General features: G+C 64.1%; 58 protein-coding genes, 1 tRNA gene and 1 pseudogene (2 of these 60 running past the window's edge). 31 read left to right on the forward strand and 29 right to left on the reverse strand.

Annotation, left to right across the window (positions count from 1 at the left end; genetic code table 11):
- Positions 1-261, reverse strand: partial view of a hypothetical protein gene (locus QUH67_RS17345; protein WP_300947874.1) — the 5' portion only. The gene continues 57 nt to the left of window position 1, outside the view; only the first 261 of its 318 coding nucleotides appear in the window; the start codon lies at positions 259-261; the stop codon falls past the left edge of the window.
- A 302-nt stretch (positions 262-563) separates the two neighbouring features.
- Between QUH67_RS17345 and QUH67_RS17350 the strand changes: the two genes are divergently transcribed.
- A complete protein-coding gene (locus QUH67_RS17350; protein ID WP_300947875.1) occupies positions 564-1070 on the forward strand; it encodes a YciE/YciF ferroxidase family protein in 507 nt (168 codons plus the stop codon).
- A gap of 194 nt (positions 1071-1264) precedes the next feature.
- On the opposite strand, the gene QUH67_RS17355 is transcribed toward QUH67_RS17350, so the two are convergent.
- Complete coding sequence (locus QUH67_RS17355) at positions 1265-1522, reverse strand: hypothetical protein (RefSeq protein WP_300947876.1); 258 nt, start codon at positions 1520-1522, stop codon at positions 1265-1267.
- A 278-nt stretch (positions 1523-1800) separates the two neighbouring features.
- On the opposite strand from QUH67_RS17355, the gene coaD reads away from it, so the two are divergent.
- The 6 genes from coaD to QUH67_RS17385 all read left to right on the forward strand — a co-directional run bounded on the left by coaD (position 1801) and on the right by QUH67_RS17385 (position 6546).
- The gene (gene coaD / locus QUH67_RS17360; RefSeq protein WP_300947877.1) at positions 1801-2298 is read left to right on the forward strand and encodes a pantetheine-phosphate adenylyltransferase; all 498 of its coding nucleotides are present in this window, start codon (positions 1801-1803) and stop codon (positions 2296-2298) included.
- Between the two features lie 52 nt (positions 2299-2350).
- The gene (locus QUH67_RS17365) at positions 2351-2893 is read left to right on the forward strand and encodes a peptidylprolyl isomerase (protein ID WP_300947878.1); all 543 of its coding nucleotides are present in this window, start codon (positions 2351-2353) and stop codon (positions 2891-2893) included.
- A 4-nt stretch (positions 2894-2897) separates the two neighbouring features.
- Complete coding sequence (locus tag QUH67_RS17370) at positions 2898-3335, forward strand: energy transducer TonB (RefSeq protein ID WP_300947879.1); 438 nt, start codon at positions 2898-2900, stop codon at positions 3333-3335.
- Entirely contained in the window at positions 3311-3775 is a 465-nt protein-coding gene (locus tag QUH67_RS17375; RefSeq protein WP_300947880.1) for a peptidylprolyl isomerase, read from the forward strand. Before QUH67_RS17370 ends, QUH67_RS17375 begins: the two co-directional genes overlap by 25 nt.
- 139 nt (positions 3776-3914) lie before the next feature.
- A complete protein-coding gene (gene queA, locus QUH67_RS17380) occupies positions 3915-4991 on the forward strand; it encodes a tRNA preQ1(34) S-adenosylmethionine ribosyltransferase-isomerase QueA (protein WP_300947881.1) in 1077 nt (358 codons plus the stop codon).
- A 253-nt stretch (positions 4992-5244) separates the two neighbouring features.
- Positions 5245-6546 (forward strand): PQQ-dependent sugar dehydrogenase, encoded by a 1302-nt coding sequence (locus QUH67_RS17385; protein ID WP_300947882.1) that lies wholly within the window; start codon positions 5245-5247, stop codon positions 6544-6546.
- Positions 6547-6666: 120 nt separating this feature from the next.
- Here QUH67_RS17385 and QUH67_RS17390 read toward each other — a convergent pair whose 3' ends face one another.
- The 4 genes from QUH67_RS17390 to QUH67_RS17405 form a co-directional block, all read right to left on the reverse strand.
- The gene (locus QUH67_RS17390; RefSeq protein ID WP_407080441.1) at positions 6667-7713 is read right to left on the reverse strand and encodes an aspartate-semialdehyde dehydrogenase; all 1047 of its coding nucleotides are present in this window, start codon (positions 7711-7713) and stop codon (positions 6667-6669) included.
- Positions 7714-7940: 227 nt separating this feature from the next.
- The gene (locus tag QUH67_RS17395) at positions 7941-8519 is read right to left on the reverse strand and encodes a PepSY domain-containing protein (protein WP_300947884.1); all 579 of its coding nucleotides are present in this window, start codon (positions 8517-8519) and stop codon (positions 7941-7943) included.
- Positions 8520-8825: 306 nt separating this feature from the next.
- Positions 8826-9566 (reverse strand): TetR/AcrR family transcriptional regulator, encoded by a 741-nt coding sequence (locus QUH67_RS17400; RefSeq protein WP_300948079.1) that lies wholly within the window; start codon positions 9564-9566, stop codon positions 8826-8828.
- Between the two features lie 125 nt (positions 9567-9691).
- Complete coding sequence (locus QUH67_RS17405) at positions 9692-10780, reverse strand: patatin-like phospholipase family protein (RefSeq protein WP_300947885.1); 1089 nt, start codon at positions 10778-10780, stop codon at positions 9692-9694.
- Between the two features lie 314 nt (positions 10781-11094).
- Here QUH67_RS17405 and tgt point away from each other — a divergent pair, with 314 nt between their 5' ends.
- A complete protein-coding gene (gene tgt, locus QUH67_RS17410; protein WP_300947886.1) occupies positions 11095-12228 on the forward strand; it encodes a tRNA guanosine(34) transglycosylase Tgt in 1134 nt (377 codons plus the stop codon).
- A gap of 3 nt (positions 12229-12231) precedes the next feature.
- Here tgt and QUH67_RS17415 read toward each other — a convergent pair whose 3' ends face one another.
- Positions 12232-12447 (reverse strand): hypothetical protein, encoded by a 216-nt coding sequence (locus QUH67_RS17415; protein ID WP_300947887.1) that lies wholly within the window; start codon positions 12445-12447, stop codon positions 12232-12234.
- Between the two features lie 231 nt (positions 12448-12678).
- Between QUH67_RS17415 and cysK the strand changes: the two genes are divergently transcribed.
- A complete protein-coding gene (gene cysK / locus QUH67_RS17420; RefSeq protein ID WP_300947888.1) occupies positions 12679-13656 on the forward strand; it encodes a cysteine synthase A in 978 nt (325 codons plus the stop codon).
- 2 nt (positions 13657-13658) lie between these two features.
- The gene (locus QUH67_RS17425; RefSeq protein ID WP_300947889.1) at positions 13659-13898 is read left to right on the forward strand and encodes a BrnA antitoxin family protein; all 240 of its coding nucleotides are present in this window, start codon (positions 13659-13661) and stop codon (positions 13896-13898) included.
- Positions 13899-14005: 107 nt separating this feature from the next.
- On the opposite strand, the gene QUH67_RS17430 is transcribed toward QUH67_RS17425, so the two are convergent.
- Together QUH67_RS17430 and QUH67_RS17435 are read right to left on the reverse strand one after the other, a co-directional pair.
- A complete protein-coding gene (locus QUH67_RS17430) occupies positions 14006-15427 on the reverse strand; it encodes a caspase family protein (protein ID WP_300947890.1) in 1422 nt (473 codons plus the stop codon).
- A 176-nt stretch (positions 15428-15603) separates the two neighbouring features.
- Positions 15604-16482: a DMT family transporter gene (locus QUH67_RS17435; protein WP_300947891.1), complete on the reverse strand. Its 879-nt coding sequence runs from the start codon at positions 16480-16482 to the stop codon at positions 15604-15606.
- Between the two features lie 183 nt (positions 16483-16665).
- Between QUH67_RS17435 and QUH67_RS17440 the strand changes: the two genes are divergently transcribed.
- Together QUH67_RS17440 and QUH67_RS17445 are read left to right on the forward strand one after the other, a co-directional pair.
- Positions 16666-17064 (forward strand): RidA family protein, encoded by a 399-nt coding sequence (locus QUH67_RS17440; protein WP_300947892.1) that lies wholly within the window; start codon positions 16666-16668, stop codon positions 17062-17064.
- 65 nt (positions 17065-17129) lie between these two features.
- Positions 17130-17336: a hypothetical protein gene (locus QUH67_RS17445; RefSeq protein WP_300947893.1), complete on the forward strand. Its 207-nt coding sequence runs from the start codon at positions 17130-17132 to the stop codon at positions 17334-17336.
- An 81-nt stretch (positions 17337-17417) separates the two neighbouring features.
- Here QUH67_RS17445 and QUH67_RS17450 read toward each other — a convergent pair whose 3' ends face one another.
- The 3 genes from QUH67_RS17450 to QUH67_RS17460 all read right to left on the reverse strand — a co-directional run bounded on the left by QUH67_RS17450 (position 17418) and on the right by QUH67_RS17460 (position 19060).
- Positions 17418-17849 (reverse strand): hypothetical protein, encoded by a 432-nt coding sequence (locus tag QUH67_RS17450; protein ID WP_300947894.1) that lies wholly within the window; start codon positions 17847-17849, stop codon positions 17418-17420.
- A gap of 67 nt (positions 17850-17916) precedes the next feature.
- Positions 17917-18258, reverse strand: coding sequence for a hypothetical protein (locus QUH67_RS17455; RefSeq protein WP_300947895.1), 342 nt, complete (start codon positions 18256-18258; stop codon positions 17917-17919).
- Positions 18259-18460: 202 nt separating this feature from the next.
- Positions 18461-19060 (reverse strand): formyltransferase family protein, encoded by a 600-nt coding sequence (locus tag QUH67_RS17460; RefSeq protein ID WP_300947896.1) that lies wholly within the window; start codon positions 19058-19060, stop codon positions 18461-18463.
- Positions 19061-19259: 199 nt separating this feature from the next.
- Here QUH67_RS17460 and QUH67_RS17465 point away from each other — a divergent pair, with 199 nt between their 5' ends.
- Positions 19260-19691, forward strand: a complete 432-nt coding sequence (locus QUH67_RS17465) for a DUF5413 family protein (protein ID WP_300947897.1) — start codon at positions 19260-19262, stop codon at positions 19689-19691.
- Here QUH67_RS17465 and QUH67_RS17470 read toward each other — a convergent pair.
- Positions 19655-19915 carry a hypothetical protein gene (locus tag QUH67_RS17470; RefSeq protein WP_300947898.1) on the reverse strand — a complete coding sequence of 87 codons (261 nt, stop codon included), beginning with the start codon at positions 19913-19915 and terminating at the stop codon, positions 19655-19657. The genes QUH67_RS17465 and QUH67_RS17470 overlap by 37 nt on opposite strands.
- 90 nt (positions 19916-20005) lie before the next feature.
- Here QUH67_RS17470 and QUH67_RS17475 point away from each other — a divergent pair, with 90 nt between their 5' ends.
- Positions 20006-20506: a hypothetical protein gene (locus QUH67_RS17475; RefSeq protein WP_300947899.1), complete on the forward strand. Its 501-nt coding sequence runs from the start codon at positions 20006-20008 to the stop codon at positions 20504-20506.
- A gap of 150 nt (positions 20507-20656) precedes the next feature.
- On the opposite strand, the gene QUH67_RS17480 is transcribed toward QUH67_RS17475, so the two are convergent.
- Positions 20657-21052 (reverse strand): hypothetical protein, encoded by a 396-nt coding sequence (locus tag QUH67_RS17480; RefSeq protein ID WP_300947900.1) that lies wholly within the window; start codon positions 21050-21052, stop codon positions 20657-20659.
- A 561-nt stretch (positions 21053-21613) separates the two neighbouring features.
- Between QUH67_RS17480 and QUH67_RS17485 the strand changes: the two genes are divergently transcribed.
- On the forward strand, positions 21614-21775 hold the full coding sequence (locus QUH67_RS17485) for a hypothetical protein (RefSeq protein ID WP_300947901.1): 162 nt from the start codon (positions 21614-21616) through the stop codon (positions 21773-21775).
- A gap of 278 nt (positions 21776-22053) precedes the next feature.
- Positions 22054-22560, forward strand: a complete 507-nt coding sequence (locus tag QUH67_RS17490; RefSeq protein WP_300947902.1) for a hypothetical protein — start codon at positions 22054-22056, stop codon at positions 22558-22560.
- Here QUH67_RS17490 and QUH67_RS17495 read toward each other — a convergent pair whose 3' ends face one another.
- The 3 genes and pseudogenes from QUH67_RS17495 to QUH67_RS34975 form a co-directional block, all read right to left on the reverse strand.
- Positions 22561-22785: a hypothetical protein gene (locus QUH67_RS17495; RefSeq protein ID WP_300947903.1), complete on the reverse strand. Its 225-nt coding sequence runs from the start codon at positions 22783-22785 to the stop codon at positions 22561-22563. It lies immediately after the preceding gene.
- 274 nt (positions 22786-23059) lie between these two features.
- A complete protein-coding gene (locus QUH67_RS17500; RefSeq protein ID WP_300947904.1) occupies positions 23060-23371 on the reverse strand; it encodes an H-NS histone family protein in 312 nt (103 codons plus the stop codon).
- 635 nt (positions 23372-24006) lie between these two features.
- Positions 24007-24099 (reverse strand): annotated as a pseudogene (locus tag QUH67_RS34975) (choice-of-anchor K domain-containing PEP-CTERM protein); the annotation flags it as partial.
- Positions 24100-24254: 155 nt separating this feature from the next.
- Between QUH67_RS34975 and QUH67_RS17505 the strand changes: the two are divergent.
- Positions 24255-24470 (forward strand): hypothetical protein, encoded by a 216-nt coding sequence (locus QUH67_RS17505; RefSeq protein WP_300947905.1) that lies wholly within the window; start codon positions 24255-24257, stop codon positions 24468-24470.
- A gap of 147 nt (positions 24471-24617) precedes the next feature.
- On the opposite strand, the gene QUH67_RS17510 is transcribed toward QUH67_RS17505, so the two are convergent.
- The 4 genes from QUH67_RS17510 to QUH67_RS17525 all read right to left on the reverse strand — a co-directional run bounded on the left by QUH67_RS17510 (position 24618) and on the right by QUH67_RS17525 (position 28934).
- Positions 24618-24821 carry a hypothetical protein gene (locus QUH67_RS17510; protein WP_300947906.1) on the reverse strand — a complete coding sequence of 68 codons (204 nt, stop codon included), beginning with the start codon at positions 24819-24821 and terminating at the stop codon, positions 24618-24620.
- Positions 24822-25077: 256 nt separating this feature from the next.
- Positions 25078-25153 (reverse strand) — tRNA-Lys (locus QUH67_RS17515).
- A gap of 144 nt (positions 25154-25297) precedes the next feature.
- Positions 25298-28123: a glycosyltransferase gene (locus tag QUH67_RS17520; RefSeq protein ID WP_300947908.1), complete on the reverse strand. Its 2826-nt coding sequence runs from the start codon at positions 28121-28123 to the stop codon at positions 25298-25300.
- A gap of 238 nt (positions 28124-28361) precedes the next feature.
- Entirely contained in the window at positions 28362-28934 is a 573-nt protein-coding gene (locus QUH67_RS17525) for a beta-1-3, beta-1-6-glucan biosynthesis protein (protein ID WP_300948080.1), read from the reverse strand.
- Between the two features lie 248 nt (positions 28935-29182).
- On the opposite strand from QUH67_RS17525, the gene QUH67_RS17530 reads away from it, so the two are divergent.
- Positions 29183-30808 carry a glycoside hydrolase family 17 protein gene (locus QUH67_RS17530; RefSeq protein WP_300947909.1) on the forward strand — a complete coding sequence of 542 codons (1626 nt, stop codon included), beginning with the start codon at positions 29183-29185 and terminating at the stop codon, positions 30806-30808.
- On the opposite strand, the gene QUH67_RS17535 is transcribed toward QUH67_RS17530, so the two are convergent.
- Together QUH67_RS17535 and QUH67_RS17540 are read right to left on the reverse strand one after the other, a co-directional pair.
- Complete coding sequence (locus QUH67_RS17535; RefSeq protein ID WP_300947910.1) at positions 30768-31148, reverse strand: hypothetical protein; 381 nt, start codon at positions 31146-31148, stop codon at positions 30768-30770. The genes QUH67_RS17530 and QUH67_RS17535 overlap by 41 nt on opposite strands.
- Before the next feature lie 96 nt (positions 31149-31244).
- Complete coding sequence (locus tag QUH67_RS17540; protein WP_300947911.1) at positions 31245-32540, reverse strand: hypothetical protein; 1296 nt, start codon at positions 32538-32540, stop codon at positions 31245-31247.
- 231 nt (positions 32541-32771) lie between these two features.
- On the opposite strand from QUH67_RS17540, the gene glmU reads away from it, so the two are divergent.
- The 9 genes from glmU to QUH67_RS17585 all read left to right on the forward strand — a co-directional run bounded on the left by glmU (position 32772) and on the right by QUH67_RS17585 (position 40187).
- Positions 32772-34127, forward strand: a complete 1356-nt coding sequence (glmU, locus tag QUH67_RS17545) for a bifunctional UDP-N-acetylglucosamine diphosphorylase/glucosamine-1-phosphate N-acetyltransferase GlmU (protein ID WP_300947912.1) — start codon at positions 32772-32774, stop codon at positions 34125-34127.
- Between the two features lie 170 nt (positions 34128-34297).
- Positions 34298-34552 carry a hypothetical protein gene (locus QUH67_RS17550; protein ID WP_300947913.1) on the forward strand — a complete coding sequence of 85 codons (255 nt, stop codon included), beginning with the start codon at positions 34298-34300 and terminating at the stop codon, positions 34550-34552.
- A gap of 189 nt (positions 34553-34741) precedes the next feature.
- Positions 34742-35272, forward strand: a complete 531-nt coding sequence (locus tag QUH67_RS17555; protein WP_300947914.1) for a dihydrofolate reductase family protein — start codon at positions 34742-34744, stop codon at positions 35270-35272.
- A gap of 143 nt (positions 35273-35415) precedes the next feature.
- On the forward strand, positions 35416-36066 hold the full coding sequence (locus QUH67_RS17560) for a PEPxxWA-CTERM sorting domain-containing protein (protein WP_300947915.1): 651 nt from the start codon (positions 35416-35418) through the stop codon (positions 36064-36066).
- 154 nt (positions 36067-36220) lie between these two features.
- The gene (locus tag QUH67_RS17565) at positions 36221-36463 is read left to right on the forward strand and encodes a hypothetical protein (protein WP_300947916.1); all 243 of its coding nucleotides are present in this window, start codon (positions 36221-36223) and stop codon (positions 36461-36463) included.
- 306 nt (positions 36464-36769) lie between these two features.
- Positions 36770-38596 carry a glutamine--fructose-6-phosphate transaminase (isomerizing) gene (gene glmS / locus QUH67_RS17570; protein WP_300940046.1) on the forward strand — a complete coding sequence of 609 codons (1827 nt, stop codon included), beginning with the start codon at positions 36770-36772 and terminating at the stop codon, positions 38594-38596.
- A 250-nt stretch (positions 38597-38846) separates the two neighbouring features.
- Positions 38847-39626, forward strand: a complete 780-nt coding sequence (locus QUH67_RS17575; protein WP_300940047.1) for a DUF502 domain-containing protein — start codon at positions 38847-38849, stop codon at positions 39624-39626.
- Between the two features lie 43 nt (positions 39627-39669).
- Positions 39670-39900: a hypothetical protein gene (locus QUH67_RS17580; protein ID WP_300940048.1), complete on the forward strand. Its 231-nt coding sequence runs from the start codon at positions 39670-39672 to the stop codon at positions 39898-39900.
- Positions 39897-40187, forward strand: coding sequence for a type II toxin-antitoxin system RelE/ParE family toxin (locus QUH67_RS17585; protein ID WP_300940049.1), 291 nt, complete (start codon positions 39897-39899; stop codon positions 40185-40187). The genes QUH67_RS17580 and QUH67_RS17585 overlap by 4 nt, the downstream gene beginning before the upstream one ends.
- A gap of 10 nt (positions 40188-40197) precedes the next feature.
- Here the strand turns inward: QUH67_RS17585 and recG are convergent, their stop codons facing one another.
- The gene (recG, locus tag QUH67_RS17590; protein ID WP_300940050.1) at positions 40198-42306 is read right to left on the reverse strand and encodes an ATP-dependent DNA helicase RecG; all 2109 of its coding nucleotides are present in this window, start codon (positions 42304-42306) and stop codon (positions 40198-40200) included.
- Positions 42307-42508: 202 nt separating this feature from the next.
- Between recG and QUH67_RS17595 the strand changes: the two genes are divergently transcribed.
- Entirely contained in the window at positions 42509-42799 is a 291-nt protein-coding gene (locus QUH67_RS17595) for an FAD assembly factor SdhE (RefSeq protein WP_300948081.1), read from the forward strand.
- Entirely contained in the window at positions 42796-46314 is a 3519-nt protein-coding gene (gene mfd / locus QUH67_RS17600) for a transcription-repair coupling factor (protein ID WP_300940051.1), read from the forward strand. Before QUH67_RS17595 ends, mfd begins: the two co-directional genes overlap by 4 nt.
- A gap of 102 nt (positions 46315-46416) precedes the next feature.
- Here mfd and QUH67_RS17605 read toward each other — a convergent pair whose 3' ends face one another.
- From QUH67_RS17605 to QUH67_RS17615, 3 genes are all read right to left on the reverse strand, one after another.
- Entirely contained in the window at positions 46417-47646 is a 1230-nt protein-coding gene (locus QUH67_RS17605; RefSeq protein ID WP_300940052.1) for a GGDEF domain-containing protein, read from the reverse strand.
- 90 nt (positions 47647-47736) lie between these two features.
- Positions 47737-49242 carry an AMP-binding protein gene (locus tag QUH67_RS17610; protein ID WP_300940053.1) on the reverse strand — a complete coding sequence of 502 codons (1506 nt, stop codon included), beginning with the start codon at positions 49240-49242 and terminating at the stop codon, positions 47737-47739.
- A 44-nt stretch (positions 49243-49286) separates the two neighbouring features.
- Complete coding sequence (locus QUH67_RS17615) at positions 49287-51146, reverse strand: extracellular solute-binding protein (RefSeq protein WP_407080330.1); 1860 nt, start codon at positions 51144-51146, stop codon at positions 49287-49289.
- 228 nt (positions 51147-51374) lie between these two features.
- Here QUH67_RS17615 and QUH67_RS17620 point away from each other — a divergent pair, with 228 nt between their 5' ends.
- Complete coding sequence (locus QUH67_RS17620) at positions 51375-52142, forward strand: invasion associated locus B family protein (protein ID WP_300940054.1); 768 nt, start codon at positions 51375-51377, stop codon at positions 52140-52142.
- A 66-nt stretch (positions 52143-52208) separates the two neighbouring features.
- Here the strand turns inward: QUH67_RS17620 and hspQ are convergent, their stop codons facing one another.
- On the reverse strand, positions 52209-52541 hold the full coding sequence (gene hspQ, locus QUH67_RS17625; RefSeq protein ID WP_300940055.1) for a heat shock protein HspQ: 333 nt from the start codon (positions 52539-52541) through the stop codon (positions 52209-52211).
- 122 nt (positions 52542-52663) lie between these two features.
- On the opposite strand from hspQ, the gene QUH67_RS17630 reads away from it, so the two are divergent.
- Positions 52664-53617, forward strand: a complete 954-nt coding sequence (locus QUH67_RS17630) for an AEC family transporter (RefSeq protein ID WP_300940056.1) — start codon at positions 52664-52666, stop codon at positions 53615-53617.
- Between the two features lie 159 nt (positions 53618-53776).
- Here QUH67_RS17630 and QUH67_RS17635 read toward each other — a convergent pair whose 3' ends face one another.
- Positions 53777-54571 carry the 3' portion of a UbiH/UbiF family hydroxylase gene (locus QUH67_RS17635; RefSeq protein WP_300940057.1) on the reverse strand. Its footprint extends 396 nt past the window's final position, so the window shows 795 of its 1191 coding nt (coding positions 397-1191); its start codon lies off the right edge, out of view — the gene reads right to left on this strand; it ends in the stop codon at positions 53777-53779.

Raw genomic sequence — 54571 nt, forward strand, 5'->3', positions numbered from 1 at the left:
GCTCTTGCTCGCCTTGCCGCGCCACACACCGTTGTCGTCCTTCTTCAATTCGGTGACGTTGGTGTAGCCGGCATCTTCGATCTTCGACTTGGCTTGTCCTTCCGTGAAACTGTTGCGACCGGCGACAGGCGCATTGGAGTTGTTCTGTCCGGAGCTGTTGACCGCGTTGTTGTTCGGTCCCGATTGCGCAGGCGGATTTTGCGCCGATGCGGTGCTAGCGGCCAATAATCCAATACAGACGAATAGAAGTGATCGTTTCATAGTTGGTCTCCAAAGCTTCAGGAGCGAGCCCAATCTCCCGTCGGGGCTTTAGTTCCTAAACGGTGGAGTCATTCGGATTGCTTGTCGTTGAACAGTCGCTCGCTTGCGAAATTATTTGGCTGCGTCAGGCAGTCGCGAACGATGCGAGACACCCGAGCCCTTCCAGCCAGGCGTAGCGCTTGTGCGCGAACGGTGAGCCGTGACGGCTTTGGCCTTCCGTTGCCTCGACTGGTTCAACTTGAAATGGAACCAAGAAGGACACGAGGAATTGCCCCACGCAATCACCTTACCCGGAGAAAATCATGGCCAAGATGAAGAAGCTCGAAGACCTGTTTCACGATACGCTCAAGGACGTCTATTTCGCCGAGAAGAAGATCCTCGTGAGCCTGCCGAAAATGGCGAAGGCTGCGCAGCACTCCGCACTGAAGGCCGCCTTCGAGAAACACCATGGCGAGACCGAAGGCCAGATCGAGCGTCTGGAGCAGGTGTTCGCGGAAATCGACAAGAAGCCTCAGGGCAAGACCTGCGACGCCATCGTCGGCATTGCCAAGGAAGGCCAGGAGATCATGGATGAGTACAAGGGCATGCCGGCCCACGACGCAGGTCTGCTCGCCGCGGCGCAGGCGGTCGAACACTACGAAATGACCCGTTACGGCACGCTTCGTACCTGGGCGGAAGAGCTCGGTTACACCAAGGCCGCCAAGTTGCTCCAGCAGACCCTCGACGAAGAACGCGCGACCGACGCGGCCCTCACCAAACTTGCGAAGGCCGTCATCAATCTGGACGCGGAAAAGGAACAAGCGGCTTAAGTGTCCTCATCGGCCGCCCCGACCCCTGGGGCGGCCGCCATGAGAACGCTCGTCGAAGCGTGATGCGCCTGTCGGTGTGTTCTTGCGCGACCAGGTTTCCGATCGGCCGCTCCCAGAATCGATGAGGTCCCCGGGGGGCATCCCGAGGACCTCAAGCCAGAGCAAACTGGCAATCATTCTATGAAGGCTGTGCCCTACGGGGTCCGGTTGCCGGTAACCAGGCGCGCTTCCTTCACGGTCGACTTGGAGCCGGCGGCGCGGAGGCATGAGGCCTCGAAATTCGGCCAAGCCTGCTGGGAACAATCCTTGCCGACCGTTCGGATATCCAGCCGGTCGCCCTTGGCGAGCGCCTGCGGAACGCTGGCTTCGACCTGGGGGGCAAAGCCGGGCAGCACTGTCAGTGCGGCGGCGATGAAGGCGGCAGCGGCGATAGCGGAAAAAGCCTTGATCATGAGAGCCCCCTGTCGTGGGCCTTGGCGGCCCGTCGTCGTCTCGTTGGTTGAACTTGTAGCCATCACAAGTTTCCGGCTGTCTTCGCGGGCTACAAAAATGGTTTCGTCGGGCCGGGGTTTTGTTTCGTCGTCCATTGGCTGACGAAACATTGCCGACCGCCTGGAACAGACGCCTGGACCCCGGTAGTGGTTCAGTGGCCGAATGGAAATAAATAGCCGTGCTCCGGGGGAACCGGGCCCGGCTTGCCGGGTGGCCCGAGGCGGGGTAGGAGGGTCCTATGCCCCGTATCGCGCTCTATCCCGGTTCATTCGATCCCGTCACCAACGGCCATCTGGACGTCGTCCGGAACGCCGTCCGCCTGTGCGACCGCCTGATCGTGGCCATCGGCGTCCATCCCGGCAAAAAGCCGCTGTTTTCGACCGAGGAGCGGCTGGAGATGGTCCGGGCGGTATTCGCGCCCGTCGCCGCCAAGGCCGGCTGCGACTTCGACTGCACGACCTATGACAATCTGACGGTGACCGCCGCCCAGAAGGCCGGCGCGACCATCATGATCCGGGGCCTGCGCGACGGCACCGATCTTGACTACGAGATGCAGATCGCCGGCATGAACGAGACCATGGCGCCGGAGGTGCACACGGTATTCCTGCCGGCCTCGGTTACCGTCCGCCCGATCACCGCCACACTGGTGCGCCAAATCGCGGCGATGGGCGGCGACGTCTCGGCCTTCGTGCCGCCATCGGTCGCAGCCAGCCTGAAGACCAAGTTCGCGAGCTAAACACGCCTGTCGGCGACATCACGCTTTCCTGTTTCACATGACCGGAGCTTTCATGATCCGCATTCTCGCCGTCCTCGCCGCGCTGTTTTTCGTCAGCCCCGCGATCGCCCAGCCGCTGCCCGCCAATATCGACAAGGCCAATGCGATCGTGATCGAGACCACCAAGGGCCGCATCGTGGTCAAGCTGCGCAACGACATCGCGCCGCAGCATGCCGAGCGCATCAAGCTGCTTGCGCGCGAGGGTTATTACAACAACGTGCCGTTCCATCGCGTGATCGAGGGCTTCATGGCCCAGACCGGCGACGGCAAGAATTTCAACGGCACCGGCGGTTCGAAATATCCGAATCTCGCGGCCGAATTCTCCAACGTGCCGTTCAAGCGCGGCATCGTCGGCATGGCGCGCGCCGCCAGCAACGATTCCGCCAACTCGCAATTCTTCATCATGTTCGCCGAAGGCGCCTCGCTGAACGGCAAGTACACCGTGATCGGCGAAGTGGTGGCGGGCATGGATGTGGTCGACAAGATCAAGCGCGGCGAACCCGTCGTCGATCCCGACAAGATGGTGAAGGTGCAGGTCGCATCCGACGTCAAGTGAGGCGATGATCTCGCCGCGCCGCGCGCCAGCCGTCTGTTGCGCCGCCGCGTTGCTGTGGCTTGCGGCGGCGGCGCACGCGCAGGCCGGCCCCGGTCAGATCGACACCATCAAGGACGTCTACGCCAAACTGTATTCCTGCTGGCGGCCGCCGGCTTCGCGCGCCAACCTGATGGACATTACGGTCATCGTCAGTTTCAACCGCGAAGGCGCTATTCTCGGTCAACCCAGGATTACCTATGAATCCCCAAGTGCCGGAGATGACGATCGGCTTGTGTACCGAATTGCCGTCATGGAAACATTGCAACGCTGTTCGCCGTTGCCATTTACCGAAGGACTGGGCGGTGCGGTCGCCGGCCGGCCTTTCGCGGTCACTTTCAGATCCCGCAAACGTCCACCCAAACCTGAAGAGAAAAGAGCATGGCTGATACAGAAAATACTTTGATTCTTGAAACCACGCAGGGCCCCGTCACCATCGAAATGCGCCCCGACCTGGCGCCCGGCCATGTCGCCCGCATCAAGGAACTGGTGCGCGAAGGCTTCTACGACGGCATCGTGTTCCACCGCGTGATCGAAGGCTTCATGGCGCAGACCGGCTGCCCGCAGGGCACCGGAACCGGCGGCTCGGGCCAGAAGCTGAAGGCCGAATTCAACAAGGAACCGCATGTCCGCGGCACCACCTCGATGGCCCGCGCCGCGAGCCCGGATTCCGGCGACAGCCAGTTCTTCATCTGCTTCGACGACGCCTCGTTCCTCAACGGCCAGTACACGGTCTGGGGCAAGGTGACGTCGGGCATGGAGAACGTCGACAAGATCAAGCGTGGCGAGCCGGTGCAGAACCCCGACAAGATCGTCAAGGCGCACATGGCCGTCGACGCGGCTTAACGCTCGCCCCTCATGGTGAGGAGCCTGCGAAGCAGGCGCCTCGAACCATGAGTCCCCGGATGCCGCAGCACACCGGCCTCATCCTTCGAGACGCGGCTTGCTCCGCTGCTCAGGATGAGGATCGGCGGTCTGAGCCAATATGCGCACCGATCTCTTCGACTTCGAACTCCCCGCCACGAGCATCGCGCTGCGCCCCGCCAGCCCGCGCGATTCTGCGCGGATGTTGGTGGTGCAGCCCGACGGCGTGTTGCGTGACCGCCGCGTCGCCGATCTGCCGCAATGGTTGCAGCCGGGCGATCAGCTTGTCGTCAACGACACAAAGGTGATAGCAGCCCAGCTCAAGGGACGCCGCATCGGGCGTGAGACCGAGCCGAAGATCGAGGCGACGCTGATCAAGCGGCTCGACGGTTCGCGCTGGCAGGCGCTGGTGAAGCCTGCGAAAAAGCTTGCGCCCGGCGACATCGTTCGTTTCGGCAATGAGGGCAAGGTCTGCCTGCTCGGCCATCTCGATGCAGAAGTCGAGGCCAAGGGCGAGGAGGGGGAGATCACGCTGTCGTTCTCGTTGCACGGGCCGGCGCTCGACCAAGCCATCGCCGATCTCGGCACGCCGCCGCTGCCGCCCTACATCGCGTCGAAGCGCACGCCTGACGATCGCGACGCGGCCGACTACCAGACGATGTTCGCGGCGAACGAGGGCGCCGTCGCGGCGCCGACGGCGGGACTGCACTTCACGCCTGCGCTCGAAGCGACGCTACGCGGTCGTGGCGTCGAGCTGCATCGCCTGACCTTGCATGTCGGGGCAGGAACCTTCCTGCCGGTCAAAGTGGAAGAAACCTCCGAGCACCGGATGCATGCCGAATGGGGTTCCATCTCGGCCAAAACGGCGGCGTCCCTGAACGCCGCGCGCGCCAAGGGCGGACGCATCGTTGCGGTCGGCACCACGTCGCTGCGACTTCTGGAAAGCGCTGCCGCCGAAGACGGGACCATTCAGCCGTTCGCCGGCGAGACTTCGATCTTCATCACGCCGGGCTATCGCTTCCGCGCGGTCGATATTCTGTTGACCAATTTCCATCTGCCGCGCTCGACGCTGTTCATGCTGGTGTCGGCGTTCTCCGGGCTCGCCGCGATGAAGCAGGCCTATGCGCACGCGATCGCTGCAGGCTACCGGTTCTATTCCTACGGCGACGCCTGCCTGCTGTTTCGCGAGTCGCGCTGAGACGGTACCTCAAAAAAAAGCCCGCCATTGAGGCGGGCAAAGGTTGAGGGAGGAAGCGCTCTGACAATAAAGCGCCAAGGTTTTCTGGGCGATTCGGCCATTTTCGCCTAGATCGTAGTACTACCGGCTCGCCTTGCATCAGCGCTGCCGTTCTCGCACGTAAACGCATGACAGTCCGTGAAATTACGTGCGGCGTGCCGTTCCAACGCTTCCCGGTGTCGGATAGGGTGGCCGCGATTATCTGGAGAAGTTTATGAAAATGTCGGCTGTTTTTGCGCGGATCGTCGCGCTGATCGGCGCCGCTGCGCTGCTGTGGCGCCGCGTTCAGGGCTCCGCGCCTGCGCCGGCCTGGGGCCATGCGCCGGCGATACCGGAGGCGAAGCCGCAAGGCGCCATCCCGACGCTGAAAATGCCGACGGCGCAGGGCTGGAGCGACGGGCAAAAGCCGACCGTTGCAACCGGGCTCAAGGTCAACGCCTTTGCAAGAGACCTCGACCATCCGCGCTGGATCTACGTCTTGCCAAATGGCGACGTGCTGATCGCGGAATCGACGCAGATCGCCGGGCCGCCACGCAGCGTGTTCCACTATGCGATGCAGGCGACGATGCGGCGGGCTGCCGCGCTCGGCGTCAGCGCCAATCGCATCACGGTGTTGCGGGACCGCGACGGTGACGGCGTGGCGGAGGGCCGCGGCGCTTTCATGGAAGGGCTGAGCCAGCCGTTCGGCATGGCGTTGGTCGGCGACACCTTCTATGTCGGCAACACGGACGGCGTGGTCGCCTTTCCGTACGTCGCTGGCGCGGACCGCATCACCGCCGAGGGACGAAAGCTCGTCGCGTTCAAGCCCAATGGCCACTGGACGCGCAGCCTGCTGCCGAGCGCGGACGGCAAAAAACTCTATGCCGGCGTTGGCTCGCTCAGCAACATCGCCGAGATGGGCATGGAGGTGGAGGAAGGCCGCGCTGCGATCTATGAGCTCGATCTGGCTGCGGGCACGAGCCGCATCTTCGCAGGCGGGCTCCGTAACGCCGTGGGAATGGCATGGGAGCCCAGGACCGGCGTGCTCTGGACCGTCGTCAACGAGCGCGACGGCCTCGGCGACGAGACGCCGCCGGACTATCTGACCTCGGTGCGCGACGGCGGCTTCTACGGCTGGCCCTATTGCTACTGGGGACAGACGGTAGACGACCGCGTGCCGCAGGATGCGGCCATGGTCGCGAAAGCGATCCAGCCGGACTACGCGCTCGGCGGGCATACCGCTTCGCTCGGCCTGTGCTGGATGCCGGCAGGTACGCTTCCCGGTTTTCCCGACGGCATGGTGATCGGCCAGCACGGCTCCTGGAATCGCAGCAAATTGAGCGGCTACGCCGTCGTGTTCGTGCCGTTCGAGAACGGCCGTCCCTCGGGTCCGCCGCGGGATATTTTGACGGGCTTCCTGGCAACCGACGAGAAGGTTTCCTACGGACGGCCGGTCGGCGTTACGCTCGGCCCCGACCGCTCGTTGCTGGTGGCGGATGATGTCGGCAACGTCATTTGGCGCGTGACGGGGGCGTAACAGCGCGGGTGCTGCAGGGTGGGAAGGCGCAATTCGCCGTGCCCACCCACGTGCAGCGAGATCGGTGAGAGTTGGTAGGCACGTCGCTTGCGCTCCTTTGCCTACCCTACGATTCCTGTACTACGCCATCGCCGGCTGCGGCAACAGCTCCGCGATCTGGATCGCGTTCAGCGCCGCGCCTTTCAGGAGCTGATCGGCCGACACGAACATCGAAATCGAGTGGCCTGAGGCGTCGCTGAGATCGTTGCGGATGCGGCCGACCAAAACGTCATCCTGTCCTGATGCGTCAATCGGCATCGGGAAGTAGTTTTTGGCGCGGTCGTCGACGATCCTGACGCCCGGCGCGTTGGCCAGGATGGCGCGCACCTCGTGCTCTGTGATCGGCTTCTCGCATTCGAAGGTGATCGCCTCGCAATGGGCGCGCAGCACCGGCACGCGGACGCAGGTGACGCCGATCGCGATCTGCTCATCCTCAAAAATCTTTCGCGTTTCCTTGATGACCTTCGTCTCTTCGTCGTTGTAGCCGGTCTCGGGATCGATCGCGGTATTGTGGCTGAAGACGTTGAAGGCGTAGGGCAGCGGGATCACCTTGGGCGCGAACGGCCGGCCGTCGAGATAGGCGCGGGTCGATTCCACCAGCTCTTCCATAGCCGCCGCGCCGGCGCCACTCGCCGCCTGATAGGTCGACAGGATCACCCGCTTGATGCGGTTGGCCTTGTGGATCGGCCACAGCGGCACCAGCGCCGTGATCGCCGAGCAGTTCGGATTGGCGATGATGCCCTTGTGGTCGCGGATGCGGCCGGCGTTGATCTCCGGGATCACCAGCGGCACGTTCGGGTCCATCCGGAACGCCGAGGAATTATCGACCACCACCGCGCCCGCCTTTACCGCTGCAGGCGCGAACTTGCGCGAAATGCCGCCGCCGGCCGAGAACAGCGCGATGTCGACGCCCTCGAACGACCGTTCGGTGAGCTCTTCGATGACGACCTTCTTGCCGCGGAAATCGATGGTCTTGCCGGCCGAGCGGGCGCTGGCGAGCGCCTTGAGCCTGCGGACCGGGAAGGCGCGCCGGTCCATGGTGGCGATGAATTCGGCGCCGACTGCGCCGGTCACGCCGACGATGGCAACAACGGGTTCGTAGCTCACGGGTCTGTCCTCTGTTTGCATAATGCGGGCAATAAAAAAGCCCCGGTCCTTTTCAGGCGGGGCTTCGGTTCAGATGATGCGTTCGTTCGACTACGCGCGCACGGCTCCCGAGCCCCCGGAGGGTGCTTTGGTTTTCGTGATCGTTTTGGTCGAGATCGGCATGGCGCGGACTTATGCGGCAGCTTGGGGACGTCGTCAACCGGTTTCGGCCTTATCCGCGGGCTGCAACGGTGGCCGGACGAGGCTCGTCATCGCCGCCTTGCGACGCCCGGAGGCTCGAGGATCACTTCCTTGAGGTCACTGCCGCTCATGACGACGATCGCGAAGCTCAGCCGGCTGCGTTCGCGGATCAGGCCGCCGCTGATGGCCTTGCCGGCCGCCGCCTGCTCGGCCAGGCGGACGGCATCCGCCAAGCGGTGCCGGATCGTCTTGAGAGCAACGAGGTTGCTGCGGTCCCCGGCATCGAGTTCCTTCAGGGGCAGGGCGGCTTCGCCACCGACGATCTTGCCAGTCGTAGCGTCGATGGTGTGTTGCCAGATGCGGTCGTGGTGAAGGGTCTTTACCCGGTAGACCGGTGAATCCGGCGTGCCGTCGAAGCTGACATCGGCGGCGATTGCGCCGGCATGCCTGGCCTCGGCGATCGCCATCGCCTGGCTGAGCGAGATCGCCGAGCCACGGAAGAGCTCAAGCTCGCGGTTGACCGCCTGCCGGTCGGATGCCGCGCTCTCCTCGGCCTCATTGCGGAGCGAGGCTGGCTCGCCGGTCTGCGACGCGTTGGCAGAGACGGGGGCAGGCAGGATGATCGCCACCAGGACGATTGCGAGCAACTGTCTCCAACATCCCGGCGCGCGCATGTTTGCCGTCTCCATCCTTGAGCCTGTCTCTGCCGGCGGACGGGCCGGATCGTCTTGAAGGAAGCGCGGCCGACCCTTTGGAGGCCTACGGGTCGGCCGCGGATCGCCGCAAACGGGCTATACCGCCGTTTGCGGCGATCGAAGCGGCCTGCAGGCCCGCCGGGACTACGGAAAGCGGGCACGCACTTCGCTCATAACAAAACCATACCGTATCGTTTTGTTATGGTCAACGATGCTGCCGTGCCGTATCGCGCGTGAAACTCCGTTCTCACGGAATTGTCAGCGGGACAGGCGCCGCCGAATGGTTCCTTTGGGGAGGGATTGAACGCGGCTCGATGGTCCAAGCGCACCGGCCAGGAACAGCCGGATCGCCAGGCGCATGCGTTTCTCGGCGGACTTCATCTCCAGCGGTGTTCCGAACGTCGCCATCCGGTGCGTGTGACCGACGACCACGTCGAGAAAGACCTCGGCCGCGATGCCGGTATCCTCGACGTCCATCGCGCCTTGTGCGACCAATTTATCAAAGAAGCGCGCGGTGGTAGCAACGGCCTTCATCCAGCCTTCCTCCTTGCCAAGCTTGGCAATGTCGGGAAAGTTGATGGCTTGTGACGTCATCATGCGGCTGAACGCGACGGCATCGGGTCCGCAGGTGAATGTCAGCATTTCGCGCCCGACCTCGATCAGGCGCTGCTCGACCGAAATGTCCGAGGAACGCGTGATCTGCGCCTCCGCCGCTTCAGCAAGCGGCGCAAGCCAGCGCGCAATCTCGCGCCTCAGCACCTCCGCAAACAGCCCGCGCTTGTCGCCATAGCGCGCATAGACGGTGGGCTTGCTGACCCGGGCGGCTTCCGCAACCGCATCAAGCGATGTCGCATCGTAGCCCCGGTCCAGGAAAAGACGGGTGGCAACTTCGATCAGCCGCTGATCGCGCTCGATGGCTGCGCTTTTCGTCGGCCGGCCGCCGCGCGATTTTGGAATGTCTCGTTTTGCCGGTCTGGCCTTGGTCGCAGTTAATCCCATGCCCAATGATTCCTGCGCGGTCGCGATATCGGTCATTGCTCTATACCGCGCAGTAGAAGGGGCGTCGAATCTGGCCGAATTGGCCATATCGGCGGCGGCCCAGGCAGGTCGTCATCCGGCGAGGCTCACGGCACCGTCGAGGTCCAGGCCCGGCCCGACGCAGCCTTCTCATAGCCATGCTGATAAAGGGCACGCATGTAGGCGGTGTCGAATCCCTCTGAAGACGACGCCGGATAGTCGCGCTCAATATAGGACAGGTGGAAGCCCCATCGATTGCGCTTGGCGAAATCGTAGGTGGAGAAGATCACCGAGCGCGTCTGCGACTGGGTGATCGACGACAGGCTGCGTGAAGCGACATCGAGCGTGCTGTTGGATACGAGCTCAAACGTTCGTTCCAGCTTCTTGTTGACGAGAATGTAGATGTTCATCCGGCTGTTTCCGGGCAGACGGCCCTGGAAGAGCAGGGCATCGGGCAGCGTCAGGACCGGCGCGGTTACGCCGCCGTCGACATGCATCTCCTCAAAGCGCCGGCCCTTGCCCTCGGCTTCGATCAGGATGGGCGGGAACACCAGCGGAATGCTGGCGGAGGCCGCCATCACGTCGCGAAACAGGCGCAGCGCCTCAGGCGAACCGACCGCGGCGATTTTCCCCATGTCCCAAACGACCGTGCGCTGGGTGTCGAGATCGGTCGTCACCACGAGCAGTTTTCGGCCTTTGGCATTTTCGCGTGCGACGGCGGCCAGGATCTCCGGCCCGACATAGCGGGCCACCAGCTCGCGCAGCCGCTTGTTGCCGAACAGGCCGGATCCGAACAGCACGCGGATGATGCTGGGATCATCGAGCAGGCTCGAAGCGATGCCGCTGGTGTAGACCTCCCTCAGCGTGTCGTCATATTGCGACCCGAGAAACGCAAAAGGCGCGATCAGGCCGCCGGTGCTGACGCCTGAAACGACCGAGAAGGCCGGGCGGTTGCCGGCCGCGGTCCAGCCATTCAAGACGCCCACGCCATAGGCGCCATCGGCGCCGCCGCCGGAGAGCGCGAGATAGGTCTTGTTTGGGGAAAGGTCGTCCTTTTCGAAACGGAATTTCGTGATGGGTTCGTCGGCGTAGCGCCGCAGGCCGTCGAGTTCGAGCACGCGGGAGCTACCGGCATCCGCGGCGGTGTAAGGCGTCCGCGGCAGGGACGTGCAGGCGGCCAGGGCGAGGCTGCACATCACGACGGCCGACCTGAGCAGGTGTGAGCCTGCGCCTCTGATCCGGTTGTCAGAGAGGATTGATCCAGTCAGGAAAGAGAGGGAGAGCATTCGCCGTCAGTCACCGTACACGTGCACTTGCCGCCGCCGGGCGCTTCGCCAGCGGCGTTCTACGTTGCACGTTCATAAAACTATACGGTATCGTTTTATTTAACAAGCTGGAGGCTGGAGGGCTCTGGGGCGGCTCAATTGTGTCCGGCGTAGGGCGCGTCGCTGCCCGGAACGCGCCCACTAGGCGGTTGATTGACCGTTCCCGGCACGCAATAAGCAGCGCCATGAGCCTCCCCAACCATTTCGAATTGCTCGCCACCGACGGCACCGCCCGCGCCGGTCGCCTGACCACCCCGCATGGGGTGGTGCGGACGCCGGCTTTCATGCCGGTCGGCACTGCCGGCGCGATGAAAGGCATGCACTGGCGCGAGGTGCGCGATGCGGGCGCCGACATCGTGCTCGGCAATACCTATCACCTGATGCTGCGTCCGGGCGCCGAACGGATCGCCGCGCTCGGCGGCCTGCAGAGGTTCACCGGCTGGAATGGGCCGATGCTGACGGATTCCGGCGGCTTCCAGGTGATGTCGCTGTCGGAACTGCGCAAGGTCACCGAGAAGGCCGTGACCTTTCGTTCGCATATCGATGGCGCCAAGGTCGAGCTTTCACCGGAGCGTTCGATCGAGGTGCAGCGGCTCCTGGGTTCCGACATCGCGATGCAGATGGATGAGTGCGTACGGCTGCCGGCTTCGCGCGACGACATCGAGCGCGCGATGCGGCTGTCGCTGCGCTGGGCAGAGCGCAGCAAGCGCGCGTTCGAGAGCGCGCCCGAAGGCTTCATGCTGTTCGGCATCGTGCAGGGCGGCGATATTCCCGAGATGCGCTACATCAGCGCGCGCGGATCGGTCGACATCGGCTTCCACGGCTATGCGATCGGTGGGCTTGCGGTCGGCGAGCCGCAGGCGGTGATGCTTGCGATGGTCGAGGAAACCGCGCCGGCGCTTCCGACGGATCGTCCGCGCTATCTGATGGGCGTCGGCACGCCGGAGGATCTGCTGGAAAGCGTGGCGCGCGGCATCGACATGTTCGATTGCGTGATGCCGACCCGCAACGGGCGCCACGGCATGGCGTTCACCCGCCACGGCCAGATCAACCTGCGCAACGCCCGCCACGCCGACGATCCGCGGCCACTCGACGAGGAGAGCGACTGGCCGTCGGCGCGCGATATCTCACGCGCCTATCTGCATCATCTGGTGCGGTCGGGAGAAACGCTCGGCGCGATGCTGCTGTCGGAAATCAACGTCGCGTATTACCAGCACCTGATGCAGGGCATGCGCGAAGCGATTTCAAATGGAACGTTCGAGACGTTCAAAACGAAAACGCGCGCCCAATGGGCGCGCGGAGATATCCCACCGAGATAGACCTCAGTTGCAGGCGAACCTTTTGACCGAATGCTTGGTCACGAAGCCGTAACCGCAGGTATCGCAGGTCCAGAGATAACTGATCGCGTTGTCGGTGAGGTAGGCCGACGCTTCCGCCGCGACCATGGTATCCGCACATACAGGGCAGGTCGGCAGATCACATCCGCGTGGATCGGGCCGAGACGTTAGGGTCGACTGGGCTTCAGCAATTGCTGACATCGTGACCTCCTTTGCGATCCAAGCCGCACTCTCAGTTCGCAACTAAAGTATAGTCACAATATTTGACGTAGTGGCAACACAAATGCGTTGCTTTGACGAAATTTAGCGACGCCTCATTTTGCGCTGCAGCGAATTCTTCGCTGATGAGATTCCGGCTTGCGCATCGCGCTGGCCGGCTCCTAAGTAAGGAGAACCGCAAAATCCCCGCATGATTGTCACAGGAGCGTTCAGATGGATGCGTCGTCAACCGCGAGTGCAGTGCAGCGTCCGGGGCGAGGGCGGGTTTTCGACTCCATCGTCGACGCGATCGGCGATACGCCCATTGTCCGCTTGCGCAAGCTGCCGGCGGCGCAAGGTGTAACTGCAACCATCCTGGCCAAGCTCGAATATTTCAATCCCGCTGCAAGCGTGAAGGATCGCATCGGCGCCGCGATGATCATCGCGATGGAAAAGGCCGGTGTGATCAACGCCGACACCGTGCTGATCGAGCCGACCTCGGGCAACACCGGCATCGCGCTGGCCTTTGTCGCGGCCTCGCGCGGCTACCGGCTGAAACTGGTGATGCCGGAGTCGATGTCGATCGAGCGGCGCAAGATGCTGGCCTTTCTCGGTGCCGAGATCGTGCTGACGCCTGCAGCGCAGGGCATGAAGGGCGCGATCGCAACCGCCGAGGAGTTGCTACGCACGACGCCCAACGCGGTGATGCCGCAGCAGTTCAAGAACCTCGCCAATCCCGAAATTCACCGCCACACCACGGCCGAGGAAATCTGGAACGATACCGGCGGCAACATCGATTACTTCGTAGCGGGCGTCGGCACCGGCGGCACCATCACCGGCGTCGGACAGGTGCTCAAGCCCCGCAAGCCATCGCTGCGGGTGGTGGCCGTCGAGCCGGAGGAAAGTCCGGTGCTGTCGGGCGGCCAGCACACCCCGCACAAGATTCAAGGCATCGGTGCCGGCTTCGTTCCGGACATCCTGGATCGCTCCGTGATCGACGAGATCGTCAAGGTCAACGGGCCGACGGCGATCGAGACCTCGCGCGCGCTGGCTCGGATGGAAGGCATTCCCGGCGGCATCTCCTCCGGAGCCGCGATCGCAGCGGCTCTGCAGATCGGCAAGCGGCCCGAGAGCGCGGGCAAGACCATCCTCGCGATCGTGCCGTCATTCTCCGAGCGGTATTTGTCAACCGCTCTGTTTGAAGGAATCTAACGATGGCGGATCAGCCGCGACGGCCGAGAACCCTGAACGATGCGCGCTCCGAGGCCGAGGCCGCGTTCAAGCGCACCACCACCAAGGTGGCCGAAGCGCCGCCAAAGCCCGCCCGGCTGCCCGGCGTGAGGGAACTGGTGTCGCTGCGCATCGATCAGGATGTGCTGGAATACTTCCAGGAGGGCGGCCCCGGCTGGCAGGATCGCATCAACGAGGCGCTGCGAAAGGTGGCAGGCAAATAGGCCGGACCGTCCGCGCCGGCACCCCGGCAGAATGACTGTATCAGTGACGGCATCAGTGAAAAGGCCCGGGACGAGCCCGGGCCTTTTTGCTGGTGAGCGTTTGTTTGTCAGCGCAGCATGCCGCCAACCACGCCGCCGATGAAGCGGCCAGCGCCGGCCGGATCGGGGCCGGGGGCGGGGGCATACTGCCGCTGGGGCGGCGGAGCCTGATGCTGGACCTGCGGCTGCGCCTGCTGCTGGCTCGTGGTCCGGCGCTTGGGGCGGTCTTCCTCGGTGCTCGCGGTCGGTGCCGCCGCCACGATCTCGGTCAGCAGCGCCTTGTGCTGCAGCGTGTTGAGATAGCCGCTTGCGGGATAGCCGCGGGCGGTCTGCCAGCGCGTAATCACGCTGCGGGTGCCCTGATCGAACTGTCCTGTGATCTTGGTGTCGAAGCCGAGCCCGGTAAGGCGGCGCTGCACGTCGCGACGCTTGTTCTTGTCGAGGCCGATCTGGTCTTCGGTGGTCTGGTTGGCCTCGTCTTTGAAGGTCGCAGGATCGATGCCCTTGGTCAGGTTGCGCGTGGCATCCGGCTTCGGCCCCGCTTCCAGGGAAGCGATGCGCGACAACGCCAGCGAACGGAACTGGCCATTGGGATAGGTGCTCAGATAGGCGTTAAGTTCCTCCGGCTTGTTGGAGTCCTTGATCGAGCGCCAAAACTCCAGTTCGACGTCGCTGCCGGCGGCGGGCGTCTGCAAGGTGGCCGCCACCGCTCCCGGGGCGGGCGCGCCGTTCAGATAGACCGTGCCGATCAGGTTGGTGTGACCCCAGGGCAATTGTCCCTTGTTGGTCTCCTCATTGACCTGGGCGCGGACCTTGGTCATCGCCTGCTGGATCTCCATGCCGGGCTGGGTGAGGTTGGCGAGCAGCGCGCGGGTGAACGGGCTGTTGTTGCCTTCCTGGCCGTCGAGTGCGGTCTGGCCCGGGCCGGTGGCGAACGCGATCAGCGTGCCTTCGCCGGATTTCATTTCGGCGAGACCGGTCTGCACGTTGACGCTGCGGGTCGCCGAGTTCGACTTGATCTTGGCTGCGAACGGATTGTCGCGGCAGGCATCGAGGAACACCAGTTTGACCTTGGCGTCGCCCATGGTCTGCTCGAGCGTAAGGTCGATGTTGATCGCGGCGCCGAGCTTGACGTCCATTTCGGATTTGATGTCCGCGTCGACCGGCAGCAGATAGTTGGTGCCCGAGATGGCGATGCCATGGCCGGCGTAGAAGAACAGTGCGACGTCGGCGCCCTGCGCCTTCTTGCCGAAGTCGAGCAGCCGCTCGGTCATCTTGTCGCGCGTGAGATTGGAGCCCTCGACCACTTCGAAGCCGACATTGCGCAGCGTTGCGGCCATCGCCTTCGCATCGACCGACGGGTTCGGCAGCGGGGCGACGTTCTTGTAGGCGCCGTTACCGACGACAAAGGCAACCCGCTTGTCGGCGCTGGCGGCGCCGACGGTGAGGACCGTGCAGATGACAGACAGAATGAGGGTTGGGAAGCGCATAGGAAATCCCCCTGCAGAATCGATAAAAGGCTTTGGCTTCAACGCTGGCCGAACATTACAGAAAACAGCCTGCTTCGCGCCACAAAAAAGCGGCCCGACCACCAAATCCGGTGCCATCCGTTACCGTTGCGACACGCGTCGCGGCGTGATCTAGATCACAGCCACGCCAATAAAATTCAGCTTGGGGCCGCCGCCTTGGTCGGAGGAGCAGGTTTCAGGTTCAACAGATTGCCGGTGAGGATCAGCATGGCGCCCAGCACGGTGAACAGGTCGAGCCGTTCATCGTAGATCAGCCAGCCCGCCATCGCGCTGAGTGGAACCCGCAAAAAGTCCATCGGGATCACGACCGTCGCGTCCGCATGCAGCATCGCGCGCGCCATGCAGTAGTGGGAGAATGTGCCGCAAATCGCGATCAGCACGACCCAGCCCCAGAGATGGACTGGCGGCCACGCCCAGACGTAGAGCGCGGGAAGCAGTCCCGCCGCAGATTGCACCACCAGCATCCAGAACATGATCGCGAGCGGTTTTTCGGTGCGGGTAAGCGACTTGACCATCGCGACCGACACGCCGAAGCCGACGGCCGCCGCCAGCGCGGTCAACTGTCCGGGATCGACCTCGCTGGTGGCGGGACGAACGATCACGACGACGCCAATGACGCCCAGCACGATTGCCGTGATCTTCCAGATCGTCATGCGCTCGCCGAGGAAGCTCGCGGCCAGGATTGCAGTCCAGATCGGCATGGTGAATTCGATCGCCACCAGCTGGCCGATCGGGATCAGCGTCAGCGCAAAGAACCAGCCGAGCTGCGCGCCGTAGTGAATGAGATTGCGTGACACGTGCTCCGGCAGCCGCGTCGTCCTCATCATGGCAAAACCACCGCCGGCGCGGATCAGCGGGTACAGCAGCAGGAAGCCGAGAACCGAACGCAGCTCCATCAGCTGGAACACGTTGATCTCGCGCGCCGCCTCGCGTCCGGCGACCGTGATGATCAGCATCAGGGCGAGCCAGCCAGCCATCCACAACGCAGCCAGGGTCTTGGATTGTGTGCGGTCCATTCGGGAAGCCGGGGGTCAGGGCAGGCCGGTATCGGCGAGCGCGTCCCGATTTGCAATGCGCTTCAGCGGCGGGGCAGCGATGCGCCGGCCCAATTTCAGGGTGGGAGCGCGCCTGCGTTCAATGCTAAGGGATCGTCATTCCGGGCGTCGCCGCGCAACGGAAATTGAGGAGGAACCCTGCCCATGCGAATCTTGCAACCGGCCGAATGGTCGAAACCCCGCGGCTTCTCGCACGGCGTCGAAGTCGACGGCCCCGGCAAATGGATCGTGCTGGCCGGCCAGACCGGCGGTGACGAGAAGGGCGATTATGCCCCCGACATGGCCGCCCAGGTCGGCACGGCGCTGAAGCGCGTCATGAAGCTGCTCGGCGAAGCCGGCGCCGGACCGGAACACATCGTTCGCCTGACCTGGTACCTGACCAGCCGCAGCGAATACGAAGCCGCAGGTCCCGGCATCGGTGCGGCCTGGAAGGAAACGCTCGGGCGCAATTTCCCGCCGTCGACCCTGCTCTATATCGACGGTCTGGTCGACGTCAGGGCCAAGGTTGAGCTCGAAGTCACTGCCTACGTCCCAACAGCCTAACGCGGCGAGACCGTGCGCAGTCCACGCTGGCCGCGCTGGAAAACACAAAAGGATATCGTGAGCCCATGACGACCACCACCCGATCGACCTCCGCTGACTTCGTAACCGCCTTCGCAACCGGCTGGCCCGAGCATCAGCCCGACATCATGGTGCTGTCGCTGACCACGCAGCGGGGCGTCCAGGATTTTGCGTTCAACAAGGAGCAGGCTTTGTTGATCGCCAAGACGATCAAGGAGACCGCGGCGAAACTCGAAAAGCCCAAGACGAGTTAAAAACGAGATAGGTGACTGCAACTGTCGTCGCCCGCGTTCGCGTTAGGGGGCGATGACAGTTTGAGGGGTGGGGAAACAGATCTACTTCGACAGCGAAATATTGGCCGCACGGAACTGGCTGTCGGCCTTCATGGTAACCTGCTGCTTGGTGCCGCTCGTCTTCAGCGAGATGCTGGAACTGAAACCGGCTGCTTCGGCGATCACCTGGAAACTGCCGTTGGCGCCGCGTCCCTGGATGCTGCCGCCGACATTGCGGCTGGTTTCGCTCCATTTGCCGGTCACCTCGCCGCCTGCTGCGACCACTTCAGCCAACAAATTGAATTTGTAGGCGTCGCTTGCGCAGGTGAGGTTCATGTCCATGCTGGCACCGCTGACCTTGTAGGTCGCGCGGCAGCGAATCCGCTCGCTGGAACCGTCATCCAGCGACACGGTTCCGCTGCCTTGCCAGTTGCCGGCCATGCCGCTGAATGCGCTCGACTGGGCGTGGCTGTTGGTGGCCGAAAAAGCCGTCATAGAAAGAGCGACGACTGCGAAAGCCAGCCGCCGCGCCCGGGTCAGAAATTCTGACGACCGATGGGTCTTATTGACGGGACGCTTCCCATCGACCGCTGCACGCGACACCTGCTGAGGCCCCATTCCATTTCCCCGATCCGGAGTTGCCACTGAGTTGACCGTTCGCATATGCGCCATTGATCGAGACTTTCACAAGCCCCCCGCTGCCGACGCTGCCGGAAACCGGACCGCCTGAAATCTTGCCGTCGGTGACGTTCACGGTCGAGGTGGTCTGCGCGTCGCAGCTGCCCGTTTTTGTGACAACGGTAACCTGCCAAAGGCCGTCATAAGGCGACTGGGCGGAGGCAGGAACTGCGGCGAAAGCGAAAAATGAAACAAACAACATGTTGCGGATGCGGCTGGAACGCATGGATCAAAATCCCCGAAATGTGTGTGATGACGCGCCTTATCCGGTCACAATGTGTCCAAACTTGGATGCGCCGCAGCACAAGTAGAAGTTCCTTTCATTTCAAACACATCAAGGTGAATCCGGTTCCCCGCCGGGAACGCTAAAATTCACATTTGCCACGATTTTGTAGTGAATCAGGATGGATTGAGGTATTATGGTAGAGTTAGTGATCCCGCTCCGAAAGGCTTGGCGCCTTGGTGGCGAACTGCTCGTCCTGCGGTGTCGCGGGCAGGCTGCCATGGAGTTTGGCATGGTCGATCACGCCGGCCAGCAGCTTCTGACCCAGCGGCGCCAGCGCACGCTCCCACAGCTCCCGCGCCGTTTCCCCCTTCTTGACGAACACCCATTCCTGCGCGGCGATGGAGCCGGCGTCCATCCGCTCCGCGAGGTGATAGACCGTGCCGCCGGCGATCGGGTCGCCCTCCTTGATGGTCCACTCCACAGCGGCGATGCCGCGATGCCGGGGCAGCAGCGAAGGGTGGTAGCCGATGCCGCCAAGCCTTGAGGCAGCGAGCGCCTCGGCGGTTACGCGGGCATGGCTGTGCGCCGTCACGATCAGGTCGGTGCCAGGCGCGATCTCGGGGGCGACAACGCGTTTCGGATCGGCCTGCACCACCACCTCGATACCGGCAGCCCGCGCGGCGGCGGCCAGCCGGTCCTCGCCGTCGTGGACGACGATGCGGGCGATATCGACCCCTTGTTGGCGCAGGGTGTTGAATGTCGTCACGCCAAAATGGCGGGAACCGACCAGGGTAATCCGCATATGTTCCGTCCGTCGTTGATCAGGCGATATGCCCTAGCACACCATGACGACCAGTTTCGACGCCGGATCCGGGGCATCCGGGTTATCAACAGGCCGGCCGAAGCCCCGGGGGCGGCCCAGCGTGCGCGGCGTCACAGCGGGCGTGCCCCGTGCAGCGCTAAGCTCGGGGCCGGATAGGCCAACGAGAGACCCCACCAGCATGACACGCTTTCTGATCTTCGCCGCCATGGCGCCGCCGCTTGGCTTCGTCGTTGCATTCTGGGTGATGCTGCAAGTCGCGAATTGGCTGGCGGGCGGCCCCACTTCCTTCGACGTTGCCCAGATCATGATGCTGCCCACGATATACTTGGTCGGGCTGATCCCGGCGCTGCTGGCGGCGTGGTTCGATCACACGCTGGCGAGGCGCCAAGCCTCGTACCGCATCGCGCGCACGGCGTTGTTCGGCTATGCAATCAGCTATCTGCCGCTGACGGTCGCGTTCTGGATGGGCCTGCCGCTCGGGCTGGACGTCCTGCTGCTCGGCCTCATCGGCGCGGTGCCATCGGCGGTTTGCTCATGGCTGGCGGCGGAAGGGCAGGCGGCCGATTTCTTTCGTCACCACGACAGGATACGCAGCGCCGGCCGGGTATAGCTCGGGATTGGTTCCTGGACCGGCCCTGATTGCTGCTCGGCCGCCATCTGCAGCCGCGCCCGCAGGTCGGCGCTGCATTGCTTCATCTGGTTGCGCAATTCGCGTCGGCTGAAGGTGGTGAGCGAGGGGTCGGCGAGTTGCTCCCAAGCGGCGCGCAGCCACTGTTGCAGGGCGCGGACATCATAGTCGCGGATATCGGAATCGAGGATCTCAGGCTGGTCCATTCCGCCGGAATCTCAAGATGTGATCGCGCCGTGATTAGGCCTGATTCTCGCGCCGACGCCTACACCGTCGCAGTACTGACGGAGCGAAAAATGGCGATTTTGACCGGCGGCCCGGCAGCAGACGGGCTGGATGCGAGGGAACGCGCGCGCCACATGACCGTTGCCTGCATACCGTTGAGAGGCTGCTCGATGTCCCGCAATCCGGCGTTCGTATTCCTCGTGTCGTTTGTCCTGGCCGCTCCCGCCAGCGCGTTCGCGCAGTTGACACCGCCCGCGGGTTCGGCCGGCGCCGGCAATTCGGCGATCTCCGGCGTGCCGTTTGGCCCCGCCAACCCGAGAGCGCTGTCCGATCCCAGCGGCATCGGCAACGCCGCAAACACGCCGCCGCTGCGCCCCAACCCTCCGCCGCCCGCCGTCTCCTACGGTTCGGTCGATCAGGCGGCACCGCGCGCGCGCGTGGTGAGGCCGCCCTATGCCGGCGCCTCGCAGCGGATCACCAGCGCACGGCAGGGCGGGCCGCGAAAGCCGCCGCTCCGTCGCCGGGCGCGCCCGGAGGTGAGCAGCTTTACGGGGATTTGCCGAGGTTGCTAGCGAGCCTGATCCGGCAAATGGAAACCGGCTTTCTCTCGCGACAGATGCGGACGCGTTTGCGCAGGGATAAGTTAAGCCGGGAAGGTGCGATCATGAAGCGATTCCTTCCAATCGCGTCATGATCTTGCACCGAAGCGCGAGCGCGGCAGCTCAGTCGCGGTAATAGTAGCGGCCCGGTGGCGGGCGCCGGTAGTATCCCTCGCCGTAATATTGACGGCCTTGCTGAAACTGCGGCGGAACCATTCCGGTCGGGTAGCATCGACCGTCGCGGCTATCGAGGTCAGTGCCGTGGCCACAGGGTACGGGATAGCGGCCATCGCCGCGGTAGTGGCGCTGATATCGCCTCGCGGCCTGATCTTGCGGAGGCAGGTAGCCATTCGGATAGCATAGACCGTCGCGGGCGCTCAGATCCCAACCGTGGCCGCATGGCGGCGGATGCGCCGGAACATGGTATTGCACATTTTGGCGCAAGGCGGGCGCGGCGGCGGGTTCAGGTATCACGATCAACTGGGCAGCCAGTGCCGCAGCGGCGATGCTGACGATCATAGTCATTCTCCGGTAAAATCAGAAGCTGCCAGCGCTTCACGACGCGCAGACCAGTCGCATCATGAACGAGGTGCAGTCGTTGCATCCGTCCAATTATATCAATTCACGCGCTGAATGTCCGATGAATGTATTCGAATGCCGCAGGCCACATGGGTGTCAGATCTGTGCGCGCTATCGCGTTTCGCAGCAGCCGTTCAGGCGATAGGGGCGTCCCCGTTGGTATTACCGAACGCCGAGGCCTTTTTGGGAGCGAAGCTGTGGGAGCTTGGGCCTTCAAGGCTCACCAACCGGGCGCGTCGGGCAAATGCCAGCCAACCCGCGTTCGCAAACCGGAGGATCCGATCGTGGGCGTGAGGGCGCCGCATTAAAGGCACGCCGGGTGAAGGAAGGGCGAAGCTAGCCCGTACGATAAGCATCCAGCGCGTGTGCTGCGAATATCGCCACACTGATACAGGCCAGGATCGTTGCAGAGAGTTCGATCATTGCTCCGCCTCCCGCTCACCGATCGTGGCGAGGAATCTGTTGCGCGACTGCTTCCAGATGAAATCGAAGATGACTTGCATGGTCGAACGTCCCTGTTTTGTTATCAACCAGATAGACCGCGCTTTGTTTCAGGACGTTTTCGTCCGCCCCGGAAAATGGTTTCGTCCGGGCGTGGTCCGTAAACTGAATGATGACAATTTCGCGGCAGGCGCGCATGCTTCTGCGACACCAGCGGAGTGATTCGAGCATGCTGGAAGCGATCGTATTGTTGCTGGGCGTAAGTACCTTGGGCCTGATCCTCATCGCCTTCTGGGGCCTTGACCTGCGTGGGATGCGCCGTCGAAGAGGATAGGCGCTTGTAGGCATCGCGGGCGGGCGGGCGTCGCCGCAATCGGCCGCCGGTATCCGCCTGCCGCTCCCTGCGACCGTCCCCTCCGGTAAACCAACGATTAACCATGAATCGCTAGGGTTCGCTTGCGACTGGGCGGTAACCGTCCGGTTAAGCGGGAGCGCATTCCATGCCCGTCGAAATGCTGACGTATGCCCAACTGGGCGAAAGACTGACGATTTCCCCGGAGGCAGCCCGGGCATTGGTGAAACGACATCGATGGCCGCGTTCGCGCTCCAACGATGGCAAGACGCTGGTCCAAGTCGATCTTACCGAAATCAGCCATTCCCCGATCGCACGACCGCCGCAGGCCCAGTCCGGTCAGCAACTGGTCAATTCGCTGAAGCAGAAGATCGAGCAGTTGCAGGCCGAGCTGGTCGAGGCAAAGGCCATCGCCAACGGTCATCGTGCCGACTTCGAGCGGGAATGCGAGCGCACGAACAAGCTGCTGGCCGAATTGCTGAAAGCGACTTCGGAAGGGATGGGAGCCCGCGAGCGGGCGGCTCTGCTCGAAGGCAAGTTGTCGATGCTGACGCAGCCCTGGCGGCGCCGGCTGGTCGATGCGTTCAGCCTTGCCTTGCCGCAGGTCGCCAACCCGCGTGAAAGCGCGGCCAGCGCAGCTCCATCGCACAACTAATTAGGCCCGAGCTGCTTCAGTCGCGCATTCCTGCTTCACGCGACAGGACGGATCGGCCCGCTCCGGATCCGCGCTGATGACGGTGGTGAGGGCTATGGCACCAATGGTGACGATGTCCCGCCGTCTCCAGCCATGGCGTGTGCCGGGATTCCCGCGCCCGTCATTTTGGCTATTGGCGTTCGGATAGAACGGGGCGCGCCGGCCCGGATTGGTGATCCAGCACATTGCGCGGGTCTGCTACGCCAGCGGATAGCCGAGGTGGCGTTCGAAGCGGCGGCGACGGTTTGCCGAGATCAATGCGCGGACTGCGTATCCCGAACCGAATCCGGATGCAAAGACAGCCATCAGCAAGATCAGGGAAGTTCTGAAATCCATTGTTCCACCGGTTAAGAGAAGCCCGACCGGAGACAATAAATTTGAGCGGAAGTTCGTTCCTGATACCCGGCAAAAACCCACCTGCAGGCAGTCCCGTCAGCGCGCTGGTTCTCGCTGCCGATGCCTATTGGATCCTGAACTCGTCGACGCTTCGGCCGTCCGCGAGCATTTCGGCCATCCAGCGCGGGGTTTTGCCCCGGCCCGACCACGTCACTGAGGGATCGTTCGGGTTTCGATATTTCGGCTCGACTTTGGGGTAGGGCCGGCGTTGCGGGATGTCCTTGGGCGAACCGCCGAACTTGCGGCCGAGCTCGTCGAGCTGGCCCTGAAGCTTGCGCTTTTCGTTCTCAAGTTTTCGATCAAGCACGTCAATGATCCTCTGGTGCAGGTCCCAGAGGTCATCCAGCTCCATCTTCTCCAGTTCTCGGTCCTTCATAGCCCGCCCCAGGCAACGATGCGATTCGCAGCATGCGATGGAAAACTTAATAAAAGAAAAGCCGCCGGGAGGCGGCCTCTCGAACTGAATGCTGGTCGATCCAAGAATAGTCCTTTGGTGCTTGCGCCGATAGCGATTATGCGACCGTACGACTACGGATCAGGAATCTGGCTGCATCATCTGTTGGCAGAAGGACCGGTTTGCCTCGCTACGAGGCAGGCGCACCTTGCGAGGGTCACCGCGCGGCGGCTCAGGTTCTGCGTTCGCCGGCGCCATGCCGCGCCTGGGCGCGTTGGGAAAATGCGCGTGTCAAAACGATTCGCCGCCGGGCTCGAAATGCATTGTCCCGGCGGCGTGTTGTCTCAGACTGAGTCGCTGAAATCCCAGTCTGTCGGTCGTTGGCAACGCCCGAGTCTATGGGGGGCGGGGCCGCCTTTAGGGCACGAAGCGGCCCCTGGTCGCGCAGTACTCAGACGGGGACTAATCGCCATCTGCGCGGCCTGCTGCCACGGTAGAGATGTCTGGATCGGCCGCAACGAAACTCGCGCGTTAAGCTTGATGCCCGCGTTTCGGGTTAAATCTGGAACCGAAGAAAATCCGCAGGACTGATCAGGCTGTGCCAAGCGCGGTGGCCGCTTGCGGCGGCGACAGGTCATGTAGCCCACACCAGCAAAGCCAGGGATCATCACGACCCAGGTGGAGGTCTCGGGTACGGCTTCCGCCACTGTGAACTTCGGACAGCAGGTCGAGCCGGCGGAGGCGCCGAAACAGTTAAGAAAGCGCTTCGAGTTGGTCGACGGCCCGGAGCGCCGGGATAGTCGAACGTTTATCGTAACCGGCTTCGGGGCTGGAACAGGCGCCGGGCGCCTCTCATAATTCGAGGATGGCAAGTAGCATATGGACGATCGAGCTTTTCAGCTGCCCGGGCTGCGGGTTGCCCTACACCGCGACGAGGGAGCACCATCCGGACAAGCATTCCGGCAAGTTCAAATGCGAGGTTTGCGAGACCAAAGTCCACGAATGGTCGGGCAATTATGACTTCTTCGACTGGAAAGTCGACGTGGTGAAGTCGCCCGTATTCGGGAAACGCTGGAGCTGATCGGGCATCGCAATCGCAAACCTGTGATGCCAGCCGGCACCCTCAAGTGAACTCAACCCGGTGACTGTGCACTCAACTCCAGTGAGAGCGTCATGCACCGTCACCATAAGTGGGCCGCCGAAGTCGGCCATGGAGTCCGCTATTGCATCACTTGGCGTAGCCCTGAGCGCGGAGCCAAGCGATCTTACGGTCTCCGTTCATCCACTCGTCGATCTCGGTCTTGCTGGCGAACCCCGCGATCTCGCGTGGATCGGTGCCAGGGCAGTCCGCCTGGATCGTCCAGTTGTCGTCGGCGATCCGGACGGGTTTAAATGCCACTTTTGCTTTTGCCATGCGCTCTATGTAGGCCATCGGATGGAAATTGATAGTACCGCGGTGTGGCGCAAGGCGCGTTCGAGGGCGCCTTGGGTGGGGCCTGATTGCAGGCGCCTGCAATTGATTTCGTTCACGCTCGCCGGCAACTGCAATGTTTGACGTTAGGCATGCGGCGCGCGCACCTGGGGACCAGTAAAGCCGACCAACCCATGACACCGGCTCGGCACGAGGTCGTCACCCTGTCTCAGGTACGTTCTGTTACCCATGTGTCCGGGCTGGACAAGACATCTCATGGTGAGCGCGGAGGGACTCGAACCCTCGACCCCATGATTAAAAGTCACGTGCTCTACCGCCTGAGCTACGCGCTCACTTGCCGCGCTGTGTAGGGGGCTCACCCCTGCGGGTCAATAGTGCCGCCGCGACAAAAGCGGCATTGCCTCGGCCCGAATTGTCTATATGCCGGATGCGCTTAGCCGGGCCTGTTGAGGCCCGGCGGGGGCGATCCTGCAACGTCAGTTGGCCTCGCGGCGGATTTCCGAGGCCACCGGCTGGGACTGGCTGGTGACCGCCGGCAGACGCACCGGGCGCAGCCCGATCAGTTCCGCCGTCCGCACCGCGCTGTAGCGCCAGAAGGCGAAGGAATTGACGCGGGAGTTTTCCAGAAGCGCGATCGCGACCGCGGCGAGGAAGGGGAGGCTCTGCAGCATCAGCACGCCCGCGAAGATGTAGATCTCACGCACCTGCTTGTAGCCGTTGGTGACGATCAGCACGGCGGCGCCGACCAGCAGCAGCACGCCGATCACGGCCTCCCAGAACGCCTGGAATTCGATCGACATCCGCGACAGGCCGCCCTTGGAGGTACGGGCAAAGGCGATGTGCTCGGTGATCAGGCCCTGCGCCACGGCGCGACATACCGTCCACTGCACGCTCATCGCCGCGATCATGGCGCCGAGCATCTGGCCGGCCTTGATCTTCACCCGCAGGCGATAGAGCGCCAGGAAGTGGGCCAGCGAGACGATGAAGGAGGCGATGATCGGCAGCGTCAGGATCTTGTCGGGCACCGCGATGTCGGCGAACGCGACGATCGGCACCCAGATGATGTTGAGAATAGCCACCACGACGCCGAGGCTTTCGGCGCCCAGCCAGTTCAGCCAGCCGAGCGAGAATTCGCGGCGCTGGTCCGGGGTCAGCCGGCTCGCGCCGGGCAGGAAGCGCCGCCAGTGCTTCTTGACGATCTGCAGGCCGCCATAGGCCCAGCGGTGGCGCTGCTTCTTGAACGCTTCATAAGTGTCGGGCAGCAGGCCTTCGCCATAACGCACATTGGTGTAGTGCGTCAGCCAGCCCTGCTGCTGGATGGTCAGGCCGAGATCGGTGTCCTCGCAGATGGTGTCGGAGGACCAGCCGCCGGCCATGTCCATCGCGGCGCGGCGGATCAGGCACATCGTGCCGTGCACGATGATGGCGTTGTGCTCGTTGCGCTGGACCATGCCGATGTCGAAGAACCCGGCATATTCGCCGTTCATGATGTAGTGCATCAGCGAGAGGTCGCCGTCGCGATGCTCCTGCGGCGCCTGCACCAGGCCGACGCGCGGGTCGGCGAACGCCGGCACGAGGTCCTTCAGCCAGTCCGGATGCACGACATAGTCGGCATCGATGATGCCGATGATCTCGGCGTCGGCGGCGGTGCGTTCCATGGCGATGCGCAACGCGCCGGCCTTGAAGCCCTGCACCTTCTCGGCGTTGATGAACTTGAAGCGTTCGCCGAGCGCGCGGCAGTGGTCCTGGATCGGCTGCCAGAAGTCAGGATCGGGCGTGTTGTTGATGATGCAGACGCATTCGAAATTGGGATAGTCGAGCTTCGCGACCGCATCCAGCGTCTGCTTCAGCATCTCGACCGGCTCGAAATAGGCGGGGATGTGGATCGAGACCTTCGGGAAGGTGATGTTCTCGCCGATGGTGGCGGGCGCCAGCGGCGCGCTCCTGGTGATCAGCCGGCGCGGGCCGCGCCCGAAGGCGACCGCTGCGATTTCGTCGATGCGGGCCAGGGCGATCAGCACCAGCGGCACCAGCAGGATCAGGCCGAGCGTCAGCGCAAAGGCCGAGCCGAACACGAAATAGTGCCCCGCCCAATAGGCGAACACGGTAGCGGCCCAGGCGCCGACGCCGTTGGCCGCCGCGGCAAGCACCAGCGCCTGCATGGCAGTCGCCTGCTGGATCCGCAGGATCGGCAGCGACATCAGGATGCCGACCAGCAGCGCGATCGCCGCCAGCTTCCAGTAGTTCTCGTTCACGATCGGGCCGGTCCACGAGAACTTGGGTTCGCGGGATGCGTCGAGAATGCCCCAATAGGGTCCGACGCCGCCTTCGAAGAATTTCCAGGGCTGATCGATCGCCTCGACGATGTTGTAGTCCATTCCGATGGCTTCGGCGCGGGTCACGAAGTTGCGCAGCACCGAGGCCTGCTCGAACCGACCCGGGTCGGCATTGCGCAGATTGTACCCGGCGCTCGGCCAGCCGAATTCGGCGATCACGATCCGCTTTCCCGGAAACTGATCGCGCAGCAATTGGTACATGGCGACCGACTGGTCGACGGCCTGCTTGGAGGTAAAATTTTCCCAATAAGGAAGTACGTGGGCGCCGATGAAATCGGCGGAGTTTGCGAGTTGAGGATGATCGCGCCAGATGTTCCAGATCTCGCCGGTCGTCACGGGCACGTTGACGGATTTCTTGATCCGCTGAATCAGCTTGCCGAGCCGGTAGACATTGTTCTCCGCAAGCGCCCATTTCAAAGCTTCGGCCCGCCTGTCTTCGGGCTGCGCTTCGGCTTCCCGAACGCGCTGGTTCTCCTCGTTCAGGATCCGCGCGGCCTCCGCGGGTTCGATCCCGGTTTCGGATATCGGCCCGAGGTTCTCCAGCGGAACCGCTTCACCGCGGTACACGGTTTCGTTGCCGACCACGACCCCGATGACATTGCTGTTGCGCCGAGCCAGGTTGATGACGGCCTCGATCTCGCGCTTGTTGCGATCCTTGTCTTTGTCGATCCAGGCGCCGACGGTGACCTTGACACCGAATTCCGCGGCAATCGGCGGCACCAGCTCGTTGCCTTCCGTCGAGGAGTACAGGCGGATCGCTCGCGTGAGGGTCGAGAGTTTCTTCAGGTCGGCGCGAACCTTCTCGGCGTCGCCGTCGGCGACGGTGTGACCCGGTTCAAACGGCGCGTAGGAGAGGCTGGGCAGGATGCCCCTGAAATCGGGAGCCGGCTGCTTTTCCTGGAACAGGCCCCACAGCCCGGCGTGAGCCGCAGTTACAAACAGCAGAACGGCGACGACGGCACGCATCGAGGTAAACCATACGGGGCAGCGATTTGAGGTAAGCGAACCCGTCCCCAAGGTTCGACCGACACGGCGGCGACGTAAAGAATAGTCCTGCCCTGTGAATTCACAACTGGTATGACGCCGTGGCCTTTTTAAGGTTGAATTTTTTCGAGGTCGGCGTTTTCAGGGCGCGGCCAATTCTGCCGCCGCATAACGCATAGATAGAATCGTTCCGCTGAACGTATCCTGAATACGGGGCAGCTTATTTTGCTGGCGGGACGGGGCTGGCGCTCGGAGCCGGTGCGGGCGAAGCGGCCGGAGCCGGCGCGGGGGTGCCGGCAGCCGCAGGCGCCGGGCTGGCCGCCGCGGCGGCCTGGGGCTGGGTGCCCGGATTGATCCAGCAGGCGTGCACCTTGTCGTCCAGGCTCCTCGGCACCTTGTCGTCGATCTGTCCGCCAAAGCGGGTCAGGCAGCGGAAGGTCGCCTGGACATGGCCGCCCGGGCAGCCGAACCGGTCGTAAAGATCGAGGTGGCGGAACGCGGTATCGAGGTCGTCGCGCCACATCAGGCGGACCACGCGACGGCCGAGCCAGACGCATTCGGGATTGCCGCCCGGGCCGTTGATGGCCTGGGCCGCCTCGACGAATTCGTCGGTCTTGCGCTGGTTTTCCTTGTTGGCGTCAGCGGCATTGGCGGCCGGCTGCTTGGACTGATCCTGGGGATTGGGGGTTCCACTCTGGGCCAATGCGCCGGCCGATCCGATCAGCAGCGCCAGGCCGGCAGCGGCGAAACCCCTCAAAACTGCAACTCTAGGATCAAGCATCCGTCGACGCATACATTCCCCGATTAAGTTTCCGGCCGCGCGGCCGGCGTGATGGTCTGGCTTGTTGCCGCCCAAATTGGTCCCGAATGCGGCGGACAGGCCTGACAATCCACATGCCCAGTATTTTGGATATTGTCCAGCAAAGTCACAACTTTATCAATGTAGTGGTGAAACTGCCGCAGGCGGCGCGGCGGAATAGGGGTACGGTGCGTCTTGGCAGAACGCCGTCGAACGGGTAATCGACGGGCCCCGCCCGGAGGATGGAACCGATTTCTCTTCGTACGCCGCTGGCGCTTCTCCTGTCATCGCTTGGGTTGATCGCGGCGCTGTGGTGGTGGCTGGCCACGCCGATCACGCTGTCGCGCGCGCCGATTGATCCGAGCGCCAAGCTCCAATGCGTGTCCTACGCGCCGTTCCGCGGCGCGCAGACGCCGCTGGTCCCGACCACGCAGATCTCGCCGGAGCAGATCGCGCAGGATCTGGCGCAACTTGCCAAGATCACCGATTGCGTGCGGACCTACTCGATCGAGAACGGGCTCGACCAGGTTCCGGCGCTCGCCGCCAAGGTCGGGCTGAAGGTGATCCAGGGCATCTGGCTCTCCAGCAACCGGATCAAGAACCTTGCCCAGATGGCGATCGCGGTCGAACTGACCAAGGAGCATCCAGGCACCGTCACCGCGCTGGTGGTCGGCAACGAAGTGCTGCTGCGCGGCGAGATGACGTCGTCGGATCTCGCGGCCAACATCCGATCGGTCAAATCGCGGGTCACCGTGCCTGTGACCTACGCCGACGTCTGGGAATTCTGGCTGCGCAACCGCGAGGTCTATGACGCCGTCGATTTCGTCACCATCCACATTCTGCCGTACTGGGAAGACATCCCGGTGCGCGCAAAGTTCGCCGCCGGCCATGTCGACGACATCCGCAAGCGGATGGCGGTGGCGTTCCCGAACAAGGAAATTCTGATCGGCGAGACCGGCTGGCCGAGCGCGGGCCGGATGCGCGAGGGCGCGCTGCCGTCGCGCACCAACCAGGCGCGCGTGGTGTCTGACATTCTCGATCTCGCCAAACGCGAAAAGTTTCGCGTCAACCTGATCGAGGCCTACGACCAGCCGTGGAAGCGCCAGCTCGAAGGCACCGTCGGCGGCTATTGGGGCCTGATCGACGACATCAAGCGCGCGGTGAAATATCCCGCCGGCGAGCCGATCAGCAATTATCCGTCCTGGAAGCTGCAGATGGGATGCGGCATGGCGCTCAGCGTCTTCGTGTTCCTCGCGGGATGGCTGACGTTGCGGCGGCGGCCATGGAAGCCGGGGGTGGCGGCCTGGGTCGTGGTCGGTATGTCGGCGACGACGGCCGGCATGCTGCTCGGGATCGCCGCCGACAAGATGTATGACGAGAGCTACGGCGCCGGCGGCTGGCTGCAATGGGGCGTGCTGCTGGCGGCCGGGATCGCCTCGCCCTTGCTGTGCGCGAATGCGGCGATGTCGGGACGGCCGCTGCCGACATTCCTCGAACTGCTCGGACCGCGCGACTACCGCGCCAATTCAGTATTGGCGGCGCTGCTGGGATTCGTTCTTGTCGTCACCACGCTGATCGCTGCGGAAACCGCGCTCGGATTTACGTTCGATCCGCGCTATCGCGATTTTCCGTTCGCCTCGCTCACCATGGCGGTGCTGCCGTTCGCGTCGCTGATGCTGCTCAACCGGCCGAAGGAGGGCGTGCGTCCGATCGCCGAATCCACCTTCGCGGGCCTGTTGGTCGTGGCCGCGCTGTTCATGGGCGTCAACGAGGGCAACCAGAACTGGCAGGCGATGTGGACCTGCGCGGTCTATTTGCTGCTGGCGCTCACGCTGTGGCGGGCGCGGGCCGTGCAAATCCCAAAATGAGCAGGCCGATCGCGATTCCCGACAGCGCGATATTGTAGAGCACGATCCCGAATCCCGCCGCGACCAGCCCGAGCGTCAGCAGCACGATCGACGGCCGCATGACATGGAGCACCGCAATGATCAGCGCGGCGACGCCGAACACCGAATTCTTGAACAGATAGGTCGCGAGCGTGCGCATCTTGCAAAGCATGCTCTGCAGGCCGGCGTCGCAGGCCAGCGCCACGGTCGAGAACTCGACCGCGAGATAGCGCAGGTACAGCGCGTAGCCGACGGTGACGAAGCCGACCACCAGCAGGAACTGGACTTGATACGGCGTGAGCCGGAACGGGGATTTTTTCATGCGGGCAATATGGTCGGGATTGGCGGCGGGGACAAGCGCTTGGCCATGCAGGCGATGCGTGAAAAAAATTCGGCGTAACGCACTGGCATTGCGAGATTATTGCGTGCCCTTCCGGTTCAAGATGGTCGATAGCGTGGCCTGCGTGGTCGCCGGTGGCGCTTCCGGCTTCTTTGCGACCTCCTCGACGACCGCGGCCCGCTTGGCGACGCCGCGGCGGCGAGTGGCCGGCTTGGCGGCGGCGGGCGCGGGCTCGTCGGCCTTCAGCGACAGCCGCTGGCCGTCAAAAATCGTGGTTTCGCAGGGCCGTTTGTTTTCGGTCAAGACGGCGCAGATCTTCGCGGCGGCGCCGGCGTCGTTCAACGGACCGGCAACCAGATGAAGCTGCATGCCGAGGCCCTTGTTGCTCTCCCTGACGACGATGATCGGGCGCAACGGCGCCAGCGGCGCGTTCGATCGCGACTTCAACAGCCCGAGCCAGAGCATGCGCAGCCCGTTGACGGAATTGGCGGTACCGAGGTCGACGCCGAACTCGGTTCGCTGCAATGACGCCTTTGGCGTGCCGTCGTCGTCGGCTTCCGTATCGTTGGCCGATGGCGCGGCCGCGATGACGTCGGGGATCGGGCTCACGATCACGTGGCCTTGCGCCTTGCCCAGTTCGACCAGCTTGCCGGCCGCCGGATCGGGCGGGGCCATCATCAATTGCGCCGCCGCCAATGTCGTGAAGGGTGAAGGTTTTACAGGCTCCGCCCTGGCGGTGTCTGTTTTTGCCGGTTCCGTTTTGGCGGTCTCCGGTTTGGTCGTTTCCGGTTTCGCCGTTTCCGTCTTCACTGCTTCCTTCACGGCTTCCTTGGCGCCATCCGCCTTGGCGGCATCGGCCTTCGCGGCCTCCCTGGCCGGAGGCTCGGTCGCGACGTTCACCGGCTTGTCGGAGGCCGGGGCGGTCGTGACGGCGGAGACGGCCGGCGAGGGCGGGTGTGGGGCGGCCTGCGGTTCCGATCGCGCGGAACCCTGCCTGGCGACCGCGCCGGTGACGGAATCGAGCCCTTGTTCCAGGCCGGTGACACGGGAATACAGCCGGTCGCGATCGCCGTTGAGCGTCTCGATGGCGGCCGCGAGCCGCCGCGCCTCATTCTGGGTTTCGCGCGCAAACATCTGAATTTGCTGCGTCTGCCGGGCCATGTCGGCGACGGAGATCTGTTCGCGCTTGAACCCGAGCGACGACTGGTTGGCCATCACGGCCACGACGACCGCGGCGGTCGCGCCGACGCCCCAGGATGCGATCCGCCACAGCGTGCGGCTATCGAACGAATCCTCATCCGCCAGCAGCTTGCCCAGCACGCCAGCCGTGTCATCCGTCTCCAGGTCCGCAAGATGGTCTGGTTTCTTGGCCAAGCGCCCTTGGCCCTCCTCAAGGCCTTCCGAATCACAGGCCAAACATTAACAGGAAAAGCGCCATCTACTTGAATTGGGCGGTTTGCGGGCGGCTTTCCGGTTTGATCTCCGGGGGAAAACAATCAAAGCGGGCAGAAAGCCGTCCGGTCCGCACTTTTCGGCTTGGCCGGGGGGCTTGTCCCGCCCATCAACCTCTGTCTACCTCGACGCGATGACACTGCGAGGACCCGAATGACTGCCCGATCCAGCCTCACTGTCGTGCTCGCGGCCGGCGAGGGCACGCGGATGCGCTCCTCGCTGCCGAAAGTGCTGCACCCGATCGCCGGCCGGCCGCTGCTGGCGCATGTGCTGGACGCCGCCCCGCAGGAAGCCGGCGCCGCGCTGGCGGTGGTGGTCGGGCCGGACCACACGGCGGTGGCCGACGAGGTCAAGCGGGTGCGTCCGGATGCGTCGACCTACGTCCAGGCCGAGCGCCTCGGCACCGCGCATGCGGTGCTGGCCGCCCGCGAAGCGATCGCGCGCGGCGCGGACGATTTGCTGGTGGCGTTCGGCGACACGCCCCTCATCTCGTCCGAAACGTTCGCCCGGCTGCGTGCGCCGCTGGAAAAGGGCGCCGCACTCGCCGTGCTCGGCTTCCGCGCCGCCGATCCCACCGGCTATGGACGGCTGCTGCGCGAGGGCGGCCACCTCATCGCGATCCGCGAACACGCCGATGCTTCGGAAGACGAGCGCAAGGTGACGCTGTGCAATGCCGGCGTGATGGCGTTCGACGGCCGCAAGGCGCTGACCATTCTCGACCGGATCGGCAACGCCAACAGCAAGGGCGAATATTATCTGGTCGATGCGGTCAGCATTGTCAGGGAAATGGGAGGGGAGGCCGTCGTGATCGAGACCAGCGAGGACGAAGTGCGCGGCATCAACACCAAGGCCCAGCTCGCCGAGGCCGAAGCCGTGATGCAGGCGCGGCTGCGCAAGGCCGCGCTCGACGCCGGCGTGACGCTGATCGCGCCGGAGACGGTGCACCTTGCCGCCGACACCATTTTCGGCCGCGACGTCACCATCGAGCCCTATGTCGTGATCGGCCCCGGCGTCAGCATCGCCGATGGTGCGGTGATCCATTCCTTCTCGCACATCGTGCAGGCCTCGATCGGCAGAGGCGCCTCCGTCGGCCCCTATGCCCGTCTGCGCCCCGGCACCGCGCTCGGCGACGGCGTACGGATCGGCAATTTCGTGGAAACAAAGGCTGCGACCATCGAGGCCGGCGCCAAGGTCAACCATCTGTCCTATGTCGGCGACGCCCATGTCGGCGCCAACGCCAACCTCGGCGCCGGCACCATCACCTGCAACTATGATGGCTTCTTCAAGCACAAGACGCTGATCGGCGAAGGCGCCTTCGTCGGCACCAACTCCTCGCTGGTGGCGCCGGTGAAGATCGGCAAGGGCGCGTATGTCGGCTCGGGCTCGGTGATCACGAAGGATGTGCCTGACGATGCGATGGCGGTGGAACGCAGCCCGCAGAGCAATCGCGAGGGCGGGGCGAAACGGTATCGCGAGATGAAGATGCGGGCGAAGAAGGGGAAGGAATGAGGGGTGAGCGCAGCGCGGCCAGGCCACCGTATCATCGCGTCCGCCCGAGGGCGAATATGATGAGAGCTATTCTGGCGATGCTGGCCGTGGTCTTGAGCGCGCACGCGGCTCGGGCCGAAATGTGTAGCCGCGTCGGGACATACAAGCTGTCGTATGACGCTGACTGGCCCATGTACATTTCCATCAGGGCCGGAGCTACCTGTGAAGCGACGTTCGGAAGTTATGGTGGAGGCAACCTGACGTTCAAGCGGTTGCTGCTTGTTGCGCCGCCGGCCCGTGGGAAGATCAGGCTCAGGGAAGGCGGCTATTACATCTACACCGCACCTTCCAGCCAGGGCTCCGACAAGTTCACGCTTCGGGTTTGCGGCACACAAAACAATAGCCCCGGCTGCGCCACGCTCAACTATTCGGTGACGGTGAAGTGAGACGTATCGAAGGACCATATGCGACGGTGCATTCAACTGGCCTTCGCTACCGGTAAGTTAAGTGGGCTGTCACTGTGACGAAGACTTTTCTGACAAGGCCATGGCGGCAAGCGGGTCGCCGGATCTAGCGCGCATCATCTTTTCTGTGCATCGGCAACCTCGGGAGAGATCGCAAGGAGAACATCCGATATGGCAAAGCTCGTCTTTGCATTGAACCAGTCGCTGGACGGCTATGTCGACCACACGGCATTTGCGCCCGATCCCGTGCTGTTTCGTCATTTCGTCGACGATGTGAGCGGTCTCGCCGGCACCGTGTACGGCCGTCGCATGTATGCGGTGATGCGGTATTGGGACGAGGATCATGCCGAGTGGGACGAGGCAGAACGCGACTATGCGGCGGCGTGGCGGCGCCAGCCGAAATGGGTCGTGTCGCGGTCGTTGAAGTCGGTCGGCCCGAACGCCACGTTGGTAGCGAATGATGTCGAGGCGACGATACGAGGGTTGAAAGCGCAACGCGACGGGGTGATGGAAGTTTCAGGCCCAGCGTTGGCGGCAAGCCTGGGCAGCCTCGGCCTGGTGGATGAGTATCAATTATACATCCACCCCGTCGTGCTCGGCGGCGGCAAGCCGCTGTTCGCCGGCCCGCGGCCCCGGCTGCGCCTGGTGGCGAGCGATCCTATCGGCGCGGACGTGATCAGGTTGACCTACGTTCCGGCATAACCGCACCGGTCTTAACAGGGCGACCTGATCGCGGAACATGGGCTGTCATAAAACCTTGTTGATAATGACGCGCCATTGACGCGATCGGCGATCAACTCTCCCGGCAAGCGGCGACGCCGCTATGCAGCAGGAGATTTCGTTCGATGAATAAGGTTTTCCGCATTCTGGCGGCGCTCGGGTTCGTGTGCGTCGCCGGTTCGGCTCACGCCGCCGTCCTCACTGAAAACTTCGATAGTCCGAACTTCGCCGACTGGCAAAGCGGCTGGTTCGGCCAGAACAGCAATGCCAAGCCCTTCTTCTCCAACCCGAACGATCGCGGCAACAACGTCACAGGCCTGACCATCTATGACGGTAACATCGACGATGGCCGCGCGGTCAATATATTCTTCAATGCCGCATTCGCGGCGACCATCACCAATTTCTCGTTCGACATGCTGAATTACACCAGCGGTCTCGATCAGCTGCTCGAAGTGTTCGACAGGGACGGCAATACGCTGTTCGGCACGGTATTGCCCGTGGTGGCGCAGGATCCGTCGGCTGATAACGGCAGCAACAACGGCTACGATTTCGGGGACAGCAAATACACCCGCTACAGCGTGGACTCGACCAATGGAATCGGCGGCTTCCGCATCCGGCCGTTCGGCTCCGAAGGCAATGTCTCGATCGATGACCTCAGCGCAACCATCGCTGCCGTTCCGGAACCGTCCACCTGGGCGATGATGATCCTCGGCTTCGCCGGCGTCGGCTACATGACCTATCGCCGCCGCAAGCCGACCGCGCTCACCGCGGTCTGATCATTCAGCCCCGACCAGATGCCATCGACAGGCCGCCTAAGGGCGGCCTTTGAGCGTCTGGCGCTGGTTCCTGGTCTTGCCGGCGCAATCCATCGTCAGGAACGTCTTTCTCCCTGGCCCGTTGTCATGGACCAACAACGCAAAGGAGACATTGATGAAGAAGCTTGTCGCAGTTGCCGCCTTCACGCTGATGTGTGGTTCGGCCTTCGCCCAAAATACCGGTGCGCCGGCAGCCGCCCAGAACGACATGAACAAGCCCGGCATGAATACCATGGATAAGGGCTCGATGAGCGGCACGTCAGGCATGTCCAACAATTCGACGTCCAAGAACGATCCGAAGAAGGAAATGTCGAAGGACGGTTCGCCGGCTGCCGGCAGCAAGGAAATGAAGAAGTAGTCGCGGCACAACACCGCAAGAAAGCTGCGCCGTCAACGTGATGGCGCGGCTATCTCTCTCGGAGCCGGCGAGGCGGCGGTGACTAGGCAAAACGTACCTCAATTCGCTGTATCTTTGTATCTTTCGTTCGCTGTATCTTTTTGCCCGCGGATACGCGCGGTTACTCCCCATTCAGGCGATCCGATAAGCCTTCCGCTTAAGACTGTCTCAATACGCAACAATTATTGAGTATCTGTCAGCCGGCATTTCTCGTTAAGAGGAGCGCGGGTCGCGACGCGCTATGGTCGCTTTGGGGAATTGAACCGCATGTGCGGCATTGTCGGCATTTTGGGACGCGCTCCGGTCGCGGAGCAACTGGTTGATTCGCTCAAGCGGCTTGAATATCGCGGCTATGATTCGGCCGGTGTCGCCACGCTGGAAGGCGGGCGCCTGACGCGCCGCCGCGCCGAGGGCAAGCTGAAGAACCTGGAAAAGCGGCTCGATGCCGAACCGCTGCAGGGCCACACCGGCATCGGCCACACCCGCTGGGCCACCCACGGCAAGCCGACCGAGAACAACGCCCATCCGCACGCCACCGAACGCGTCGCCGTGGTTCACAACGGCATCATCGAGAATTTTCGCGAGCTGCGTGCGGCGCTCGAAAAGAAGGGCGCTGAGTTCAAGACCGAAACCGACACCGAGATCGTGCTGCACCTGGTCGACAATCTGCTGCAGCAGGGCATCAAGCCGGTCGAGGCGGTGAGGGCGGCGCTGTCGGAGCTGCGCGGCGCGTTCGCGCTTGGCTTCATCTTCGCCGGCGACGACGATCTGATGATCGGCGCCCGCAACGGCCCGCCGCTCGCGATCGGCCACGGCGACGGCGAGATGTACCTGGGATCGGACGCGATCGCGCTGGGGCCGTTTACCGATACGATCAGCTATCTCGAAGACGGCGACTGGGTGGTGCTGACGCACAAGGGTGCGACCATCTACGACAAGGACAACGCCATCGTGCACCGCGAGGCGGTCAAGCACTCGGCCTCGACCTCGCTGGTCGACAAGGCCAACTACCGCCACTTCATGGCCAAGGAAATCCACGAGCAGCCCGAAGTGGTCGGGCACACGTTGGCGCGCTATGTCGACATGGCGACCGAGCGGGTGATGCTCCCGGTCAAGCTGCCGTTCGACTTCAAGGACATCCAGCGCATTTCGATCACGGCCTGCGGCACCGCGAGCTATGCCGGCTACGTCGCAAAGTACTGGTTCGAGCGCTTCGCTCGCGTGCCGGTCGAGGTCGACGTCGCCTCCGAATTCCGCTACCGCGAGGCGCCGCTGCGCAAGGGCGATCTGGCGATCTTCATTTCGCAGTCCGGCGAGACCGCCGACACGCTGGCCGCTTTGCGCTACGCCAAGGGCGAGGGCGTCCACACCCTCTCCGTAGTCAACGTGCCGACCTCGACGATTGCGCGCGAAAGCGACACCGTGCTGCAGACGCTGGCCGGCCCCGAAATCGGCGTCGCCTCGACGAAAGCGTTCACCTGCCAGCTGATGGTGCTGGCAGCACTCGCCGTCGCCGCCGGCAAGGCGCGCGGTGAATTGTCCGACGACGACGAACAGAAACTCATCCACGGCCTCGTCGAGGTGCCGCGGCTGATGGCGGCCGCGCTGACCTCCGAGCCGCAGATCGAGAAGCTCGCGCGCGAGCTCTCGAAATCCAAGGATGTGCTCTACCTCGGCCGCGGCACCAGCTATCCGCTGGCGCTGGAAGGCGCGCTGAAGCTGAAGGAAATCTCCTACATTCACGCCGAGGGCTATGCGGCCGGTGAACTCAAGCACGGGCCGATCGCGCTGATCGACGAGAATATGCCCGTGGTGGTCATCGCGCCGTACGACCGCGTGTTCGAAAAAACCGTCTCCAACATGCAGGAAGTCGCGGCCCGCGGCGGCAACATCATCCTGATGACCGACGCCAAGGGCGCGGCGGAAGCCACCATCGAATCGCTCGTCACCATCGTGCTGCCCGACATGGCGCCGGCGTTCACCCCGCTGGTCTACGCCGTTCCGGTACAGCTGTTGGCCTACCATACCGCCGTGGTGATGGGGACCGACGTCGACCAGCCGCGAAACCTCGCCAAATCGGTCACGGTCGAATAGAGCGTTTTCCAGCGAAGTGGATCCCGGTTCGCGTTAAGAAAACGCGTCGAAATGGAGAATCTGGAGCTCCGTTTCGATACAATCGAAACGGAAAAGGCTCCAGTCAAGTCGCTTGGCTGTCACGCTGGCCCTTCAAAAACCTGCTAGGATGGCTTAGCTGGGAGAGAGGTGCGATCGGCAAAACCGGACCCCGGTTTGGCGTCCGACCGCGCCCGAATGTCGAGCCCGGCTGCCCTGACCTGGAACCCCGATGAACCGCGAAGACCTGCCCCCGACCGAGCTTCCCGACGAACCGCTGCTGGACGAACCGCATACCGGGCTGATGGCCCGTTTCCGGAACTATTTTTTGACCGGACTGATTGTCGCAGGGCCGGTCGCGATTACGTTTTACCTGACCTGGTGGTTCGTAAACTGGGTGGACGGCATCGTCCGTCCGTTCGTGCCCATGGCCTACCGGCCCGAAACCTATCTGCCGTTCGGTCTGCCCGGTTCGGGCCTGATCGTCGCGGTGGTCGCGTTGACGCTGCTCGGCTTCCTCGCCGCCAATTTGATCGGGCGGACCCTGGTCGATCTCGGTGAGCGGCTGCTCGGCCGCATGCCCGTGGTGCGCGCGATCTATCGCGGCCTCAAGCAGGTGTTCGAGACGCTGTTCTCCGGCAAGGGCTCGAGTTTTCGCAAGGTCGGCCTGGTGGAGTTTCCCTCGCCGGGCATGTGGTCGATCGTCCTGATCTCGCAGTCGCCCAGCGTGAACATTGCCGCCAGATTGCCCGGGGAGGAGGAGCACATCTCGGTGTTCCTGCCCTGCGCGCCGAACCCGACCACCGGATTCTTCTTCTACGTGCCCCGAAGCAAGGTCCTCGAAGTCGAGATGAGCACCGAGGACGCCGCGACGCTGATCATGTCGGCCGGCGTGGTGCAGCCCGGCTCCGACCCGCAGAAACGCAACGCCGCCGCACTCGCCGGCATGGCCAACGCTGCGCGGGTGGCAAATTCGGCCGCGCTGCAGCCGGCGAAGGTGAAGGCGGAGTAGGTTCGCTGTGGCGAACCCACGTGGATCTCGCTATGGTTGAGCCATGAGCCCGAAAGCAAAAGCATTGCTTGAGCAGGTGCAATCCTGGCCGGACGAGGATGTGCAGGAATTGGCTGACGTCGCCCGCGAAATCGAGTCGCGGCGCAGTGGCGTGTACCAACTATCGGACGAAGAGCGGGTCGCGGTCCGCGCCGGAATGGACGCCGCACGACGAGGTGATTTTGCCGCTGACGATGAAATAGAGGCGCTTTACCGTTTGCACGATCGTGCATGAAGGTTCGCTTTACCCGTCCGGCACAGCGTGATCTCGTTCGAATCCACGCATATGTCAGCCAGGAAAGTCCGGAAGTCGCCTCTCGCCTTGTCGCGCGGCTCATCGAGCGGTCGCGACAACTCGCCGAAAGCCCTCTCGAAGGCAGGGCGACGGATGAGCCGAATACGCGCGTCATCGTCGCTCCCCGCCTGCGCTATTTCATCTTTTACTCAATCGTCGCCGACGAGATACACATCACCCACATACGGCATACGTCGCGCCGCCGTCCACCTGGCTGGAATCGATAGAGGCGGTGAATCATCCCGCCCCGATCAGCGGCACCGCCTCATCGCGCTCATATAGATACAGCAGGCACCGCAGCGCCTCGCCGCGATCGCCTTTCAGTTTCGGATTATCCTTCATGATCCGCAGCGCCTCGTCGCGCGCCTGCGTGATCAATTGGGCGTGCACGTCGGGGCGGGCGATGCGGTAGCCGGGCAGGCCGCTCTGGCGGATGCCGAGCACGTCGCCTTCGCCGCGCAGCTTCAAATCCTCTTCCGCGATCCGAAAGCCGTCGGTGGTCTCCCGGATCACCTTCAGCCGTGCTTTCGACATCTCCCCGAGCGGCTCCTTGTAGAGCAGCAGGCACGTTGAGGCCTCCGAGCCCCGTCCGATCCGGCCGCGCAGCTGGTGCAGTTGCGCGAGCCCGAAGCGTTCGGCGTTCTCGATTACCATGATGGTCGCAGCGGGAACGTCGACGCCGACCTCCACTACCGTGGTCGCCACCAGCAGCCCGATCTCGTGGGCGGCGAATTGCGCCATCACGCGGTCTTTCTCGGTGCCCTTCATCTGGCCGTGGACGAGACCGACTTTGTCGCCAAAACGCTCTCGCAGCTTCTCAAACCGCTCGGTGGCATTGGTGAGGTGCTCGGTGCCTTCGGCCTCCGATTCCTCCACCAGCGGGCAGATCCAGTAGACCAGCTTGCCGGCTTGCAGCGCGCGGCCAATGCTATCCGTCACTTCGTCAAGACGGCTCATCGAAATGGTACGGGTTTCGATCGGTTGCCGGCCCGCCGGTTTCTCGCGCAGCTCGGAGACGTCCATGTCGCCGAAATACGTCAGCACCAGGGTGCGCGGGATCGGCGTCGCGCTCAACACCAGCACGTCGACCGCGTCGCCTTTGTTGGTCAGCGCCAGCCGTTCGCGCACGCCAAAACGATGCTGTTCGTCGACCACCGCCAGCGCCAGCGCCTTGTAGATCACATCGTCCTGGATCAGCGCGTGGGTGCCGACCAGAAAATCGATCTCGCCGGCTTCCAGCCGCGCCAGAATCTCGCGCCGTTCCTTGCCCTTCTCGCGCCCGGTCAGGATCGCCACCCGCATGCCGGCGCGCTCGGCCAGCGGCGCGATGGTCTTGATGTGCTGGCGCGCGAGCAGTTCGGTCGGCGCCATCAGCGCTGCCTGCTTGCCGACCTCCGTGACCGCAGCGGCGGCCAGCAGCGCCACCACCGTCTTGCCGGACCCCACGTCGCCCTGCAGCAGCCGCAGCATCCGCACCGGCTGCCGCAGATCCTCGGCGATCGCCGCGGCCGCCTCGCGCTGTGAGGACGTCAATGCGTAGGGCAGGGCGTCGATGATCTTGTGGCGCAAATGGCCGTCGCCGGCATTGCGGTCGCCGGCCGGCCGCCGCAGCTGCGCGCGCACCAGTGCCAGCGCCAGTTGACCGGCGAGCAGTTCGTCGAAGGCGAGCCGCGACCAGAACGGACCATCGGGCAAGATGTCGGTAAGCTCGACCGGCACATGCACGCGGTTCAGCGCCTCGCGGATCGGCGGAAAGCTGCAGCGACGGATGACTTCCGGGCTGATCCACTCGGGCAAATCAGGCAGTTTCAGCAGCGCCTGCGCGATCGCGCGGCGCAGCGAGCCGAGCGCCAGGCCCTCGGTGAGCGGATAGACGGGATCGATGCCGCTGAGTTTGGCAAATCCGGCCTCGTCCACCACGCGATCGGGATGCACGATCTGCGGGGTGCCGTCATACATTTGCAGCGTGCCGGAGACATAGCGCTTCTCGCCGACCGGCAGCAGCTTTTCGACATAACCGGGCTTGGCGCGAAAGAATGTCAGCACCACGTCGCCGGTTTCGTCAGAGGCGTAGACGAGATAGGGTGCGCGCGAATTGCGCGGCGGCGGCGGCCGGTGGCGATCGACGGTGACTTCCAGCGTCACCATGGTTCCCTGAACCGCTTCGCGAATCTTCGGCTGCGCCCGGCGGTCGATCACGCTGGCCGGCAAATGCAGCAGCAGATCGACCAGCCGCGGCGTCTCATCGCGCGACAGCAGATAGCGCAGCAGCTTGTCCTGCTTCGGCCCGACCCCTGGAAGGGTCGTGACCGGCGCAAACAAAGGATTGAGCAAAGTGGGGCGCATCGAGCTCTCGTCGCATGCAGGTGTCATGCGCGGGCTTGACCCGCGCATCCATCTTCAAGAGAGGATGGATTGCCGGGTCAAGCCCGGCAATGACAGGACAGTTGATAATCGCGAATACAAAGGGCTGACATTGGCTGCCCTGGTCGCTATATCAACCCCGCCCGGCACGCCGGGCTTTTGGCGTTCGGATGGGACCAGGGAAATGACGGGTACGACACGGTCGAGCGGCGGCCTCGACGACCGCCGCAAGCGGCTTTTGTTCCGCTGCTGGCATCGCGGTACCCGCGAGATGGATCTTATCCTCGGCCGCTTTGCGGATGCAGAGATATCGACCCTGCGCGATGATGAACTGGCCGATCTCGAGCAACTGATCGAGCTGCCCGATCCCGATCTCTCTGCCGCGTTGATCGGCGACGCGCCGCTTGATCCGGAATACGCGACCGCGCTGTTCCACCGCATCAAGTCGTTTCGCGCCGTGGACCGCGACGCATGAAGGCGCCGGTCAAATCGCCCGCAACGCTGCTGGCTCCCGGCCGCGCGCTGACCTTCGCCAACGTTGCCGAAGGCGCCGAGGGACTGGTCGTCTCCGATCTGGCGCGCGCGGTGGCGGCACGGCCGAAACCGCCCGCCGTGAGTCTGGCCGTGGTCTGCCGCGACGGCCCGCGCATGCAGCAGCTGGCGCGGGCGCTGGAATTCTTCGCGCCCGATCTGCCGGTGATGCAGTTTCCGGCCTGGGACTGCCAGCCCTATGACCGGGTGTCGCCGCATGGCGGCATCCTGGCGCAACGCCTGACCACGCTGGCGCGGCTGTCGCGCCTGACGGGCAGCGACAAGCCGCTGATCGTGCTGACCACGGTCAACGCCATCGTGCAGCGCGTGCCGGCCCGCGAAGTCGTCGCGGCGCAGGCGCTGTCGGTGGCGCCCGGCCATGTCGTGCCGATGGACTCGATCGTGGCCTGGCTGGAGCACAATGGCTACAACCGCTCCTCGACCGTACGCGAGCCCGGCGAATATGCCGTACGCGGCGGCATCCTCGACCTGTTTCCGGCCGGCCTCGATCAGCCGGTGCGGTTTGACTTCTTCGGCGACTCCCTCGAATCGATCCGCACTTTCGACGCCGAAACCCAGCGCACGCTGCTCGGCATGCGCGCGCTCGATCTGGTTCCGGTCTCGGAATTCCAGCTCGTCACCGAAACCATCCGCCGCTTCCGCATGGGCTATGTCGCGACCTTCGGCGCGCCGCAGCGCGACGACCTGCTGTATGAAGCCGTCAGCGAGGGCCGCCGCCATCCCGGCATCGAGCACTGGCTGCCGCTGTTCCAGGAGCGGATGGACACGCTGTTCGATTATCTCGACGGCGCGCCGGTCGCGATCGAGCCGCAGGGCGAGGACGCCGCCCGCGAGCGTTTCAAGCAGATCCAGGATTATTACGAGGCGCGGCGCGAGGCGCTGGATCATCCAGGCTCCGGCGCGATCTACAAGCCGTTGCCGCCGGATCGGCTCTATCTGACGGAATCCGAGTGGACCGAACGCCTGGCTGAGGCTGCGGTGGCGCGGCTGACGCCGTTTGCGGTGCCGGACGACAGCACTGATGTGTTCGACGCCGGCGCGCGTCAGGGCCGCAATTTCACGCCCGAGCGCGCCGACACATCGGTCAACGTGTTCGAAGCCGTGGTGGCGCATGTGCAGGCGCTGCAGGCCCAGCGCAAGAAGGTGGTGATCACGCTGTGGAGCGAAGGATCGCGCGACCGCATGGACAGCATGCTGCGCGACCACAAGCTTGCCAACCTCACCAGCGTCAACGCCTGGCGCACGGTGCAGGCGACGCCGCGCAACGAGACCATGCTGGCCGTGGTCGGCATGGAAAGCGGCTTTGAGACCGACGAATTCGCCGTCATCAGCGAGCAGGACATTCTGGGCGACCGTCTGGTGCGGCCGCGCAAATCGAGCCGCAAGCTCGACAACTTCATCTCCGAAGTCACAAGTCTCGCCACCGGCGATCTCGTGGTTCACGTCGAGCACGGCATCGGGCGCTTTGTGGGCCTGCAGACCATCGAGGTTGGTGGCGCGCCGCATGACTGCCTCGAACTGCGTTACGCCGCCGAAACAAAGCTGTTCCTGCCGGTCGAGAACATCGAACTGCTGTCGCGCTACGGCTCCGACGGCGCCAATGTCGAACTGGATCGGCTCGGCGGCGGCGGCTGGCAGGCGCGCAAGGCAAAACTCAAGAACCGCATCCGCGAGATCGCCGGCGAACTGATCAAGATCGCGGCCGAACGGCAGCTGCACGAAGCGCCGAAAATGCCGGTACAGCCCCATGTCTATGACGAGTTCTGCGCGCGCTTCCCGTATGAAGAAACCGAGGACCAGCTCGGCGCCATCACGTCCACGCTGAAGGACCTCGAAAGCGGCCGGCCCATGGACCGGTTGATCTGCGGCGACGTCGGCTTCGGCAAGACCGAGGTGGCGCTGCGCGCGGCGTTTGCGGTAGCGCTCGACGGCAAGCAGGTCGCCGTGGTGGTGCCGACGACGCTCTTGGCCCGTCAGCACAGCAAGAATTTCGCCGAGCGTTTTCGCGGGTTTCCGGTCAACGTCGCGCAGGCCTCGCGCCTGATCCCGGCGAAGGAGCTGACGCAGGTCAAGAAGGGACTGACCGATGGCCAGGTCGACATCGTGGTGGGTACCCACGCGCTGCTCGGCAAGTCGATCAAGTTCAGGGATCTCGGGCTTCTGATCGTCGACGAGGAGCAGCACTTTGGCGTCAGCGCCAAGGAGCGGCTGAAGCAGTTGCGGGCGCAGGTGCACGTGTTGACGCTGAGCGCCACGCCGATTCCGCGCACGCTGCAACTGGCGCTGACCGGCGTGCGCGATCTCTCGATCATCGCCACGCCCCCGGTCGATCGCCTCGCGGTGCGCACCTTCGTGGCGCCGCACGACCCGCTGATGATCCGCGAGGCTTTGCTGCGCGAGCGCTACCGCGGCGGCCAGGCGTTCTACGTCGTGCCGCGGATCGAGGACCTCGCCAGCGTCAAGGATTTTCTCGACAAGAACGTGCCGGAGATGAAGGTCGCGGTTGCACACGGCCAGATGGCGCCGACCGTGATCGAGGACATCATGTCGGCGTTCTACGACGGCAAATACGACATCCTGCTCTCGACCACGATCATCGAGTCCGGCCTCGACATCCCGACCGCCAACACGCTGATCGTGCACCGCGCCGACATGTTCGGCCTGGCGCAGCTCTACCAGCTCCGTGGACGCGTGGGGCGCTCGAAGCTGCGCGCCTACGCCCTGTTCACGCTTCCGGCGCAGCAGAAGATCACGGCACAAGCCGAGCGGCGGCTGAAAGTGCTGCAGTCGCTGGAAACGCTCGGCGCGGGCTTCCAGCTCGCCTCGCACGACCTCGATATCCGGGGCGCCGGCAATCTGCTCGGCGAGGAGCAGTCCGGCCACATCAAGGAAGTCGGCTTCGAGCTCTATCAATCGATGCTGGAGGAGGCGATCCTCAACCTCAAGGCCGGCGTCACCGAGCCTGCCGCGGACCGCTGGTCGCCGCAGATCACCATCGGCATGCCGGTGCTGATCCCCGAGGATTACGTCAACGACCTCGCGGTGCGGCTGTCGCTGTATCGCCGGCTCGCCGATCTCGAGACCGACGAGGAGATCGACAATTTCGCCGCCGAGATGCGCGATCGTTTCGGCGTGCTGCCGGACGAAGTCCGCTATCTCTTCAAAGTCGCGGCGATCAAGGCCTATTGCCGGCGCGCCAATGTCGAGAAGGTCGATGCCGGACCGAAGGGCGCCGTCATCACCTTCCGCGACAACAAGTTCGCGCAGCCGGACCGGCTGGTGTTCTTCATCCGGCAGCACGGCCAGGCCGCAAAGGTACGGCCGGACATGAAGGTGGTGTTCCTGCAGGTGTGGAAGACCCCGGAAGAGCGGCTGATGGGGACGACCGAGATCTTGCGGCAACTCGCCAACCTCGCCGAGAGCAAGAAGGCGGCATAGCGCAGTTCAGGTAACTTCATGCCGAGCGCAGCGAGGCAGGCCATTGGGCCGCATGAAGCAGGATTGCTTCTTCACTCGCGACGTAGATAGACGCAAGCCTCGTCACGATGCGGCGCGATGGGCGTCTTCCTGCAACCGCGACCGCAGCGATTTCGCTGAATCGTTCGGCATCAGTGCGGCGACCGTGACGGCCGGCTCCGATCGTGCGTCGCGGTGACCGTGACTGGTATGGCGCATCACGCTCGACAGCCGCCGCGCAATGCTGTGCGCTGACTTCAGATCGGCTTCGGCGAACACCACGACAACCGAGCCGTCCTCAAGGGCAGCGCCAAAATCCATTTGCCGCATTAGTCGGCTGATGATCCGCGCGCCGTCGAATTGCGCGCGGGGATGTTCGGGATCGAACGCGAAGCGGGCGACCGACAATCCGCCGCCGCGCTGCTGGGTCTGGTAGATCGCGCTGGCGAAGTCGCGCTCGAAGGCCTCCGGGGTAAGCAGGCCGGTCCGCGCATCGATCAGGCCGTCGGCGTCGATGGCCTTCAGCGTGCGGCTCAGAAGCGCTTCGAAGGTATGCTGACGGACCAGCGGGAGTGCGGTCGCGACCACCTCGGCAGCGGCGTCGGAAACGACCTCAAGGTTCGGCAGATCGTAGGTCGGCGCCAGGTCGCACGCCGTCACGATGATGGGAAGGTTGCGGAAGCGGGCGTCCTCCGTCAGCACGGTGAGGAAGGCGTCGATCACGCGCGGGCTAAAACCCTCGCCGAGCACGATGCCGTCGATGTCCCTGACGTTGAGATGCTTGGCGGCGGCCTCGATCGACAGCGCGCCGACCACGCCGGTGCGCTCGCCGAGCGCCACCGACAGCGCTGGATAGGCGCTGCCGCGGCCGATCAGCAGCATGGTGGTGTCGCGCGCCGGATCGATCTGCGACAACGCCATCGGTGTCGACGGCACCAGCCGGCGCATCACCGTTGCATGCAGCGAGCGCACGCGCAGCGCGGCGCGCAGGCGCGCTACCAGGCGGTCCGGACTGCCACCTTGGGTCTGAAGGAAAGGAATGACGTTGTCAGGATGCGGCCGATCCGGATTGACCGCGATCAGTGGCAGGTAGGGCTGACGTGCCGCAGCGCACTCGGCCAGTTGCGCCAGTCCGGCCGCATCGGCGTCGGCGCTTGATGCCAGCACGGCTGCCGGTTGCACCTGTTCGACCGCCTGCACCGCATCGGCCCATTCGGTCTCGACCACCGGGAACAGCCGGCCGATGTCAAGCGTGGTGGCAAAGGACGGCCGCCTCGCGGCTGACACGACGAGGATCGGACCTTGCTGGGACATTCTTTGGAACTCGTGTCAGGGCGCGTCTGGGAGCCACGAGTCTAGTGTGCGGCGCTTAATGCAGCGTCAACGCCAGCCTTAAGAAGATCTTCAGACGGCGTTGTTCCGATCGCGAAATGCTTCGATCATCAAGGGGTTAAGACCGAGTTCTGCCAGCGCCTCGCGGGCCCTCGCATTGTCGATCGCACGGCCGGCGAGCCGGTGGCCGCTGAGGCGGTCGGGCAGGGCGGTCAGCAGCGCGCCCTGGCCCAGCCGCCGCGCCCATTCTTGCAGGTCCTGCGCCAGAAAGCGGTAACCGCCGACGGCCATGACACCGGACGGCGGCGCGGTGATGTTGACCGCGCCGGTCACGCGGTCGAGCCGCGCGGCGTAGTCCGTGTCGACGTAGTCGCGCGGCGGCGCTGCGATCAGGGAGTCGCTTGGCGGGGGAGGCGGCGCATAGGCCGCGACCGGCACCATCGGCCCGCGCAGTCCGAGCGTGCCGCGCGGCGTCAGCACGATATCGCCGGCGATCGACGAGCCCGGCAAGTCGCGCGGGGCGCCGTGGGGGCCGGGCTTGATGCGTGCGGGCGTGCCGTCGTCTGCAATCCGGCGCGCGCCGAACAGCCCGGCCTCGCCGAACAGATAGACGTCGGTCAGCGTCGCCTGCTTCGAGGCCCAGGCCGCGCTGGAGCCGACCTGTTCGGGTGTGCGCCACAGGCCGATGACATTGCGCAGGCTCGGCATCCGCGTGGCGAGATCCATCTCGTCGAGCCGCAACGCCAGTTGCGCCGGCGCAATCAGCGTGTCGCAGGACTGCTCGTTGATTTGCTGCTCCAGCGCCTCCTCGTCGAACGGATGGTGCAGCACCAGCGTTCCGCCCGACAGCAGCCAGACCGCCAGCGACGACGTGAGGCCGGCAAACGACATCGGCGAGAACGCCGACAGCACCGTTGCGCCTTGCGGCACGTCGCTTTCGAGCGATATCGCAAGGCCTCCGGCGATCAGGCCGAGATGGGCGCGGGGGACTGGTCGGAAGCCGTCTGCGGTGACGTCGAAGGAAATCAGCGCCGCCTTGCGGCCGTCCTGGATCACCGCGCGTGTGGTCAGGGATTCCCGGAAAATCGCGTTGTCGAGCGAGGCCATCCCTTCGGGCAAATCGTTGCCGAAGCCGCAAACATGGCGGATTGAAAAGGCCTCGGCGGCGGCGTTCATGGCGATGTCGGAATAGACCACGCCGTCGATCGTGCTCGAGGTCACGATCCCCCGCGCCGCGGTGCGGTTGAGCGCCATGGTCAGTTCCGACTGCCGCCAGAGCAGCGGCAGCACCGCAACGACGAGGCCGGCGCGGAAGGCGGCGAGCACGGTGAGTGCGAATTCGATGGTGTTGGGCAGTTGAATCGCAATGACCGAATTGGACGGCAGGCCGGATTCGATGAAATGCGCCGATAGCGCCGAGATCATGCGGTCGGCCTGCGCGAAGGTGAGCCGCTTCGGCGGCTGGCCGGTCACGCGCTGCTTGTTGAGCGGATCGACCAGCGCCAGCGCATCCGGCTGCCGCGCCAGGTTCCGTTTGAACAGCGTATCGAGCGTTGGCGAAGCGGTGGGCTGGGTCACGGCGTTACTTCGGCTCTGTCATGAGGGTTGCACGGTAGGGTCATTCACTTCGCTTCGGGCTTCCGCCACCAGGTTTCCGGGAGGTAGCCGGTTAGCGCGGTAGCCTTGGATCGTTCTATCCGATTCCAGCGTGCGATCCATTGATCCTGCATGTTAAAGACGGGGATAGCGTAAAACCCCGACATCAAAACCCGGTCCAGCGCCCGCACCGCGGAGATGAAGGCCGGCCGCTCCCGCGCTTCGAGCAGCACGGCGATCAGGGCGTCGATAGCCGGCTCCTTGGCCCCCATGTAGTTCCGGGTGCCTGGAATATCGGCGGCCTGGCTGCCGAAGTAGAACGACTGCTCGTTGCCGGGGGAGAGCGATTGATCCCAGCGGTTCTGCAGCATGTCGAATTCGTAGGCGAGACGGCGCTGGTCGAACTGCACCGGATCGACCGCGCGAACGCTGGCCTCGATGCCGGCGCGCTTGAGGTCGCGCTGATAGGCGAGCGCGATCCGCTCCTGATCGCGCGTGGTCACCAGGATTTCGAAGGTGAAGGGGGTTTTTGTGGTTCGCTGCCGCAACACGGCGCCGTCGAGTTCGTAGCCGGCGTCCGACAGCAATTTGAGGGCGCTGCGCAGCGTCGTCCGGTCGCGTCCCGAGCCGTCGGTGACGGGCAGGCGGTAGCTGCCGTCGAGGATCTCCGGCGGGATGCGCTCCGAGAACGGTTTTAGAAGTTCGCGCTCGCGGTCGTCGGCCGGGCGGCCATAGGCGGACAGTTCGGATCCCGCAAAGAACCCCGCCGCGCGCGGGTAGAGGCCGAAAAAGTAGTTGCGGTTGATCCACTCGAAATCGAATAGCAGCGTCAGCGCCTGGCGCACGCGGATGTCCGAAAACGCCGGGCGGCGGGTGTTGAACACCAAAAATTCCGACGGCTGCGGCGTCCCAGGCCTGATGGTGTCGCGGATCACTTCGCCGCTGCGGGCGGCCGGAAAATCGTAGCCCTCATGCCAGCGCAGCGGTTCGTATTCGACGCGAAAATCGTAGAGGCTGCGTTTGAACGCCTCGAACTGGCCGTTGGACTCGCGGTAATAATCGAGCCGGATCTCGTCGAAGTTCCACAAGCCGCGATTGACCGGCAGATCGCGGCCCCAGTAATCGGGATTGCGGGTCAGCGTCACGCTGGCTCCCGGCTTGACGGCGGCGACGCGATAGGGGCCGGAACCGACCGGTCCGGTCATCGTCGTTTCCTCGAAGGTCGCGGGATCGACCGCGTGCCGCGGCAACACCGGCATCAGGCCGAGGATCAGCGGCAGCTCGCGGTCGTTGATGCCGCCGAAGTCGAATCGCACGGTAAGCGGATCAAGCGCCTCGCCTTTCACGACCTTGGAATAGTACTGGCGGTGATTGGGCCGGCCCTTGTCGCGCAACAGTTCCCAGGAGAACAGCACGTCGTCGGCCGTGACCGGCTTGCCGTCGGAAAAGCGCGCTTTGGGGTTGAGGCGGAAGGTGACGTAGCTGCGCGCATCGTCGGTCTCGACGCTCTTGGCCAGCAGGCCGTAAAGCGTGAAAGCCTCGTCGTTGCCCCGCGTCATCAGGCTCTCGACCACGAACCCCCTGATCTGCTGGATCGCGATGCCGCGGACGACGAAGGGATTGAGGCTGTCAAAGGTTCCGAGCAGGCCCCAGACCAGCCGACCGCCCTTCGGTGCCTCCGGATCGGCGTAGGGCATATGCGTGAAATCGGGCGGCAGGGCCGGGGTGCCATGCATCGCCAGTGCGTGGCTCTCGGTTGCTTTTGCATCGCAAAACGGCGTCAGCCGCCCCACACCCAGCGCGAGGGCGAAACACGCCAATACACGCAGGCGGATACGCCCGTGGGCGGTCACTGGCGGGCAGGAGTGTGATTCGAAAATGCGCACTTGAAAGCTTTACCATAGGCTTCGGCCGCGCCCTCTCGGGAATGCCAAAGATACCTGTCGGCATTGATCTTTTCGCCTGCCGCTGTATTGAAGGCGGGCAATCAGCAAGGGCGGGAACAAAGGTCACGTATCCGCCTCAATTGCCAACGAGATAGCCGCCGAAGCGCGGGGTGAGGTGTCGGTGCCTGTGCGGTTTCGGGCGCTGCCGTTCAGAAAGGGTTTTCCGCAATGAATTTCCGTATCTTGGCCGGACCAGTCCGGCCGCATGGGCAGCTTGTGGCCCTGTTGGCGGCCTCGGCACTGTCGGCGACGTTGATGGTGTCAGGTGCGCAGGCCCAGACGCCCGCGCCGGCGCCGGCCGCACCGAAGGCCGCGCCCAAGGCGGCTCCGAAACAGCCCGCGCCGCCGGCGGCCCAGCAGGCCCCTGCGGCCGGTGCCCCCGCGGCCCAGCCGCAGGAACAGCAGGTGCAGCTGATCTACGCGCCCTGGACCAAGTTCTGCCTGAAGGGCCAGGAAGCCGGCGCCAAGCAGGTCTGCTTTACCGGCAAGGACGGCCGCATCGAGTCCGGCCAGCCCGTCATCGCCGCCGTGATCATCGAGCCGGAAGGCGAGCCGAAGAAGCTTTTGCGCGTGACGCTGCCGCTCGGCATGCAGCTCGTGCACGGCACCCGCATCATCGTCGACAGCAACGCGCCGCTGCAGGGGCCGTACGTCATCTGCTTCCAGAACGGCTGCATGTCCGACTACGAAGCGACGCCCGAGCTGATCGCCAGCCTGAAGAAGGGCCAGAACCTCGTCGTTCAGGCGATCAATTCCAACGGCGCGCCGCTGACGCTGCCGCTGCCGCTCGCGGGCGAGTTCGCCAAGGCCTATGACGGCCCGCCGACCGACCCGAAGCAGTTCGAGGAAAACCAGAAGAAGCTGCAGGAAGAGCTGCAGAAGAAGGCCGAAGAGCAGCGCAAGAAGCTCGAGAGCGCCAACCCGGCGACGAAGTAGCCGCCGCAGCAGGACAACGCAAAAGGCGCCCGAACGGGGCGCCTTTTTTGTTGCGGATGAAGCTCGTCAGTTCAGCGAGGGATTGCGCGGGCGGTAGCCGCCAGACTTGTCCTTGATGAAGATCTCGGCGACCTGCGAGTGGCGGATCGGCTCGCCGGAATCGTCCGGCAGCAGGTTCTGCTCGGAGACATAGGCGACGTATTCGGACTCCGAGTTTTCCGCCAGCAGGTGATAGAACGGCTGATCCTTGTGGGGCCGTACCTCCTCGGGGATCGACAACCACCATTCCTCGGTATTGTTGAATTCGGGATCGATGTCGAAAATCACGCCCCGGAATGAAAACACCCGGTGGCGGACGATCTGCCCGATCTGGAATTTGGCGGTGCGCGCTTTGATCATGTCCCGTCGAATAGACCATGATTGTGGCCGATGCTAGGGGCATGCGGACGAATTAACCTTTACGCGTGGTGGCGATGTCCTGTGCCATACCCCCGAAATCGCTGACGAAAAGACCTTCCTAGATGGCCGATATCCTCAACCTCGCGCTTCCCTACTTTGGATTGATTTTTATCGGCTTTGCCTGCGGCAAGGCGAGGGGCCTGCCCGAGTCCGGCCTCGCCTGGATGAACTTCTTCCTGCTGTACGTTTCCCTGCCGGCGTTGCTGTTCCGCATCATGTCGGACACGCCGTTTGCCGAACTGAACAACCCGCCGTTTCTGATCGCGACCACCCTGGCGACCGTCAGCGCCTTCGCCCTCGCGATGGTGGTGGGCCGCGTCTTCGGCGAACTGTCGCTGCGCAAGGCGACCATGGCAGGCCTGGCCGGCGCGTACGGCAATATCGGCTATATGGGCCCCGGGCTGGCGCTGGCGGTGCTGGGGACGAAAGCGGCGGCGCCGACCGCGCTGATCTTCTGCTGCGACAGCATCTTCCTGTTCACCATCGTGCCGCTGCTGATGGCGCTGACCGATCGCGAGCAGAAGTCGTTGCTGCATGCGATCGGCATCGCCGCGCGGCAGATCGTGATGAACCCGCTGATCATGTCGGCGGTGCTGGGCGCGCTGGTGGCGGCCTTCCATATTCCGCTGCCGACGGTGCTCGACCGCACGCTGCTGTTCCTGCAGAACGCCGCGGCGCCGACCGCGCTGTTCGTGCTCGGCGTCACCGTGGCGCTGCGTCCGTTCGACCGCGTGCCGTGGGAAGTGCCCGGCGTGATCGCGATCAAGCTGCTGATCCATCCCTTGATCGTGTTCGGCCTGATGCTGCTGTTCGGACCGTTTGCGCAGCCCTGGGCGGCGACCGCGGTGCTGATGGCCGCGCTGCCGCCGGCGCTCAATGTGTTCGTGATCGCCCGGCAGAACAACACCTGGATCGAGCCGGCCTCCGTCGCCGTGCTGATCGGGACGTTCGCCTCCGTGGTTACGCTGACCAGCGTGATGTGGTTCATCCAGAACGGGCGGCTGGTGTTTCCGTGAGCGGGCACAACACAAAACATGCAAAACAACCCCATGCACAGTAGGCAAGGTGTTGTTTTATATAGTCATTCCAGCGGGCATTCGTAGCCCGCATGAGCTCTTGCGATATGCGGGAGCAGACCCCGGGGTCGCTGCGCTCGCCCGGGCTACGCAGCGGAGCTAACCGACGCGCCTCCAGCTCGGCGCCAGGCCCTCGCGCATCGCCAGCCGGCGCAGCGGGCCGAATGAGCCGAGCAGGTGCATGCCGGCGGCGCGCAGCGACTGGATGCCGATGAAATCGCTGAGCAGGGAACGGTTGGCGACGTCGATGGCGATCAGGCGGCTGGCGACATCGGCGCGGCGGGCGGACTGGTAGCGCGCCAGCACGGCGGGCGAGCCGGGATCCTCGCCGAGCGAGATCGCGTGGCCTGCGATGTCCGCGATGTCGGCGGCGTCGCGCAGGCCCATGTTGAGTCCTTGCGCGCCGATCGGCGGCACGACGTGGGCGGACTCGCCGACCAGCGCGACGCGATGGCTGGCGAACTTGTCGGGCCTCTCGATCGCCAGCGGAAACAGATTTCGTCCGCCTTCGACCTGGACGCGGCCGAGAATGGAGTGCGACTGCCGCTCCGCGGCCTCGGACAATTCGTCGTCGCCGAGCGACATCAACCGTGCGGCCTCGCGCGTCATTGCCACCCACACCACGCTGCAGCGATTGCCGGGCAGCGGCACGAACACGCACGGGCCTTGCGCGGTGTGAAACTCGGTGGAGATGCCGTTGTGGGGACGCGCGTGCGAGATGTTGAACGTCAGTGCCGATTGATGCAGGTCGCGGCGGCTGGTTCCGATCCGGGCCGCCGCGCGGGATGGGGAATGCCGGCCATCGGCACCGATCACCAGCCGCGCCGCGAGCTGCTCGCCATCGGCCGTATGGATGATGACGCTCGCATCCTGCGGGTCGATCGTTGCCGCCTC

Source organism: Bradyrhizobium roseum, assembly GCF_030413175.1.
GTDB lineage: Bacteria > Pseudomonadota > Alphaproteobacteria > Rhizobiales > Xanthobacteraceae > Bradyrhizobium > Bradyrhizobium roseum.

Excerpts from the sequence above, each read along its gene's own strand:
- QUH67_RS17350 (WP_300947875.1), top strand. The coding sequence starts at position 564 with ATGGCCAAGATGAAGAAGCTCGAAGACCTGTTTCACGATACGCTCAAG.
- QUH67_RS17355 (WP_300947876.1), bottom strand. The coding sequence starts at position 1,522 with ATGATCAAGGCTTTTTCCGCTATCGCCGCTGCCGCCTTCATCGCCGCC.
- coaD (WP_300947877.1), top strand. The coding sequence starts at position 1,801 with ATGCCCCGTATCGCGCTCTATCCCGGTTCATTCGATCCCGTCACCAAC.
- QUH67_RS17365 (WP_300947878.1), top strand. The coding sequence starts at position 2,351 with ATGATCCGCATTCTCGCCGTCCTCGCCGCGCTGTTTTTCGTCAGCCCC.
- QUH67_RS17370 (WP_300947879.1), top strand. The coding sequence starts at position 2,898 with ATGATCTCGCCGCGCCGCGCGCCAGCCGTCTGTTGCGCCGCCGCGTTG.
- QUH67_RS17375 (WP_300947880.1), top strand. The coding sequence starts at position 3,311 with ATGGCTGATACAGAAAATACTTTGATTCTTGAAACCACGCAGGGCCCC.
- queA (WP_300947881.1), top strand. The coding sequence starts at position 3,915 with ATGCGCACCGATCTCTTCGACTTCGAACTCCCCGCCACGAGCATCGCG.
- QUH67_RS17385 (WP_300947882.1), top strand. The coding sequence starts at position 5,245 with ATGAAAATGTCGGCTGTTTTTGCGCGGATCGTCGCGCTGATCGGCGCC.
- QUH67_RS17390 (WP_407080441.1), bottom strand. The coding sequence starts at position 7,713 with ATGCAAACAGAGGACAGACCCGTGAGCTACGAACCCGTTGTTGCCATC.
- QUH67_RS17400 (WP_300948079.1), bottom strand. The coding sequence starts at position 9,566 with ATGGGATTAACTGCGACCAAGGCCAGACCGGCAAAACGAGACATTCCA.
- QUH67_RS17405 (WP_300947885.1), bottom strand. The coding sequence starts at position 10,780 with ATGTGCAGCCTCGCCCTGGCCGCCTGCACGTCCCTGCCGCGGACGCCT.
- tgt (WP_300947886.1), top strand. The coding sequence starts at position 11,095 with ATGAGCCTCCCCAACCATTTCGAATTGCTCGCCACCGACGGCACCGCC.
- QUH67_RS17415 (WP_300947887.1), bottom strand. The coding sequence starts at position 12,447 with ATGTCAGCAATTGCTGAAGCCCAGTCGACCCTAACGTCTCGGCCCGAT.
- cysK (WP_300947888.1), top strand. The coding sequence starts at position 12,679 with ATGGATGCGTCGTCAACCGCGAGTGCAGTGCAGCGTCCGGGGCGAGGG.
- QUH67_RS17425 (WP_300947889.1), top strand. The coding sequence starts at position 13,659 with ATGGCGGATCAGCCGCGACGGCCGAGAACCCTGAACGATGCGCGCTCC.
- QUH67_RS17430 (WP_300947890.1), bottom strand. The coding sequence starts at position 15,427 with ATGCGCTTCCCAACCCTCATTCTGTCTGTCATCTGCACGGTCCTCACC.
- QUH67_RS17435 (WP_300947891.1), bottom strand. The coding sequence starts at position 16,482 with ATGGACCGCACACAATCCAAGACCCTGGCTGCGTTGTGGATGGCTGGC.
- QUH67_RS17440 (WP_300947892.1), top strand. The coding sequence starts at position 16,666 with ATGCGAATCTTGCAACCGGCCGAATGGTCGAAACCCCGCGGCTTCTCG.
- QUH67_RS17445 (WP_300947893.1), top strand. The coding sequence starts at position 17,130 with ATGACGACCACCACCCGATCGACCTCCGCTGACTTCGTAACCGCCTTC.
- QUH67_RS17450 (WP_300947894.1), bottom strand. The coding sequence starts at position 17,849 with ATGACGGCTTTTTCGGCCACCAACAGCCACGCCCAGTCGAGCGCATTC.
- QUH67_RS17455 (WP_300947895.1), bottom strand. The coding sequence starts at position 18,258 with ATGCGTTCCAGCCGCATCCGCAACATGTTGTTTGTTTCATTTTTCGCT.
- QUH67_RS17460 (WP_300947896.1), bottom strand. The coding sequence starts at position 19,060 with ATGCGGATTACCCTGGTCGGTTCCCGCCATTTTGGCGTGACGACATTC.
- QUH67_RS17465 (WP_300947897.1), top strand. The coding sequence starts at position 19,260 with ATGACACGCTTTCTGATCTTCGCCGCCATGGCGCCGCCGCTTGGCTTC.
- QUH67_RS17470 (WP_300947898.1), bottom strand. The coding sequence starts at position 19,915 with ATGGACCAGCCTGAGATCCTCGATTCCGATATCCGCGACTATGATGTC.
- QUH67_RS17475 (WP_300947899.1), top strand. The coding sequence starts at position 20,006 with ATGGCGATTTTGACCGGCGGCCCGGCAGCAGACGGGCTGGATGCGAGG.
- QUH67_RS17480 (WP_300947900.1), bottom strand. The coding sequence starts at position 21,052 with ATGATCGTCAGCATCGCCGCTGCGGCACTGGCTGCCCAGTTGATCGTG.
- QUH67_RS17485 (WP_300947901.1), top strand. The coding sequence starts at position 21,614 with ATGGTCGAACGTCCCTGTTTTGTTATCAACCAGATAGACCGCGCTTTG.
- QUH67_RS17490 (WP_300947902.1), top strand. The coding sequence starts at position 22,054 with ATGCCCGTCGAAATGCTGACGTATGCCCAACTGGGCGAAAGACTGACG.
- QUH67_RS17495 (WP_300947903.1), bottom strand. The coding sequence starts at position 22,785 with ATGTGCTGGATCACCAATCCGGGCCGGCGCGCCCCGTTCTATCCGAAC.
- QUH67_RS17500 (WP_300947904.1), bottom strand. The coding sequence starts at position 23,371 with ATGAAGGACCGAGAACTGGAGAAGATGGAGCTGGATGACCTCTGGGAC.
- QUH67_RS17505 (WP_300947905.1), top strand. The coding sequence starts at position 24,255 with ATGGCAAGTAGCATATGGACGATCGAGCTTTTCAGCTGCCCGGGCTGC.
- QUH67_RS17510 (WP_300947906.1), bottom strand. The coding sequence starts at position 24,821 with ATGGCCTACATAGAGCGCATGGCAAAAGCAAAAGTGGCATTTAAACCC.
- QUH67_RS17520 (WP_300947908.1), bottom strand. The coding sequence starts at position 28,123 with ATGCGTGCCGTCGTCGCCGTTCTGCTGTTTGTAACTGCGGCTCACGCC.
- QUH67_RS17525 (WP_300948080.1), bottom strand. The coding sequence starts at position 28,934 with ATGCGTCGACGGATGCTTGATCCTAGAGTTGCAGTTTTGAGGGGTTTC.
- QUH67_RS17530 (WP_300947909.1), top strand. The coding sequence starts at position 29,183 with ATGGAACCGATTTCTCTTCGTACGCCGCTGGCGCTTCTCCTGTCATCG.
- QUH67_RS17535 (WP_300947910.1), bottom strand. The coding sequence starts at position 31,148 with ATGAAAAAATCCCCGTTCCGGCTCACGCCGTATCAAGTCCAGTTCCTG.
- glmU (WP_300947912.1), top strand. The coding sequence starts at position 32,772 with ATGACTGCCCGATCCAGCCTCACTGTCGTGCTCGCGGCCGGCGAGGGC.
- QUH67_RS17550 (WP_300947913.1), top strand. The coding sequence starts at position 34,298 with ATGTACATTTCCATCAGGGCCGGAGCTACCTGTGAAGCGACGTTCGGA.
- QUH67_RS17555 (WP_300947914.1), top strand. The coding sequence starts at position 34,742 with ATGGCAAAGCTCGTCTTTGCATTGAACCAGTCGCTGGACGGCTATGTC.
- QUH67_RS17560 (WP_300947915.1), top strand. The coding sequence starts at position 35,416 with ATGAATAAGGTTTTCCGCATTCTGGCGGCGCTCGGGTTCGTGTGCGTC.
- QUH67_RS17565 (WP_300947916.1), top strand. The coding sequence starts at position 36,221 with ATGAAGAAGCTTGTCGCAGTTGCCGCCTTCACGCTGATGTGTGGTTCG.
- glmS (WP_300940046.1), top strand. The coding sequence starts at position 36,770 with ATGTGCGGCATTGTCGGCATTTTGGGACGCGCTCCGGTCGCGGAGCAA.
- QUH67_RS17575 (WP_300940047.1), top strand. The coding sequence starts at position 38,847 with ATGAACCGCGAAGACCTGCCCCCGACCGAGCTTCCCGACGAACCGCTG.
- QUH67_RS17580 (WP_300940048.1), top strand. The coding sequence starts at position 39,670 with ATGAGCCCGAAAGCAAAAGCATTGCTTGAGCAGGTGCAATCCTGGCCG.
- QUH67_RS17585 (WP_300940049.1), top strand. The coding sequence starts at position 39,897 with ATGAAGGTTCGCTTTACCCGTCCGGCACAGCGTGATCTCGTTCGAATC.
- recG (WP_300940050.1), bottom strand. The coding sequence starts at position 42,306 with ATGCGCCCCACTTTGCTCAATCCTTTGTTTGCGCCGGTCACGACCCTT.
- QUH67_RS17595 (WP_300948081.1), top strand. The coding sequence starts at position 42,509 with ATGACGGGTACGACACGGTCGAGCGGCGGCCTCGACGACCGCCGCAAG.
- mfd (WP_300940051.1), top strand. The coding sequence starts at position 42,796 with ATGAAGGCGCCGGTCAAATCGCCCGCAACGCTGCTGGCTCCCGGCCGC.
- QUH67_RS17605 (WP_300940052.1), bottom strand. The coding sequence starts at position 47,646 with ATGTCCCAGCAAGGTCCGATCCTCGTCGTGTCAGCCGCGAGGCGGCCG.
- QUH67_RS17620 (WP_300940054.1), top strand. The coding sequence starts at position 51,375 with ATGAATTTCCGTATCTTGGCCGGACCAGTCCGGCCGCATGGGCAGCTT.
- hspQ (WP_300940055.1), bottom strand. The coding sequence starts at position 52,541 with ATGATCAAAGCGCGCACCGCCAAATTCCAGATCGGGCAGATCGTCCGC.
- QUH67_RS17630 (WP_300940056.1), top strand. The coding sequence starts at position 52,664 with ATGGCCGATATCCTCAACCTCGCGCTTCCCTACTTTGGATTGATTTTT.